We start from the raw sequence: 57,671 nt of genomic DNA, 5'->3' as shown, positions 1-57,671 counted from the left end.
TTGATTTTCCAGCTCCACCTTTCTGATTTGCAAATGCCAAAATTTTAGGTAGTTTTGTAGGGATCTCCGCTGCTTGTGCGGCTTTTGATCTTGGCATGAGTTAGATAACCAAAAGACATGGTTTGATGCTATCACTGTTTCAGCAAATTGGAGCATCGAAAAATTTAACCAAAATGTTTTGGTTAAAAAGGATTTAATCAAGTTGGTCAGTTGCCTTGAGAAAGGCTCGTTTGGCGGCTAATTTGTTCTTACGATTGGTATAGCGTTTGAAGCTGCGAATATCGCGATGGCGGGATAGCTCCATCGCTAATGCTGTATCCAGCTCCAGCTTCACAATTAGATTCGTACAGAAGGTATGCCGTCCACGATGGGCATGTAAGTTGATGCCAGTATGTTCTGCAAGCTGGTTCATTACCTCTTGTACTCCCCAATATGTGAGGCGCTTGCCTCGACTGCGATTAGAGTTGGAGACAAATAATGGGCTTTCAGGTAACAGCTCTTGTTCGCTGGTTTCTTGCCGCTGTTGGATATAAGCATCCAAGTCTGTTCGAGCAGATCGGGTTAGGGGTACTTCCCCCACGCTGTCATGCTTCGCTTCCCGAATCACCACTTGCTGCCCATCGTAATCTTCAATATTGAGGCTGATCGCCTCCTCCGCGCGTAATCCATGCAGCAATATAGAGAACAAGGCGCGATCGCGGATGGAATCTCGACTAACCTCTGCGATCGCGGCATAGATTCGCTCCACCTCTTCATCTTCCAGTTCCTGAGATTGGGCTTCTGGAACTTTCTCCTGTTTTACGCCTGTAGTGGGATCACTGGTGACATATTCTGACTCTAGCAGCCATTTATAAAAGGTCTTGAGTGTCCGCAAAATACGGTTAACAGAGTTGGGCGCTAACTGGCGCTCCTTTACCAAGGATTGCTTAAACTGAGCAATCTGGCGTCGGGTGACATTGGCCCAGGCTTGGGATGTCCAGTCCATAAAATACTGCAAGTCGCGACGATAGGCTTGCTCACTTTTGGGCTTGAGCGATCGTGCAGCAATAAACTCATCTACCTTCGTTTGCCGTAGGTCTGTCGGAGCGATCGCTTTGACGATAGGAACTGGAGGGATTGCTTTACCCCCAGTTAGCGGCACAATGACTGGATCTGGAATGGCTGGACGTTTCATTGCGATCAATCTCAATACACAGCAATAGACTCTGGCTCTGGTGATTAAAGCGTGAGACTAAAGAAACGAGAACAGCATCAGTGCCCTAATGGCGAGGGTGAACAAAATAGGTTGGAAAGGTTCCATACCCTTTAGCATAAGGCACCCTGCCTACGTACTCACAGGTGAACTCTGTAATTCCTTCTGCAATCACCAGAGCAGCGAACGCCTGACTGGCATAAACCTGACCAGGGGGAGTCACTGGTTCAATTCGAGCTGCATGATTGACATGAGACCCAACATAATTCATCCGCCTAGTCACCGGATCGACACAGCGGTAAACGGGACCTGCATGCAGGGCAATGCGGAGACTGAGATTCTCTGGTAAACCTTTACTGACCCATGCAGTCTCTTGCATCAGTTTCTGTAACTGTAATGCAAAACAACCTGCTTCCTGAACGGATGCAAAGACAAAGTAGATGGCATCTCCCCATGTATTCTTGTGAACGGGTTGATAGGATGTTGCGCTCAGTTGAGCGATTGCACCCAGAAAATACTGCACGTAGGCGGCAATTTGATTTTCTCCTAACTGGGAGAACTGGACGACATCAGCAAATAGCATTGCTCTAATTTCCCGGGTCAACTCTACGGTCAGGACAGAATCAGTTGTCTTGAGGGTTGAGGGCTCTTTTGGAGTGAAGGGCGGCGGCACGTTCACCTGCACCTGATGCAGCAAAGCTTCAAGATGAATAATCTGTACCGGATGCCCCTGATTTTGCCAGTACTGTACCATTGTCGCTGTCCCCCCTGGTCCATCGCCTGGTTTACCGTTCCAAACCGCCAGGGGAATTAGGGTTGTCTCCAGCTGATTTGCGCGCATTTGAGCTAATCCGTACAGAATCTGATTGGAGTATTCATAGGCCAGACTGCGATCCCCCTGCTGACGCTGAGAAACGACGATAACTTCCGTGGCCTGTTCAATCACCCGATCAAATCGCTTGATCCACTCTGCTCCGGCTGGTGCCACTGAATCTTGAATGAATTCCTCTTTCTCAAAGGGTAGGATAATGCGGACTTCCCCCCCTCTAGCCAGCAACGATTCTGCAAACAAAATATCAGACCCACTGGCGGCGGAGCAATAGCCCAGTCGGGCACCCAAGACCTCCAGTTGTACCTGAATCGCCTCATTGACTAAAGGTTCAAGCTGAGCTGGAAATCGGGGGTGAGATCGCTGAGGACGATCAATCATATGTCCAGCGAACACTACGACCGACGGGATCTGGAAGCATTGCAGAATGCCGTGCTGGTCATTACCCAGAAATTCCAGTAACAAGCGGGCGTTCCGATAAGTACTACTCAAAATACCCAGTCGTCCTTGTCCAACTTGATTGGCTTGGGCGTACCATTGACGGGCTTTGTCCCAATCTTGCTGAATCAAGGCAACTTCCCCCAGCGTTGCATAGTACCAGTAGGGGTCTTGATTTTCGGTTTGAACTTTTTCCAGTTCTTGTAGGCAGGCACTCTCAACCTCTCGCGCCAGTTGATTAGCCTGTTGATGGCTACCCAAAATGAGAACTAACGTTGCTGCCTCAATCCCGGCTGACAACTGTTGTCCCAGCACATAAGCTTGCTGATAGTGTTCATAGGACAGGCGATAGTAAGTTTGTTTCTCTTCGGGTAATTGGGTTTGCCTTGCCATATCTTTATAAATACGACCCAGCATGGCGATTGTCTTGGTATTTTGATCATCCTCCTGCTGAAGTTGCAATAATAATTGATATGCCCGTTGTACCGCACCGCTATTCAGCAACGCCAGTGCCATATATTGCCGTAATTTGTAATCCTTGGGCCATTGTTGTAACCCTTCGATAACTAAATCACAGGCAATCAAGGGTTCTCCCATCTGTAAAATCCAGTCTGCCAGAATTTGATAAATCTCTAGTGAGTGTGGCTTGATGGATAGTACCTGGCGGCGTAAGGCGATCACCAATTCTGGCCGTGGACTAATACGATTTTGTAGGGTTTGTAGGATAACTGATAAATCTACAGGTTCTCCTGTGAAGGAAGATAGTACACCTAAATCTATGGGTTCCATGCTTATAACCACGTTTGATAAGAGTTTGAAGCATTCATATGTATTGAAGCTCCCCAGATCCAGACATTCATCCTATTGTGCTATTCACACTAATGGAAGAACGGAGTGACGATCGCTGGACTCGGTTTCATTGATGCCCCGCCCTAACTCCAAATCCCTGGTTTAAAATAAGGGAAAAGTTAAGATTTCGCCAGATTTTAATGCTTCCTTCCAGATTCAATCTGGCATGGCTATTCATCTCCATCTGTTTTTGTATGGAACCCTGCTTTTTCGATTTAAGCGTGAGACGAGGGCAACGAAAACGGGAAACAACAGCCAATTTAGCATAAGTATTTATGCTTAGTCTGTAAATCTTTATCCCAGATATTTGACCAATATCGGGGATAAGACGAGCCTCAGACAATATGAGACAATTAACCCAGCCTATCTTTAGGATCTCCACTACCAAGGGAGTTGGTGAGTCACCCTATGCCCAGACCTGTCCCCCCTGATACCAGCCGAGCACCCAAGCGGCGATCGCTACCTGAGAAGTGCCGTAAGTGTGCCATGCTGTCAGCTGAGCAAGCGCAAGCCTTACATGGGGCAGACGGGGATGGCTGCTGGATTCCAGCAGTCTGCTACAGCCGCCGCTCCTATGCTAGAAACCGCGATCGCATTAATCAAACCCGCAGTCGTAAACGCAAAGAAGGTGAGTTAGAGCAAATCCCAGTTGAGTTTGAGCCGCTCAGTCAAACCGTGTTTGGGGTGCTGGTGGTTTACCGTAAAGCAGGAGCAGATACGCCCATCCATGCGATCGCGGCAGAAATTTGGCAGGGACAGGAGAAGATTGCGATCGTGCCGCCAGTGCATTGCTTGGGGATGGTGCCGAGCCAGGTGCATCAGTACGTGGGGAGACTGCTGAATGTTCTGGAAGACCGCTATGGGCTCAAGAAGTTTGCGAGCCAAACTCGACTGGACCCAGAGTTGTGTGGCTTGCGTCCCTGTCCCCTACATCCTTGAGGAGAGAGTGTGAGACAAGTAGAGCAGTTAGAGCTGCCCCTATGGGACGTATTGCAGGAAGCAACGATCGCGCCTGATGATGCAGACGTTCGACAGCTCCTAGATGTGTTGGAGGACTCGTTAACTGACCTCGATACCGTAGGGCAATTGCAGGTGGCGGCTGAAGCGATCGCCCAAATTGTCCAGGTGTTTCAGGCAAGATCCGCCCTGGCGTTTGAGGAACTGGAAGCCACGAACAGTCAGGAAGGTCCAGTCATGCCCAGCGATGCCTTCGATCGCTATGTGCGGCAAACAATGGAGCTGGACTTAGAGCAATTTATTGAGCCGCTAGAGAGTCTCCCCAGAAAGTTACCAGAGCGTTCCACGACACCGAGTTCAGTTGTGGGGGAACTAGACCAGTCGGCTTTACTGCAAGCGTTAGGACTCTTATAGAACCCATTTGGGATCTTTATAATAGTGAAGGTAGTCACCTACCTCCTCTCCTTGAGTCGCTATGACATATTCCAGCAGTCTCACCGATGCAGAATGGGAAATTCTTGAACCCCTGTTGCCGCAGATACTACCGCAGAAGAAACGGACTCGTCCCAGTGATTGGACAAAGCGGCAAATCCTAGATGGCATCTTCTATCAACTCAAGAATGGCTGTAATTGGGAGGACTTACCCAAAGACTTGCCGCCTTACTCGACTGTCTATTGGCACTACAAACAGTGGCGAGCAGCCGGTGCAACCGAGATACTGATGCAGACGTTACATGAGCACGTGCGAGAACAGGTAAAAAAAAGCCCAAGTGGACGACGTTAATCATCATTGACTCTCAAGCGGTGAAGAATACTTGCAATGCGAGTGTAGAGTCGAAAGGATTCTGTTTTTACAAAGCGACTAATGGGATTAAACGGCATCTAGCCGTTGACACGCTTGGATTCCCCTTCTTCACTCACTGCACTCCTGCCAATGTTTCTGATGATGCAGGACTGCTTGAGATGCTGACGTTGAACATTGATTATTTCAAGTCAAAACCCGTCAATATTCCCAAGATTACCATCTTGCTCGACCACGGCTATCACGTTGGGCACTTGATTGAGAAGTTAGAGCAGGTTTATCCCCAGATCATGACGAAAATCCGCTTTCAACTATCCACCAAACCGTCTAAGCAAGAAAAGGCAGAGCAAGGAAAAACAGGATTTGTGCCAGCGATTGCTCGTTGGGTGATTGAACGATCCAATGCCTGGATGGAGCGATGTAAAAGTTTAGTGAAGAACTTTGAGCGAACGCTATCTCATGCCACGACCAAGATCAATCTCTGCTTTGTCCGGCTAATGCTCAAGCGGCTTGCAGCCCCTTCCTAAGATCTCAAATGGGTTCTATAAAAATAAGTTGCGTAACTTTCCCCTTTTCCCCTGGGTGAAATCGTTAGGCTAGATAGAGTGGCGTTCTAGTTGCACCATGGTTCCTGATTCAGTAGTCAAGCAAATTGAACATAAATATCAACACCTTAGCCCCTTCTTGAATGAGCGTAGCCGTCGGTTATGGGCTGCAACGGAAGCAGAAGCGTTGGGGTACGGTGGCATCGTTGCCCTCCATCGTGCCACTGGACTGAGCCAAAATACGATTCGTGCAGGACTCAAAGAATTGGGTGGTGAATCAACAGAGTTGCTTACGTCTGAACACATTCGCCAAGCGGGAGGTGGACGCAAACGAGTCGAAGCGCGAGACCCTCTGATTTTAGAAGCGTTGGACCGTTTAGTCGAACCCACCACTCGAGGAGAACCCGAATGTCCTTTGCGCTGGACGTGCAAGAGTGTCAATCAATTGGCAGATGCTTTGCAGGAGCAAGGGTATACCATTTGTGCCATGACGGTGTACACGCTGTTGGTAGAAATGGGCTACTCGTTGCAGAGCAACCGCAAGACCCAGGAAGGCAAGCAACATCCGGACCGAGATAGCCAGTTTAACCACATTGCTCGGCAGGTGGAAGTGTTTCAACGGCAGCACCGTCCGGTGATCTCGATTAATACCAAGAAGAAGGAGAACCTGGGTCAATTCAAAAATGGGGGACAGGAATGGCAACCGAAAGGTGAACCAACTGCTGTCAAGACCCATGATTTTCCTGACAAAGCCCAGGGTAAAGCCATTCCCTATGGCATTTATGACCTGACTCATAACCAAGGGTGGGTGAATGTTGGCATTGACCATGACACTGCAGAGTTTGCGGTTGAATCGATTCGCTGCTGGTGGCAGCACCTCGGACAAGCCCAATATCGCCGCAGCAAGCATCTGTTAATTACGGCAGACTGTGGGGGAAGTAATGGTTATCGCAATCGGTTGTGGAAGCTCAAACTGCAGGAGTTTGCAGATGAAACGGGCTTGACATTGCATGTTTGCCATTTTCCACCGGGTACCAGCAAGTGGAACAAGATTGAACATCGCTTGTTTTGTCACATCACGACAAATTGGCGAGGACAGCCATTAACCAGTTTGGAAACCGTGATTAACTTGATTAGCAACACTACGACTAAAACTGGTTTAGAAGTTCACGCTCAACTGGATAACAATCTCTATCCCACAGGAATTCAAGTGACGGATGAACAGTTCAATGCGATTGCCATAGAGCGGTGTCGATTTCATGGAGAATGGAACTACCGGATTGTGCCGCGAAAGACTGCTTAGTTAAGCAACTTATTTTTGTAAGCATCCTAAGAAAGGACAGAACTTACATAAGAACTGGTCACGAGCTGGATCCCGCTTGGGCGGGTTTGGGCTCACCCCAGACGATCTCCTGAAGGATGATTGTGGGAATGGTCATGTACTTCCTCTGTTAGTAAGGACAACTGAAGTGGACTTAGCTGAAGGACCCATGGATTGATACGAGCCCACGCTAAGGCTTCTGCCATCAGAATGGGATCCCCCGAATCGAGATACTCTTGCATACGGTTAATTTGGCGTTGCACAGCTGCTTCTGCCTTAATTTGCTGACGCTGAGCCTGAGTTAGTCGATTGGCTTCTTGGAAGGCGGCTTGCGAGGCTGAGAAGTCGAACAGTTCCTGCTGCTCGAAGGGAGACTGGGCTGCTGAATCAGAATTACCAGCTAAGGACAGTGAACTGACAGGACTGAGAGGGCTAGAACCCTTGCTGGGAGGATTATCACCGCCACTACTAGGAAATAAGCTTGGAGGACTGTGCCAGTTAGATGGCGCTAGCTGTTCTAACTGGCCATCCATTTTGACGCTTGGGGGGTGCGGGGGGTTTTCCACAGGCGACTCTGTATCCATCTCAAAATAGTTGGGATGCCAGAGGTCGCGATGACGATATAAGGATCCACCGCCAATGCCATACTTCAACAGGCTCTGAAATCGAGCGGTCGGTTTGGCAGGGAGTTGACCAGTTTCTAATAAGTGAGCGATCGCTTGACGAATCCGATCTCTTGTTGCCGCAGATTGCCGCTGGTTCCAAGAGGGGGATTGCTCGATCGCTTCTATGAGATTGGGATCTTGAGCGATCAGTGATTGTTTCTTACTGTGATCGCCAAAGTGGTAGTAGTGGCTGCCCTCAATACAGCGAGCCCATTCTTCGGCCCGGTGTTCAATCTCATGCTGATGCCGACACCAGTCCTGGTAGCCAGGGAGCGAGGTGGCGGTCTCCACAATTTCATTAACTAGATTTTGACCGGCTAACGGCTCTCCACCGGAAAGGACATGGTGAAAGATATAAGCGCGCATGGTGATGCGGCCTAACAGGTGATTGGTTTGCCCATAGCCCGTCCAGCCCAACTCAATTTCCGCGTTCAAGTCGTTGAGGAACTTCTCAGCTTTGCCTGAGATGCCAAAGTGTTTGCGTTTGGCTTGCTTGAGGATGCGTTTAAGGGTGACCTGATCAATGTCGTTGCGCTGTTGTGCCAATCGCCATTGTTGAACGAAGGTATAGGAGTCACCCCAAATCCGCTGGAAAGCTTCATCTAAAAGGTAGGAGCCAATCTGCAAGGGCAGGCGATGGGCATTGAATAAACTTAAGTTGCCCGCTGGCAGGTAGGGCTTTGGGTTGGGAAAGACTTCGAGGTGTCCTGGTTGGAGTTTGAATCCGGCATTTTCGAGCAAACAGGCTAGGGCGATTGCCAACTGCCAGGAGCTTTGAGATTGTTGGAAGGGAAGGTAGAGATGTAGCCCACCACTGTAGCTAGAGGTACAGACCAGGTAACTGACCAGGCCCAGCGGTTCTAGAGCTGCCACGATCCGAGCGATCGCCAGTGGATCATTGTTAGGGTGATAGAGACTTTCGCGATCAATATCTAGGAGACCGTAGTTTGTTTCTGCCCCAAAGCGAACACCATAAAGTACGCCCCTTGGCGAATCAAACGATCGCTCAATGGATGCCGACTTTCCGTTTTCCATTCGACTACTGAATTTGGACGAGGATGCTCTGCCCAGATGTAATCGAAGCGATGGGGGAAGAGTGTAAGGAATTCATCATCCCACTCCTGCACATACTTGAATTCACTTGTGACTGTATTAACCATAGAACTCCCTTTTCTAGATCACTTGGCCTAAGTTGAATGGCTTTAGTGATTAGAATTTGGCGAGTCTAGGATAGCAGTCGGTCACAAAATGCACCTGTGACGTTCTCGGATCAACTTGATCAAATTGATCAGATTTGTGACCATTTTTGAAACCTTTATTTGGTTAGGATTCTGAGCTTTTAAAAGTGACCTTTATTACGTGTGCGGGGTGTTTTTATCTAAGGTGCGGGGTATTTTTATCTAAAGTGCGGGGTATTTTTCAGGTATTTTCAGGCTATTTTTAAGCCACTTCATCTAGAGTGCGGGGATTCAATTTGAGCTTATTGTGACCTTTACTCAGGGTGCGGGGTATTATTTCAGATATTGTGACGCTTAATTGTTCAATAGATACACACTCAAGTTGTGACCTTCATTCAGGGTGCGGGGTACTTGTGACCTTCATCTAGGGTGGGAGCAGACTAATCAAGGAATAACTCCCTATCTAGTCAGCAATTCAGGCTTCATCTGTGATGTTCATCCAAAGTGGGAGGAGTTGTGACCTTCATCCAAGGTATGGGGTTGGCGGTATATTACTGGCCTAAGGCTAGGCTATCTGTGACCTTTATCTGAGGCTCAAGGAAAAGCTGGAAATCCGAGCTTTTGACCAATCTCAAGCTTGGCGTAACTAGCACCATGAAACTCTGTGACCTTCATCTAGGGTGCGGGTATTCACCTATCCCCAATTAGGATATTTGTGACCTTTATCTAAGGTGCGGGATATTTATGAAAATATATGCAATGGGCTATTAAGTTAAGCAGTCGAGCAAAGCACTTTGGTCTTGGGGCTGGATTCGCCGCTTACCACTTTCCACCATCTTGATCCAACTGGGGCTGCGACCAATTCTCGATGCTAGTTCAACCTGACTTAATCCTTTAGCAATTCTCATTTGTTTCAGTTGCTCTCCTGATTGAATTGCTGTAATAGTGTTTTTAATTGTAGAAGGGTCTTGCTTCGTGGTTTCTCCAATAGAAGTAGGAGACAGCTTTTTGGGCTCAAATTCTCTGAGGTAAGTCTTTCTGTGTTCTTCGATCTCGTCTAGCTTTTCCGCAATCACTTGAGGGGGTTGAATCCAAAGTCGTCCGCTTAGGAGTTGATTAAAACTTCCTCGCATTCGTTTCGCTCGATCAGTCAATCGTGATCCAGACTCAGTGCTGGCATCTTTTGCCCAAAAATCAGCAGCCTCCTCTGGGTCCTCTGGAACCTCATTCAGAAGGGCTGAGTCTCCTGAATCTATCCAGTATTGCAGAGGATAAGTTGCTGGATCAGGAGTAATTTGCCACCCCTTTTCCAAAAGAACCTTTAGTGACGTCAGCCACGATCGAACTAACTTGGCACGTTCCCTAAAACCTGAAACAGCTGCTTGTACTGCCTTCTCTCCAAAAGCAACTTTTAACAAAACCTCTGTTGTGAGAGGGCTATTGCGATTAATCTTTGTTTTAAACAGGAGCCAGGTCATAAGCCGAGCGGCACCCTCATAATGATGCCAAGTCGTCATTAGATCCTGTAGAATCTGCTGGGACAAAATTCCATACTCGTAATATCCATTCTTCTCTTTACGCTGCTGCTCATTCAAAAAGTACTTTGCCCAATTTCCGCAGCGAACATTAAGCGTAAACCCAATAAGCGTTTTTTCTCCAACAGGATTTCCAGACTCATCGTAGAGACAGTCCTGGAAATGCAACATGGGTTCAGCAATTTCCCACAACCAGTTACGGCTGACAGTGAACATTGGAACACGCCCCTGATCTGGCCATGAAATGTACACCAGCAGATGACAAGGTTGTTTTGCCAGCTCTAACATTAATTGAAGCTTTTGTTGCTTATTGAGTTTTTTATTCTTGTCTAAACCTAGGTAATGTTCAAGTTGGACGTCATTTAGAACGAACTGTTGCTCCCAAGGGCGTTCTAGCTGGGTAGCGTGAGCCGCATAGATTAGATGTATGCAAGCAGCCCGAATATCAAATTGGTCGATTAATGCAAGTGCAGCTTCCCCCTCTAATACAAATGGATCTTTCGCATGCACATTATTCGTGACCCAGAAGGAGACAAACCCCTTACCCTTAGCGACTGGACTTTCATAATGAGCAGCCCCTTCTTCTGGAATGACCCATCCAACATCTTGTCCCTGAGTGAGGATGTTGCACCCTTCCCAGATAACTCTATTCGAGGCCATTCGGTCTGTACCATCAGGAAATAGATCAGGGCTGGTCGGTGGGCGTTGGAAGGTGTGATACCGCCCCTTGCGGGTAGGAGTTATTTTGGCACTCTCCTGTTCAGCAAGCTCCGTTTCGACCTCGCAGGAAACAGACTTAGGATCTTGTTTACTGGAATGATGAGATTCAGAATGCATAGGGACCCATCAATTAGTTGAACAAAGGAGCCAAACCAGAGGTAGGCTTTTAACCTCGTAGAATCATAACTAGAATCGCGGATTCTGAGCGAGTAAATACGAAGACAAATTGTCCAACAGCTGTTGGACAATTTGAGAAAAGTGCTCAACTCCCGTCCAAATCAGAGATTGATTGATTTTGGAGTTCAACCTCTACCGCCTTTAATTCCATCTCTAGTTGAGCGATCGTTGGTAAATTTCCTTGCAAGGGTTCTGGTAACGTATCCTTTAAACGATAGGTTGCAACGCTAATCGGCTTTTGGAGTGGTTGTAGTGAGTACTCTACAATTGTTCTATCCTTTGACTTGCATAATATTAAACCGATCGTTGGCTGATCAATCTCGGTTCTCAGTAGATTGTCGACGGCTGACACATAAAACGCCATTTTGCCAGAAAACTCAGGCTCAAACTCGCCAATTTTAAGATCAATCACCACGTAACAGTGCAGGCGTACATGGTAGAACAGTAAATCTAACCTGAATTCCTTACCGCTGACCTCAATAGGGTATTGGCTTCCTAGGAATGAAAAGCCCACCCCCATTTCTAATAAAAAGTCTCGAATATGATCGACCAAAGATTTTTCTAATTCCCGCTCCTGTACCTCACGATCGAAGCTAAGGAACGAAAAATTATAAGGGTCTTTTAGAATTTGAACTGCTAAATCAGATTGAGCTTGTGGTAGTACACGATCGAAATTAGTAATAGCGCTTCCCCAGCGAGCGTGTAATCCACTCTCGATCTGATGAACTAATACATTACGGCTCCAGCCATGTTCAATAGTTTGCTGGATATACCACAGTCGCTCTGTTGGATCCTTCACCCGTTCCAGGATTCTCAAGTTATGTCCCCAGGGAATTTGCCCAACCAAGGTTGCAACTATTTGCTCATCTGGATAAGCTTCCGCAAATGCCCGCATATTGAGAAGGTTAGTGCGTGAAAATCCCCCCATGTCGGGGAATTCCTTTTTGAGATATTTTGCCAACCTTTCGATGACTTTAGCTCCCCACCCCTCTTGCTGTTGGCGCTGGAGAATCTCCCTGCCAATATGCCAGTACAACAAGTTCAGTTCTCGGTTAATCGATAATGCGGCTTGAAGTTGGGCACGTTGAATCCGTTCTTTTAGAGACTGGAAAAAGTGTTCATATTCTTCTTGAGGTAAATTACTGCCCATTAAGCCCCAATCATCCTTTCAACTTCTTGAAGCTTACTTTTTAGAGCTTGTTGTAGCTCTTTTAACTGATCGCGCTCAATTTCTTGAAGCTCTATATCCTGAATGGCTTTGATGGTTTTCTTGACTGTTTTGGGTTGTTTGGTCGTAGAGCTAGTTGTCTGGTGCTGTCTTAATGTCTCTTTCACTAATGCCTTAATCTGGCTAAGTGATAGCTTTTCTTGAATGACCTTCTCTGTCACTTCTGCTCGGATTGTGCGGGCTTTCGACTCACTGACCTCCAACTGTTCTGCTGTCAGTTTACTTAACTCTCTTGCTTTACTACTCTCAAGCCCTTCAGCTTTAATCACCTGCTTCAAGTCTTCCGGCAAGTCCAATAAGGGAAAAATGTTATTGCTGATGGATACCGGATGGAGCTGTAGCCCTAAAAGAACAGCAAAAATATCTCGTTCTTCGACTTGTTTAAATCCAGTAGAGTCAAGCCATTCCTGCTGCTCTTCACGCTCCGCAATTCTGATATCTGATAACGCTGGCAACTGCCCTCCCCGCTCAAGTCTCCGAATAGCAGCCTTGAGTGTTTTAGGGATCACCTTTTCCTGGGCTTCAAAATAAGGATGTCGATGCACGATAAGGCGAATCAAAGCGGTTGCTAAATCTAAATCGTGCAGTTTTTGAGAGTGAATACTAGTAACGAGTTGCCCTTCAAAAATCTCCCCCTCATCTAATACCTCATCTTCTAGTAAAAAAACTGCCTTGAGTGTTTTCCAACCTAACGAGGTAGCTGCCCGCCATCGCAGTTCTCCCTCAAACAGAATGTATCGTCCATTAGGTTGAGGAACCACAATGATAGGAGTCTTTTGACCATGCCGACGTAAGCTCTCTGCTCTCTCCTGAATTAGAGATTTAGGAAACGTTGTTCTCGGTTGGTTTGGATCGGGTTCTATCAAATTGAGGTTAATTTCATGTGTTCCACCCTTGATTGCAAGTTGACTTGTTAACTCCTCGATCTGCTGTTCTAAGGCTAATTTTTCCTGTGAATCCAACGCACCTGAGCGTAGCTTTGTGAGTTCCGCTTCTAGCTCCTCGACTCGACTCTTTAAGTGGTGAACTTGATGGGATTGTCCCGCTTCCCCAAAAAGCTGTTTCATCCCGACTGGTTTTGGTGCTGCCATTCTCTACTCCTCTGTGATCAACTTCACTAAAGCATTTACGATCGGGTCGAAGTCTTTTGCGGCGTTACTACCTGGACGGTATAGGTGAAGAGGGAGTCCAGCCCCACAGGCTTTAATGTAGTAATTCGATTCTCTGATATAGGGGAAGCATTCAATTCCCATTTGTTCAATCAAAGCTGGTAAAGTATCGCTTGTATCAATATCCTTCCTAAGGTTGCCTTTCTTATCCAGCCCTAAGATATCTCGGTGAGTTCCAACTTCATATAAGTCAACTCGTGTCGGTACAAACCCCATAATTTTAGGTTCAGGCTTTAAACGCAGATCATCAATCTTGCTGTAATACCACTCTAAGAAGCCTGCAAAGCTCCCAGTATCTTTGTACTCCGGTTTAATTGGTACAAGCACATGAGTACTAGCTGCTAAAGCTAACAATCCCATCGGCTCTAGCGATGCAGGTGTATCGAAGATGACTAAATCTGAATCAATAGGGTAGTCATCTAACCTATCTTTCAGTGTGTAATGACGGCGATCATAGAGGTATACCTCTCGAATACTATCTTCTAAAGCCTGACCTCCCTGAATAGCTGTCACGGTAGAAATATGATCAGCCCACAGAGGGATAAATGGATAATTACCGTCAAAGCCTTTTTTAAGAACTGCGGCAACAGAGTCTTTATAAGAAGCAGGCTCAAGCCTTGCAAAGATGCGGAGTGAAGCGTTTTGATCTAGTTCAACTAAGGTCACTTTATAACCCTTCAGCCCTACGGCATAAGCCAGATGGACTGCCATTGTCGTCTTGCCGGATCCTCCAGCATTACTAGCAATGGTTAACCGAACCTGTTTTTTAGCGGCTTTCTTTCTCATGAAAATCCTAAAGAGATAGCTGTAGAGTGTGGACTAACGTTAGTCCCATCAACTTAGCCTTCAAGTGGACTAACGTTAGTCCACGGAGTTGATAGATTGAAAGTACAGATCAAATCTTTTCGCTGTTTAAGACACTTGCTGCCATTCGAGATTGTAGCGAAGGGTGTAAGAGCTTTAAGTGTTTGTGGACTAACGTTATTCCACAACTGAAATTATAGGGCTGCTTGGCAATTACTTATACACAAGAATGATCAAGTTTCCTGATTTTTGGGAACTTCTACTTAAAAACAGGTTATATGTTGAACGCCTTTGTATAGCAATGGAGAAATTTTGGTCGCTAAGGCTGAAAGTCAGACTAGCGTAGACTTCTAAACGGTCTTTCCTTGCCAATGTGCTCTATCTCGAAGTGATACTTCCCGTAAACATTGATATGACCATGACGGGTAGGCCATAGATGCATGAGATGTTCATCCTTTACCACTTGCCCCTGCTGCCGAAGTTGCTGCACCACCTTTTCCATGTACACAGTGTTCCAAATGATGATCGCGTTTGTGACCAAGTTGAGGCAGCCCACCTGATTGCGAAGCTGTTCATCGGTCTGCCCCCGAACTTCCCCCTGGTTGGCGTAATAGAGGTGAGATCGCAAACTATGTAAAGCTTCCCCTTTATTCAGTTGTCGATTGATTCTGCGACGGTTGGTTTCGTCGGCATACCAGCGCAAAATGTGAATGGTCTTAATCAACCTGCCATACTCTTGCAAAGCACGGGTTAACGGATGCTGTCGTGGATAGGCTTGCAGCTTTTGCACAATTAACGACGCTGTGACCCGTCCTGTTTTGAGAGACCCTGCTAACCGTAGCATTTCATCCCAATGGGGCAAAATACGCTCTTTGTGGATGACGCTTTGCAGATGGCTCTTCAGTTTTGGGTAGGCATCTAACTGGATCTGACTGGTGCGATACAGTTCCTGGTCAGCCAGATCGCGAATGCGAGGCGAGAACTGTAACCCCAACAAGTCAAACAGCGCAAAGATCAGTTCGGTGTAGCCTGCTGTATCGGTCGTGTGTTCCAAAATGGGCAGTTCCGTTTCGTTATTGAGAATCTCATCGAGAACATAGGTTGCGTCTCGCAGTGTGGTTGGAACTGGCTTGGAGCCGTATTGGGAAAACTGGTCGCTAGTCCAGCTATAAAAGGTGATGCCTTTACCGTACCCAAAGTAGCGGGGGAGTGCTCTCGCCTGACGCACAGAGCCGCGCACTGGAAAGCGTTGCCCATCTGAGGACGATAGCATCCCACCACCCCACAAACGGCTCAAGGGCAACTGATAGTGGTAATTAACCAGGGCGGTATTTGCGTTTCGCAGCGTTTCATCTCGGATATACCAGGTGTTACACCAACTCAGTTGTCTGTACCCCAGATTGGCAGAGGTTGCCATTTGCTGTAAATCCAGATTGCAAGCTTGCGCCAGAAGACAGCTATAGAGGTGCAGCAACAAATTGGTATCCCGGCGGTGGGGACTCTGCAAATGCTCAAAAGCATCGGAAAAGTGGGTCCAGGAATCAACCTCGACTAACAAGTCCGTGATGTCCAGAGTCGGGAGTCGGTTCGTGATCAGATAGGTCAGTTGATTGAGTTCGGCAGTTCGCTCCTCTGCCTCAAAAGGACTCAAAACCAGCTTGTCCTTTTCCTCTCGCAGATCCCCTTCGGCTTCATTTAACAACGCCTCTACTTGCTCAATCAGGCGAAGCAGTTCAGCCTCTCGTTCCGTCAGACGAACAGTTGCATCAATCGGAGTGCCCAGTAAACTAACTGTTTCTTGTCGTTGCTTTTGCCATTCTTCTTTGGACATGAAGTAGCTTTCCAGGGTGCTGAAGCGGCGACTATGGCTGAGATAGATATCGCCTGAACGCAGGTGTTGCCGTAGTATCCATAGGGCAGCAAGTTCGTAGTAGCGACGGTTAAAGCCCTCTGCGTCAATGACATACGAACGCCAGGTATCCGGGATAAACTCAGTAGGAGTCGTATCTGGCAGTTTGCGACGAATTCCAGCATGGATCTCGCGAACCAGGTCGAGGGCTTGTAACAATCCTTGATCCTTGCTGCGACTGTGGAACTGCAAGGTGGACAGGAAGTGACTGGAGAATCGGCGAATGCGCGGATAGAACTTACCAAAGTAATCGACGTAGGCATCATTTTCGGGACGAATCAGTTGTTTCGTTTCGCCCAATGCAGTTTCCAGTTTTGCTGGTGTGATGTACTCAAACGCAGTTGTCCTAACCTTTTGGTCATCGACTTCTGCATCTAGCAAAATCTGTCCGATTTGATGCAACGTTTTCAACTTTTCATTGATCGTTTTTGTTGCTTGTAAGCGATCTGCCTCAAAGGTTCGCTTTGCTTCGTTGTGCAATTCCCATAGCCGTTGGTCAAACATCTCAATGAGATCATCGACAAAGTTGTAAAGAGACTGTTTCAGGAAAGCAATTAAAACAGGATAACGTCTGAATTGTGGTGCTCGTTTCAGGTATTGATTTGTCGCTCTAGCACCGATCTTTGCCAGGTAGTTGACGCGATTGGGGTTGAGCATATTGAGGTTCCAAGCTCCCACCCCCTGTTGTTGAAGAAAATCAATCTTCTCAAGGGTTTCGAGGATTTGCCTGGTATTGTTACCAGTGGGGGTCCGCTGCAACCAGGACAAGCGTGTTCGCTTTAATTCATCATCCACTTCCAATAAGTTGTCTAAAAACTGGCACTGTTCCTGTTTGAGCAATGGTTGCAATGCTTGATAAATTGCTTCTTGGGCTTGTTGGCGAGCCGTTGCCACCATCTTCTCAAGACGGGTTGTACCAATCCGAATCATCTTGTGCTGCTGAAGGTACTGACAGGTCAGTTCAAAAAGAAGCATGGGTTTGTCGTGTTCTAAAGCCCGTTCTAACAGCCATTGTTCCAACGCCAGCAGATCCAGTGGGGATGCACGACGATAACCTAAAAGGACTTGCACCTGCCGTTGATGATTGCGTTGCGTGCTGGTTCGTTTACCATAAAGAGAGAAGGCATCAGCAGACACCTGTAGTTGCACAGCGACATACTCAATTACAGAGGCAGGAAGCTGTGACAACTGTTCTGGGAAGAATCCCAGATAGCGTAAGCAGCACAAAAACAGGGCAAACCCCAGGCGATTATGATCACCGCGTAGTCTTAAAATGGCACGGTGGTCGTCTGGAGATAACCAAAAGAAGCGGTCTAAATCGGTCTGTGTGATCTCTTGCGGAAAGCGATTTAAGCGATCATGATCTGAGTCAGAGAGAAACTGAACAGGCATGGGATAGACTCATCAAACTGTCCCACTATTGTTCGTATCTGGGACAGTCTGTGTCTAGAGAAGTCCGAAAAACAACGGTTTCAGGAGGGGGAAAGCAAGGATGCCAACCATCGAAAATGGGACAGTTCCTCCCAAGATGTTGCCTCATGCCCAAAAGCGCCCACGTGAGTATCTCACTACCGCAGAAGTTGAGGAGTTGATTTTAGTTGCCAAGAAGCGGGGACGGTATGGGCAGCGGGATGCCACGATGATTCTCTTAGCCTATCGACATGGGTTACGGGTGAGTGAACTCTGTTCACTGCGCTGGGAGCAAGTAGACTTTGAGGTGGGGCTATTGCATGTGCGCCGCGTCAAGCATGGCATCCCCAGTGTGCATCCTCTCCGAGCACCTGAACTGCGAGCACTGCGTCAGTTGCAACGGGAATCATCCCCATCTCCCTACCTGTTTGTGACAGAGCGTGGCAGTCCCATGACTGCTGCCGGATTCCGCAAAATCCTGACCCGTGTGGCTCAACTGTCATCTCTACCCTTTTCAGTTCACCCTCACATGCTCAGGCACGCTTGTGGGTATAAGTTGGTGAATGACGGGCACGATACGCGATCCATTCAGCACTATCTGGGACACAAGAATATTCAGCACACGGTGCGCTATACCGAGCTTGCAGACAGTTGTTTTCAGGAGTTTTGGCAAGACTAACTTCCTTAGCGACCAAAATTTCTCCATTGCTATACAAAGGCGTCATCGAGCAAACTCGCTCCATCAGCGAGCCGATTTTCGAGTACCTTACGAGTGCGCTCCAACTCTGCGGCTAATAGTTTTTCATCGGGTAGGGCTGTTTGGTATTCGGCTGCCAAGATATTGGACAGACCTTCCAGCGCATAGTGAGCCACGGCTTCATTCTTCTTGTTGCAGAGAACTAAACCAACGGGTGGGTTTTCACCAGGGTAGGTCCAATGTTCGCGGGCATAGTTGAGGTACATATGCATTTGCCCTGCGTCAGCATAGGTGAACTCGCCAAGTTTGAGATCGATAATAACCAAACAACGGAGCCGACGGTGAAAGAAGAGCAGATCCACTCTGAACCATTGATCACCGATCCGCAGCCGACGTTGACGACCAACAAAGGTAAAATCCCCGCCTAGCTCTAGGAGAAAGCTTTCAATATGGCGAATGAGGGCTTCTTCCAAATCGTTCTCGGAATATTCGTCTTTGAGATCCAGAAACTCTAGTACAAAAGGGTCCTTCAGCTCTTCTTCTGGTGTTAAAGCATCTTCAGGACGAGGACGGCTACCTTGTTCCAGCATAGCTGCTTTATTACGCGACAATAGAGTGCGTTCATAGTATTGAGTATTAATCTGACGGGTCAGTTGTCGCACAGACCAGCCACCCCGTAACGCCTCTGTTTCGTAGAAGACGCGAGCTTCCAAGGATTTAACGGACAGGAGTTTAACGTAGTGGGACCATGGGAGGGGGAATCTTCCGGACAGTGTCTGGAAAATTTCAGGAGAGAGTGTTTCCGGAGGCGGTCCTTCCTCTAAATGAGGATAGGCGAGATAAAAGGCGCGCATCTGAAAGAGGTTTGTTTTCTGAAACCCACGCCCAAAGCGATCGCCCAGGTCTTTAGCCAACCTTTCGATAATCTGTTTGCCATACTCTGCACGGCTGGCTCCCCGTTGCTCAAGTTCTATAATCCGTCGTCCAATTTCCCAGTAAGTTGCTGTCATGATGGCGTTAACCGATCGTGCAGTAGCATGACGGGCAGCTTCCATGAGTTCAACTACGGCACTGAGTACTGTTGCATAAGTATCAACAGTATCAATGATCTCAAGCTGCTCGGCGATTGGATTATCTGGACTGGGATCTTTAGGCGATTTTGGCACGACTGGTTCCGAAAAATAGTTGGCTTAAGATTGACCTTCAAGCATGGTGATCAGGCGACGTAATTTTCCGGCTTTTTTGCGATTACTATAGCGGTGCTTCGCTTCTGCCAAGATTTCTTCCATTGCTGTTGGGTTAGAAGAGGCATGAACCCAGGCAGCTTCGAGAAAAACTTCGATCGTGATGCGGTTGTCCTTACAGTATCGAGTTAAGGTCTGATCCAGTTCCTTTTCCAGAACGATCGCGGAATGTCGATTGGTCTCCGGGATCTTTGCCAGTTCGGCTTTCAACTCTTCCAAGGTGCCACCAGAGTTAGGTGGTGCTGCTACCTCTATTTGGGGTTGAGCTTCAACTATTTCAGCATCTTGGTCGCTCTCTATCTGCTGCACTTTATTAATGAGGGTATCGGCTCTGGTTGGAACAGCAGGGCGTTGGCGGTTTTGGCGAATTCGGTCTAGGACGCTATCGGACATGGTTGTGATGGTTGAAAAGGTTAGCTAGATCTAAAACCATTATCTACTCAAAAGCAAAAAAGTTAAAAGGCTAATTTTAGCTTTTTGTATTTTGCTTATTTTACACCTCCCTAAATCAACGAGAGAAAAGACTTTAATGTTATGTACATAAAAAGCTAATTTTATTATTTTAGCTTTTTATCTTTCTTGCTTATCAGCTTACTAACTTTGTCAATTAGCACCACAAAGGGATACTCCAGTTCGCTATAACCCATATCACTTAAAGTAGAACGTCGGTTGATGGCTTGTTTGTAACGCTCTGACTCTCGAATAGATGGCAAGATTAATTTCTCTCCTATCTCGTCCCGCATTCCATCAACAGCGGCTCGGCTCTCCTGGGTTTGGGTATTGCCGATCCAACGATCGCGAAAAGGTAATACCCCTAAGACCTGGGCCTCTGTTGCACCAACATCCTGTAAATTTCGCAGCAGATCCAATGTTCTGACTAAAGAGCCGTATCCTTTGACGGATGCTTCAGCGGGAATAATTACGGCATTGGCTGCACCTAATACCGTAAGACAAATCTGTGATCGCTGAGGAGGGGCGTCAATAATACAGACTTTGAATGCATCAGTGACGGGTTTAAGGCGACGCTTGAGTAGGGTGGCACCAACCCCGCTATTCGAGAGGTAATCCTGAACCGTATCAAGCTGATCATCAGCAGGAATCAAAAATAAGTTCTCGTTACCGTCGGTAGGATAGATGCCGTCCTCAGCAGAAACGGACTTTTTGAGAAACTCCAGGAGCGTTGGCTGATTTGGCTGGAGTTCCAGATCCATATATGTAGTTAGATTATGCTGTGGATCAGCATCAATTAATAAGGTGGGGTAGCCCTGACGCGAGAGCAGGCGACCGAGCATGAGGGAGGCAGTAGTTTTGCCTTGTCCACCACTGAGGGAGGCAATCGCAATAGTTAACATAGCCAATTTTCCTTTGAGTCACTTGGACTCTATCAAAAATCCAATTGAATTAAAAAACCTTTTGTTAAAAAGCTAAATTTAGCTTTTTGTATTTTATCTATATTGAAATATACCCGAGCCGGAAGAACCAATTCACCTTTGGTATCCAGATCAAGTGGTTTGAAGCACTGGCTGAGAGTACCGACTAAACTAGCACCCAGCCTCCATTCGCTGGGAAACCCAATTGAATGGAGAGGGAAGATCGCTCAGCGACAGCTAAATCGGTCAAACATCTCCAGCATCACGGATCAATTCAGACAGCACCACTTTATCAGACGGCAAAAGCTCCAGAGTCTGGCATGGGGCTATCTCCACACTATCGATCGCGCATTCTGCCGCTACCAACCGCTGCCACACTGGCTCTGATAGAACTGACCCCAGCGCCGACCGTTGATCTGGGGTCAACCCCTGCCAGAACGCTCGCACCGCCTGCCAATCCTGTTGCTCCACCATCTGCTGCACAATATCCCGCCCATCTGCCAACTCCGTGGGAGACCACACCAGGGATGCGGCGGCCGTAGTCACAGTCCCCTTTTTATTTAAATCACTTACACCAAAGCCCCCCGTGACTACCGCCAACGGTTCCCGCTCCGGCGGTAAAGATTGGCTCTCCCGCTGCGTTTTGCGGTACTCCAACACAGATTGGGCAACCTGCCATACCTCTGGGTCAATATGGTACATCCGTACTTGTTGCCCCCTACCCCCTTGCCGATGCTTACACACCAGTTTTAGTCCCACCTGCTCCAGCAATTGCTGCACGACTCGAATCGGCGTAGCATTGCGCGGAATCGTGATACCCAAAAAATCTTTGATGATCAGCGCATTGCGGTGGGCTTTCTGCGCTAACTCCTGCAACAGTGGATCATCATTCCGCCACTCCCGTTCTGGATCCAGGAACAGGTGTAACCCCAACTCCCGCCGGATCGACCACCCCACCGAATCATTTCTCCAGTCCAGTGGATGTAGTCTCTGGCGTTCTCCCAAGTCTTTCTGTGCCAGCAGTTGCGGCGGGAAGAACACTCGCTTGCCTTGAATCAGTCCTTCCTCGGTAGGGTCGGCTAATAATGCCTCCAGTAAGGTGAACTGGCGCATGGTGCGTCCCCCATTATCCAGGGCAATCAGATCGGCATCCACGACCCGACCCCATGCCGATTCAATTCGATAGCGTTCCAGCTTATAGTAGTCCTGAAGCGTCGGACGTTCCTTTGCCTCTAAGCGTCGGGCTTCAGTGGCAGAAATCTTCTCCGCATTGATGATCCCCTGGCAGCGGGTCTGCTGGTTGATGCCCCTGGCTACTTGCAACTCTTCCTTCGTCTGCCCATCGGTCTCATCTCCCAGTGGGATCACTTGATGTCCCTGAGCGGCAATCAGGTAGCGCACATCTCCCCGCAGATTATTCAACGACTCATTTCGCCGCGCCTGCATCGCTGCCCAGGCATCCCAAGCAAATTCGTCCTCGACCGTCTTTTGCCCCGTTCCCGGAATAATCTTTAACAGAAAGCCCGCCAAATCATTCGCTTGTAGCTTCTGGCGTTTAATCCGCTCCGGGTTAGTCGGACGGTAGCCGCCGATCGGCTGCCCATTCACCCAGACATGCCAATCCACCTTGGGACGATAACGGTTCAGGGCTTGCAGACAATCCGTCCCCGCCAGCGACCCCCCGCCAAATACCCCAAATACCTGATCAAAGTGTGGGACATCAATACTGACCCCCGTGTTGACCGAAGGAGAGTAGATCAGGCAGTCAATCTTGTCCAGTTTGCCGGGTTCATTGATTGATTCGATCAGCGATCGCGCCCACGGTTCATTCGAGGTTTCCGAGTTAATGCAGACAATCTGCTTCTCGACAAACCGAGTTTGTAACGCTTCTGCCAGGTCTTTAGAAAACTCCAAGCCATCACACGCCACAATGATGCGATCGCCCTGAAATAGCGACGCTTTAATCTGCTGCACAATGCCGGATTTATCTTTACCTTCGTACCAAAACACCCGGCGATCGCCATTCTTGTAACGATTCCGGATAATGAACGGTTGCTCCTGCGGGTCGGGGCGCATGGACAGGATGAACTGAAGCGAAACATCCGACAGATGGGCATCGGAGAGCACAATACAACCCGCCGAGTAGATGAAATGCTTCAGCGCTTGCAGGATGGCGTGACGATGCTCCTTGCAGGTAGACGAGGTGAGTAAATGTTGAATGAACTGCTCACACTCATCCAGAAACACGAAATCATAAGTGTTCCCCTCGGTTTTCAGCTTATGTAGCGAATCGGCTGTCAAACTGAGGAATTGTTCCTGCCACATATTCCAGCCATAATCCGAATAAATCGCAGTCCCCAGCCGAGTAGACAGGTTGCGTAACAGGGCAATCCGATGACCCAGATTGAGAATCCGGGCTTGGGGATGAGCCAGCTTAATCTGCTTCAGGAGTTCCGTTTTACCCGTTCCCATGTCGGCGCTCAGGGCAAGAATCCCGTGAGTGGGTAACGGCTGGGTATGTCTGGCAGTATCCAGATCTACTGGCTGCACCAGATAACGCTGATGGATGTCCAGCGCGATCGGATAGGTGAGGCGATAGCCCATTAACCCATGCTGACAACTGCGTTCATACTGGGCCAGCCCGATCGCGTCCAGGTAAAGCTGATCAAACGACTCGGCTCCCCGCGCCACGATGAAATCGTCTACCCCTTTTTCTGGTCCGGGCAGACGGATCACCTTCGTGATGCAACCGGCTGCCTCAACCAAGTTGCCTGTCCGAATCAAGGCATGGCTCACCTGTTGCTGAGTTTTCAGCTTGGGATCGTGGTCAAAACAGAAGTAGATTTGCCGTCCTGGGGTAGCAAAATGTTGCAGGTCAGGAATCAAGTGTTCTGGAGTCTTACCCTGGCGCTTCCGGCGACCATTCCAGACTCCCGGCAGGGCAATCGCCACATAGCCCGCACTTAGCAAAGCCGCTGCTTTCTTAGCTCCCTCACAAATCACGATCGGCAGATTATGCGCCCACACCCATTCCCAAAAATGGGGGGCAGGATTGCGATCGCGCAGCCGTAACATCAGTGGCGTAATCGGGACTCCCTGCCGTTGGGCGATCGCTGCCCATGTCGCCCGATCAACCTCCAGAAAAATTGCCAGAGTTTCGTAACCCGCCGGATGCTCATATTTCCGGCTTTTACCCTTTTGGTGATTGACCAAGGGGGTGTCAGGCTTAAACGGTCCCCAACGGCGCGGCTCTCCCGTCAGGGGATCCAGCGTGTGACAATACCAGCCCGCCTCAAACGGGCAAGGTTTCCAGCGCTCGGTGGCTTTCCAGTTCAGCCATTCTCGGATGAACCAGGAGTCATCAGTGGAATGAAAGTTAAGTTCTGCCAGAGTCGGCGCGATCGCGCTAGCCGAAAATTCTTGGAGATGCTGGGGGTAGAGCATACATGGGTATCCCAAAGTCGTGAAGTGAGTAAGTACGGGTTTCCCATGCGGCAGCGAGGGTATTTGTTCAAAAAAGTTGCACTGTTGAACAAATAGCCCCTAAAATTGGCATAGGAATCCATCCCTGTCGGGGATCGATAATCGAATCCACTAAGGAATCTGGTTCATCCAGATGGCAATCTAATGAATCTGGTTTATGCCAGATGGCACTCTGCCAAGAAAGCCTATTCAATGGGTTAGCTAACTTTCAGAACCGCCAAGCTCCGGGTTAGCGTCCCCAAGCCTTTTCTAAATCAATGAAGCTATGCCCCTACTGTTTGCACCAGTGGGGGTTTTGGCTTCTAGGAAGTCCTAGAACATAACCATCCTCCTTTTCCAATCACAGTGGGACGGCGGTGACACACCATATCACCCGTTTGACCAACGGGGATGCATCGTATTAGATATGGCTGTCTTCCAACTCGCATGATGAAAACCTCTGCATCAAAAGCATAGTAGATCAATGTTGCCTGAAGATCTCACAATATTTTGATCTAATGCCCCAATTCGGGAGATGGATGAGGTTTGCATGATTTTTGCCTTGTATTTCTCAAGAATTTCCCCTATTTAGCGTCAAAAAGCCTTCAGAGGCGTAATGGTAGGGCAATCAGAAACTCATTCACCGCATCGTATTGATCGTGGTAGGTCATGTAGCGAGTGAATAGCGATAACGGAAAGTGGTCTACCAGTTCTGTATTCGGAATCTGTTGGTAACCATTGGTTTGGAGACGGTAGACCGATAAAACGCCATCCTCCCAGAACCAAACCTCGGTGACTCCCATCCGGCGGTAGCCTTCTAAGAGATCGACTCCTCCACTGGTGACGGTGACTTCAAATACTAGATCCGGGTAGGGTTTGCGACTTTCCAGGTTAAAGCACTCGTCGGGTTCGTTTCTGGCTCCCTGTTTTTTAATTCCTAGCGTTGGACCACCGCAACTATAGAAGCGGATACCCTTGGCTCTCAAGTAAGCCTCCAGTAGCACCCGCATGGTTGCTTTAGCTTCTTCATCTGCCTCACTATTTGGCAGAATCTCTAGCGTTCCATCCAAGTAAATCAGCTTTAGCCCTAGGCAATCCTCTAAAGAACGATCGATTTCCTCAAGTTGTTTCCAACTCACCTGATGAATGACCTTTGCCTGTCTGGGGTGCGGCGATCGTAAAACCTGAGATGTCATTACCATCTCCTTTACTTGCTACCTTTCTGCTCAGTTTTAGGCTGCAATTCCCCACGCTCCATAGCTTGTCTAATGCCAACCTCAATCAAGAAAGCAGCGAGGTTAGCCGCAGGTCTTCCCTGTTGCTCTGCCCATCGCTCCAAATCTCCATAAATTGAATCTGGCACCGTTACGGTGAATCGCTTGCTCACGTCGGACATTCCCATATTTCCGTGCCTATATCCTACATGCTTCATTTCATCAGATTGCAAAATCAGCTTAACAGAATCTTATTAGATTCTTATAAGATGCTAGTATCTTAACTGAATCTGATTTGAATGCGATCGCAATCTGTCGAGATTCAGTTGACATCTTCAGTTCTTTTACTTGAAATGCCCACTGCACAAGTCCTAGAGGATTACACCCGTGATGATGTGAGGCGTGAAGTTTTGATCTGGACAGGGCGGGAACTCAGTACTACTCAGTTCTATGCCTGGTTGCCCTACTGCCTGATTCCGTCACCGAAACCCGTTTATACCAAGCGGGATGTCAAAAAATTCTTGTTCATCAGTACCCAGCTTCAGCGGGTCAGAAACCTAGACCTTGCCAAGCACAAGCTCATCCAACGTATCGAACAGCACTCGGAGGAATTTGACCTATGAGTTTAACCGCAGAAGAATTGCAAGCCTTAGACAGCCAACGCACCAAAGCAAAGCGTCCCAACCCCAATCGCGACCAGCAACAACAGCAGTTAGCCCAGGTAGAACAGACAACAACTAATGCCATCTCATCGTTTGCTCAGGCAGGCATTCAAGGCATCAATACCCAGGTTCTTGCCTTTGATAGCAAACTGACCCGCTATGAACGCGATACTGCCCGTGCAATGGCTGACCGATTGCGCCAATCCCCTCTGAGAATTCAGCAATACCTGGTGGAAGAACTGGCAAGCGAAAACACTCCTAGCCCAGACTTTTTGACTGTGATCGATAAAGCTTTGGAAGTTCCCGACCTTACCAGCAATTTTCTCGCGATCTCACCCACCTCGATCGTTGGCGCATTGCCACTGTAAACCGCCTTCCCCATCATCAGGAGATGCCATGTTTGCACCCATCCTCAAGCAGACTATTCCCCACCCCCAGCACACCTGGTTATTGCCAACCGCACTCACCCTAGCGGCATTAGGCATCAGCCAACATCAACTGACCAAATTCAAAAGTCGATTACAGCCAGGAGTTCATTGGATTGAGGAGATTGGCAGCGATCGAGTCCGGCGACATTTTTATACCCATGCCGGAGTGTTGGAGCTATGCAATCTCGTGTGCAGCGATCGGGCTGACCAACTACACCAAGCGATCGTCAGCCAGTCAAGTCATGCGATTATCCCTCGTCCAGCCACCACAGCTATCCATGAATCCCAATGGCAACCGAGGCAACCAGAGCCACCACAGTATCAAGAGCCTGGTCAACTAATCGGCTATCATTCCGCCGCTTTGGATATCCAACCTCCTCCAGTGTCCAGCAAGCTATTGCATGATCCACGCCTGTTTGAACTCCTGCAATTGAAACGAGATGAATTAGAAGTGCAGCGATCGCAGCTAGAGAATGAACGACTCCGGATGATACAGACTGCTTATCAGCAGCAACAATCCGCCATCCCCACCCAGCAGATCCAATATCAACCGCCACCAGAGCTAGACCCTAAAGCTGTTCAGCCCATCAATATCAAGGTCAAGGTAGAGAACAAATCTGAAGGGGGCTACTACTGGAATGCCTTCGGGTTCGTCGAGCTAGTGTTTATGGTTTGCATGGTTTCTCTATTCGCGATCGGAGCCTTTGCCGCCGTTGCTAGCCTGCGACCGCATCACAGCAGCCTACCGGAGATGAACCGCTATGTCTAAGGTCATGTTGGCTATAGTCACCATCAATCTGGGTTTGATGGGGGCAGCTCGCCTACCATTTCCTCACCACCTGCCAGTGGCAGCTACTCAGCCAGCGATCGTTGTTCACCCAACCCCAAGCCCAACAGCATCCCCAGAATTTCCCAGTGTTCCCAGTCCTGAGCCAGTGGCAACTGAACGGGAAGTTTTAGCCGCCACTGTTACCCGTTGCCAGAACTTTGCAGGAGCAAACTTCCGCACCGTTCCCAGTCTGGATAATGCCGCGATCGCCAATGTGATTCCCTGCAATACAGCAGTAGTCCTGACTGGGAATAGCATCCGTGGCGATGGCGAGGTCTGGCTGGAAGCGGAATGGAACGGCGATCGGGGGTGGGTCGCTCAAGTCATGCTCAGTCCGCCACAACGGGTCCGAGTCAGAGAAGCAATTTCACCAGCTCCAGTTGCACCCCTACCCCAACGAACTCGGTCGAATCTGGTGCAGGTGCGTTATGGACTTTGAGCCACCACCGATTCCCAGACGACAACGACCGCGACGCCCCAGTTATGCACCCGTTACAGCCAGAGAATTGTTGCTAGATGGGAGCTTTAAGGATCGTCCCGGTCTACTGATCGCTGAAGCAGAACCTGGTGCGATTGTCCGTTCTCCCAGTGGCGCGATCGTCCCTCAACCGCCTGGCGCGATCGTGCTTCAACCCAGAGGGCTGGCGGTGCATCAACGCTATCCCGTCTATGTCACACCGGGGTTTATCAGTTCTGAGCCAGGGACAAAAACTCAACCTGCCTCCAAAGCTCAGTTCAAGCTTCAGCTCAGAAAGTTTCCCACGCTCAAGTTACCCAACCTGCGTAAATTACGGTTGCCTCACTGGAAACGACCCGCTCCAACCACAACCACGACGACCAGCCCGAGCCAGCCCAAAAGCCAGTCAGTCAAACCATCAGAGAAATTGGCAGGTTTCAAACTCCCCAAACCAGCTTTGTCCGGTGCAGGATTCGGGTCGATCGGGTTGGGTCGGTCGGGGAAGTCAATCGGGAAAGGTGGTGCGGACAATTTCGGGAATGACTCGATCGCTCAACTGCTCGTCAAACTGTTCCTCGTTCTGCTGATTTTGATTCCACTCATCCTCTAGGAGTTACCCAAGTGTTCGGACAACTATTCAGAGCTATTAATGGGCAATCTGGTGGCAGGCTATCTCTGGTTCAAGGGAAGCATTCCCTCACCCCCGATCGCGTGTTCAAATCTGACCCGACCGCCATCACGCCGGAAAATCCTGGCACGTTTGACAGCTTCCGCTCCATACCAGTGCTGACCGCCCCTCGCTACTTTTCGGAGGAGGAAGCCGTCGCCCTGGAAGAATTAGCTACAAAGACCTCTGACCAGTACCGTTACGCCAGCCGAGCCTATACTGCCATGGAAAAAATTGAACGTACCGATGGCAAGCTGCATCGTCGGCATCGGGAGTATGAACAGGTGGTCGCGGATGTTGAATATGGCAAATAGGAAGCCAATGCTGACCTGGCAGACCACTTGCATGGGTTGCGAGGTAAATACGCCCGCTTAGGCACCAACCTAATGAAGACCGAAAGTAAGACAGACAAAGAGATTGAGAAATTACAGAGCAAGATTCAGGGAGTGTGGTAAATGGCGCGATCGCTGCGACTGTTGTTACTAGGTGAGTTGGGACTACTGATAGTGGGCTTACTCCATTGGCTCTTCGTCCATCTGCCAGTATCCCGCCAGTTCATTGTCATTCTGCTGGTGGTCGCGATCGTGCTCTATGCCCTGTCCTGGCTCATTTGTGCACCAATTGCCGCCTACCTCAAGCTCAACCTGCAAGTCTACTGGGCGGTGTTAGTCGGAGCTGCGATCGTCATCATTTTGGGTCTTGGGGTAAGTCTATGGATTGGCTAAAAGCGCTCTGGCAAAGCGTAGCTAAGGACGATCTACCGACTGCTGCCGAGGTGGGATTTGCCTGTGCTTTGACATTAGCCCTCTGGCTAGCGCCTAGCTACATCGCCAATATGAAACCGTGGGAACGGCTGCTGACCTACCTAATGGGCATCGGCGTCAGTGCCACTTATGTTAAGCGCTGCCAGGAATTACAGGAGCAAGAGAGCTACGATCGCGCCTCCCGACTGATGCAGCAAGAACTGGCCCAGCACCAAATTGCCACTGAAGCCGCCTACTATAAGCAACAGCTCAGCTCCCAATTCTTCCCGTCACCCACCTACCCACCAGCGACTGAAATGCCCATGGGGACAACTCCACAGCAGCAACATGCCCCCTTACCTCCCCATCGAAATCTAGCGACTGAAATGGTGCAGCTCGACGGTCATGTGGCTATGGTCAGCAAAACGCGCTCCGGCAAAACTACCTTGCTAGTGCAAGCGATCGAGGAATCTTTAGCCGCAGGGCATCAAGTGCTCGTGCTAGACGGCAAAGGTGATAAGCGCCTGAAAGCCTTGGCTGGGATCCGCTATGTGCATGTGAACATCCCAGAACGGGTGCCGAATGCATTTCAAGCACTGGATGAAATTCTGGACGAACTTACTGATCGCCAAGAGGTTCCAGGCGAACAACAACAACCGATCAGCGTGTTTATCGACGAGTACAATTTGATTCTGGATGCCTGCCGAGATACGGGAACCGGTAAGAAGGGAGAGGAAGTGGCCAAAGCCTTTGCCCGTCGCTCGAAGCGCATCTTGTTGCAAGGGGCGGCGGAGAAGATTTACTTGCGGGCGACGTCTCACACCAGCCGCGTAGAAGATTGGCTCTGGAATACAGGCGTGTTGGATTCCCTCAGTTTCCTAGCCTTAGGTCGGAATGGCGCCTTTGAAAGCCTGGAAGATTTGCTGAAATATCAAATTACGGGCAAACGCGCCAAAGAGTTCAGAGTCCAGCTAGATGCTCTGTATGAACTGACGATCGTGGAGCCAATTGTTCTCACCACCCTGGCTCCAGCTGGATTCTATCGGCTGCCGTTCTATGGTCATGTGCCCGAATCAAGTTCGAATCCATCCCGAATCAACTCCGAATCGAGTTCAGACGCCCGAACCATCCTAGAACGCTGTTGGCAACAGGATTTGAGCGATGCAAATTCGCTCGATTCGCCCGAATTCAATTCAGCTAATGTCGCTCCATCGGGGGAAAATCAGCCTGATGCTAAAAACGATTCACCCGAATTGGAGTTTCCCGAAATTGATGAACTGGAGGATATGACGCTGCGATCACTGATTCTGGAGTATCGTAGGCAGGGCGTCACAGGGCAAAATGCTTTTATCAAAGCCTTTTGGGATATCTCGGCCGGTGCAAAATCGCACAAAGTTCGGCAGGTGATTCTCACTGAACTTCGGCGGGTGATTCTCACAAACCTCGGCACCCCATTCCCAACGAACTTCGGCAGGTAATTCTCACAAACTTCGGCACCCCCTTTACACTCGCTGTCAACGACAAGCGGAGGTAGCGGGGATATGAAACGGAAGCAACAAGGAGGATTACTGCCTGTGGCAAAATTTCGAGAGATCTTGCGACTTCACGATCTGGGCTATAGCCAGTGCCAGATCGCCCAAAGCTGTGCGGTGGCACGCTCAACCGTGCAAGATTACATTCGTCGCGCCACTGCCAAGAACCTGAGTTATACCGAGTTGACCCAGTTGAGTGACAGTGAGGCGCAAGCGGCGCTGGGCAAAGGAAGACAGAACCCCGAACAGCGGGCGGAACCGATTGACTTTAGTGCGGTAGATGCCCAATTACAGCATAAAGGCGTGACGCTAGCTCTGCTGTGGCAGGAGGGACTGGACAAAGGACAATGGAACTGTAGCTACGCCACTTTTTGCCGCTGGTACAACCAGTGGCGGGTGCGGCACCAGTTGTCGATGCGGCAGGTGTACAAGGGAGGTGACAAGCTATTTGTGGACTACTGCGGGCTGACGGTGCCCATGCAGGACAAGGAAACCGGACAAGTGATGGCAGCCCAAATCTTTGTCGCCTGTTTGGGAGCGAGCAACTACACCTACGCCGAAGCTACACCTACGCAGGAATTACCGCACTGGATTGGGTCGCACCAGCGGGCACTAGCGTTTTTCGGTGGTGTGCCGCAGTGCATTGTGCCGGATAACCTCAAGTCCGGGGTCACCGACCCTTGTCGGTATGAACCGGGCATTAATCCGAGTTACCAGGAGTTCGCCGAGCACTATGGGGTCGCCATTATTCCGGCTCGACCGTACAAACCGCGTGACAAAGCCAAGGTCGAAAAGGCAGTGCAGGAGGTAGAACGACAAGTGCTGGCACCGTTGCGGCACGAGCAATTCAGCACACTGAGCGACCTTAATGCTGCTATTGCCCAGAGGCTGAAGGCGTTAAATGAGCGGACGATGCCCGGTTATGGGGTGTCGCGACGGGTATTGTTTGAGCAAGTAGACCAACCTGCCCTCTCTCCTTTACCGGTTCAACCCTTCACGTTTGCCCACTGGAAGACAGCGAAGGTCAACCTGGACTATCACATTGAGGTCGAAAAGCACTATTACTCCGTCCCCTATTGGTTTGTGCAGCACGAAGTGCGAGTCAAGGTGTCTGAGCAAATGGTCGAAATCTTTCACGATGGCAAGCGGATTGCTGCCCACGAACGCTGCCGCCTGCCCCATCGCCACACGACGCTACCCGACCATATGCCGCCTGAACATTGGGCCTACAAACGCCAGTCGAAAGAACGCTTTTTAGCCTGGGCGCAACAGGTCGGACGCCACACGACAAGCCAGGTGGAGGCAATGTTTGAACGCAAAGACCATGAAGAGCAGGCGTTTCGTACCGTGCGAGGTTTGCAGTCTCTAGCAACGCAGTATGGCACGGCGCGGCTGGAAGCGGCTTGTCATCGGGCGAATGTGTTTGGCATTGTCAGTTTGCGTCGCATCCGCTCCATGCTGCAAACCCAGTTGGACAAAGAACCCTTGGCGGATGACAATCCAGTCGTTCCGGTTGTTGAACATGCAAACGTCCGGGGTGCTCAGTACTATTCCTAACTATTTCTCATTGGATCAATTCTCATGATGAATCCGTCTACGATTGAACAACTCAAAGCCTTGCGCCTGGTCGGGATGCTCGAAGCCTGGAGTGAGCAACAGACCAGCAGCACTTATCACGATCTCAGTTTCGATGAACGACTAGCACTGTTGGTGGAACGTGAGCACTGGCGACGTGCCCAGCAACGGTTGCAACGCCGCATCAAGCAAGCTCAACTGACGACCACTGCCAGTTTGAATGACATTGACTTTAACGTCGCTCGTGGCTTGAGCAAGGTGAAGTTTCTGGAGTTGGCACAGGGACAATGGTTACACCAACACCTTCAATTGATCCTTGTCGGACCCACAGGTGTGGGCAAAACCTTCCTGGCTTCGGTGTTGGCAGACGCCTTCTGTCAGCAGGGACACAGTGTGCGCTACTTCAGAACCGCAGACCTCTTGTTGGAATTAAAACTTGCCAAAGCAGATGGATCATTGCCTAAGTGGAAACGACAATTAGCCACCTTCAACCTGCTCATCCTCGATGACTGGTTGCGCGATCCTCTCTCCCAGGAACAGGCACGCGATCTACTCGATCTGTTGGACGAACGCTATCGCAAAGCGGCTTGTTTGTTTGCGACCCAACTCCCCGTTTCTCAGTGGCATCAACAAATCCAAGACCCCACCCTGGCTGATGCTATGCTCGACCGCATTGTTCACGATGCGCTGAGACTGTCTCTCAAAGGAGAGTCGATGCGAAAGTTAACCAGTTCGGTTCAACCCGATACGGCTGAATATGCCATCGCCTAATTCAGCCAGAGAGGGATCATGTTATCGTTTGGAGCAAAGGTGATCTCACATGCGATCTGATCTACAACAAATTGACCGGCCGAAGCAGACGAAATTAACCCTGCCGAAGTTGGGTGAGAATCCAGTGCCGAAGTCACTGAGTTGACCCTGCCGAAGTGATGAGAATATGCAGCCGGTGAGAGTCGCCGTTATCTCCGAGCTAGAGAACGCTATCAATGGGTTTGTCAACGGTTTGGACTCTGAACCGTCTATCTGGTTCTAAAACACTCGCGAAATTTATTCCTACAACAGGGGTTCATTTGGCACCACTTGGAGTATCGTAGAGCCTAATTTCGTTGCCTTGGCAGGAGCACCACCATGTCACCCCAACCGGATATTGCCGACGGATTCCAAGCCGAGCAGACCTGGCGACAGTTGCAATTTGAGCGGCACCAACGCTTTCTGGCTCAACTGAAAGCAGAATTTCATGCCCTGCGACCACCGGGATCGCTCCCTTACCGCCCAACTACCAATGTTCCAGCCCCAGCCGTTCGTGCCGCCACCGGCAACCATAGCCTTCGTTCTCGCCGCTCCCCGCTGAAGGGGTAAAGGTAGCGAAGCTGCAACGAAGTGCCACGCAACGGCTAGAACTTAATAACAGTAAGGATTCCAGAAAAATTTTCTACTTTTTAATCCAACCAGAAGTCCTTGAAGCGACCTGGTGCTAATTCGGTATAGCGCACGGTGTGCTGGATGTTTTTGTGCCCCAGATAAGCTTGAATCGCTCTGGTATCGTGTCCTTTGGACGCGAGGTAGAAACCACAAGCATGACGCAACATATGCGGATGAACTGGAAAGGGAATCCCTGCTCGTTGCCCAGCCCGTTCAATAATGCCTCTGGCAGTGTCTGCTGCCATGGCGGCTCCTCGTTCCGAAACGAATAAATAAGGGGAATCTGGATAGTCTCGTTGCAATTGCCGCAGAGATCGCAACTCAGGTCCTCGGAGGGGATGAACAGAACTAACTCCTTGCTTCAAACGGTTGATGTAGATCGTGCCACCGTTGAAGTCTACTTGTTCCCAGCGCAGCGCCACCAATTCAGAAACCCGCAAGCCATGACGATAAGCAATCAAGATCAAGGTTGCATCTCGATGACCATGTCGTCCCACCGTTCTGGCAGCTTTGAGCATTGCCTCAACTTCCCGAGGCAGCAAATGTTCACGGGTTCGCAATTGGCAATTAGGCGTTTTAGGGGGTGGAGCAGTTGGCATGATCAAAACTTGCCCGAAAATGATGGACGGACACCTGTAAACGAAACGGCTGAACTCCCACTTCCTCCTGAATCAGTTTCGCAAACTTGCCCATAAACAAGCGAAAGTTGGTAAGTTTATTTACTTTTCCAAGATTGAGCGAATCTGCCGATACACTATCGCCTGAATCAATCGTGTGAGGGGTATCGACGATGAAGCGGCAGTGGACACCGGAAGAGTTGGTTGAACAATTCACGCTACTGCCGGATGAAATGGCATTGCTGGAGCCGAAAGTGGGGGCAAACCAATTGGGGTTTGCCGTGTGGCTTAAATTCTTTCAACATGAAGCTCGTTTTCCTCACAGTCGTCAAGAGATTCCGAAAGCAGCCGTTTCCTACCTGGCAGCCCAACTCGACCTCTCGCCTAGACTGCTACAAGACTACAACCATCAAGGACGCAGCGGCGCTCGTCATCGCATTGAAATTCGAGAATTCTTCGGATTTCAAGAGTCCACCTTGAAAGATGCCGAAGCCATGAAAGATTGGTTGTCTCAACAGGTTCTGGTCTATGACCGACAAGAATCACACCTTGAGGCTACTGTGTACCAACGTTTTCGAGAACTGAAACTGGAGCCTCCTAGTCCCAAACAGGTGAAGCGGTTGATTGGTTCTGCGATTCGTACAACCGAAGCCAGCTTTTGTGATCGTCTGCTGCAACAACTGTCGGCTGACACCCGAAGCAAGATGGATGACTTGTTAAAGACAGAGGTGAGTGAGCCTGAGGAGGAGGCGATCCAGTTCAAACAGTCCATGTTCAGTTTTCTCAAGAGCGATCCAGGACGGGTCGGGCTGGAAAGTCTGTTCAAGGAAACTGACAAGCTGAACCACATTCGCCAATTGGGTATGCCTGCGAATTTGTTTGACGCGACTCCACCCAAAGTGCTTGGGCATTACCGTCGTCGCGCTGCTGCCGAAACTCCCCGCGATCTCAGACGGCATCCAAAGGCGATTCGCTATGCCCTGATTGCCGCTTTCTGCTGGCAACGCAGTCAGGAGATTAGTGACAACCTGGTGGAATTGTTAGTGCAGATTGTGCATCGCATTGGCATTAATGCAGAACGGCGGGTAGACAAACAGTTGCTCGAAGACTTCAAGCGGATCGATAACAAACCCCATTTGCTCTATCAGATCGCCACTGCCACACTGGAGCATCCAGAGGAAATCGTCAAAGAGGTTGTTTATCCGATTGCCACTCCGACAACCCTCAAAGCAGTTGTTCAGGAATATCATGCCAGTACAACCTATGACCAGAAGGTGTACACGGTGATGCGATCTTCCTATCTACATCATTACCGACGCATGGTACCCAAAATTTTAGAAACATTGGAGTTTCGTTCTAACAATGAAGTACACCGTCCCGTTGTTCAAGCGCTAGAACTGCTCAAGAAATATCAAGATAGCAATCAGCGTTACTATGCCAGTGAAGAACAACTTTACGTCAAAGGAGTACTCAAAAGTGGTTGGCGCAATCTGATGGTGGAAACCGATAGTGAAGGCAAAGAGCGCATCAATCGCGTCAATTACGAAATCTGCGTATTGCAAGCATTACGTGACAAACTGCGCTCAAAGGAGATTTGGGTGGTTGGGGCGAAGCGCTATGGTAATCCAGAATCTGATTTGCCCCAGGACTTTGACCAAAATCGAGAGGTGTACTATCAGGCACTCAAGCACCCCCTGGATGCGGAAGCCTTCATCACTCAACTGCAAGCGGAAATGACACAAGCGTTGACATTGCTGGATCAAGGACTACCCAAAAATTCAGCGGTGCGGATCATCAAACGTCAGGGAAACAATTGGATTTCAGTAACTCCCCTAGAGAAACAGGCAGAACCCTATAATATCCGCTACTTGAAAGGAGAAATCAACGGGCGTTGGACCATGACCAGTTTGCTCGATGTGCTCAAGGAAGCAGATCTGCGAGTCCACTTCACACAGCAATTCAAAACGACTGCCTCGCGAGAAATGCTCGACCCTCAAACAAGTCAACGACGGTTGCTGCTGTGCCTTTATGCCCTGGGCACCAATACCGGACTCAAACGGATTTGTGGCGGCAGGAAGCACGACCGCTACGATGATCTGCGTTACATCAAAAAGCATTTCATCAATAAAGAGGATCTGCGTCGTGCAATTGCTCAGGTTGTCAATGCGATCTTTGCCAGCCGCAGAGAAGCGATCTGGGGAGAGGGGACAACCACCTGTGCCTCAGATGCTAAAAAGTTTGGCTCCTGGGACCAGAATCTCATGACGGAGTGGCATATTCGCTACGGCGGGCGTGGGGTTATGATCTACTGGCATGTCGAGAAGAAGTCTGCCTGCATTTATTCGCAACTCAAGACCTGTTCGTCCTCAGAAGCGGCTGCCATGATTGAAGGGCTACTGCGACATTGCACGGACATGCCTGTGCAGAAGAACTTTGTGGACACCCACGGACAGAGTGAAGTTGCGTTTGCCTTTTGTCGTCTGCTGGGGTTCGAACTAATGCCCCGGATTCGTCGCATTGGAGCACAACGACTATCCCTACCACAATCTGGGCAGCGGCAGAACTATCCCAATTTGCAAGCCGTGTTGGCAAACAAGGCAATTGATTGGGACCGCATTCGACAGCAGTATGACCAGATGGTCAAGTATGCCACTGCCCTCCGGTTGGGAACCGCAGAAGCAGAAGCGATCCTGCGTCGATTTAACCGAGCAACTTCTCCCCTCCATCCGACCCATCTGGCCCTAATAGAACTGGGGAAAGCGATTCGGACGATTTTCTTGTGCCGCTATCTACACTCTGAAGAACTCCGCCACGAGGTGCATGAAGGGTTAAACGTGGTGGAGCAGTGGAATGGGGCAAACGGGTTCATCTTCTACGGCAAGAACAGCGAGATTGCCACCAATCGGCTGGATGAGCAGGAGCTATCAGTCCTGGCGTTGCATTTGTTGCAGATTTGTTTGGTCTACATCAACACCTTGATGATTCAGCAGGTACTAGCAGAACCAGGGTGGATGAAGCGGATGTCTCCAGAAGATTTGCGGGCATTGACTCCTTTGATCTGGGAGCACATCAATCCGTATGGCACCTTTGAGTTGGACATGAATCAGCGGCTAAAATTGGATGCGGCTTAGAAGTGAAAATTTTTCTAAAATGGTCTTCCAGCAAGGCTTCTAGCCGTCGCGTGGCACTTCGTTGCAGCTTCGCTACCTTTACCCCTATTATCCATCGATCGCAGTAGTCAGTTGCAGACTACAGGCAAACTTGCGAATGCCATTGGATTAGATACGTTGCGTTTGCTCAAAATACCAACCACGTCAAGCGCGATCGCTGACAATGCTTACGTGAACCGCTTTACAGCCGATCGCTTGTGTTTTTTGAGATATCTTCGATCTCGTCGCTTGATTTGCTTAATTGACTTGACTCGTCCATCAACGAGGATAATTTTTTTCTCTGAGGTATTAGTGGCAATTCCTTTGCTATAACGGTGGGGAGACATGCGAGAAGCCGCCCGTGACATCGGTGATAGTTCATAGCGGGTTCTACTCCGTCCATTCCGAGTCATGGTACGCCCTCGCTCTACATTCAAATGTCCGCGATCGCGCACCGGATTATTCACTGTGGAATGCGGACCTAAGCTAGCCACGTTACCAGGCAGGCTGTTTAACTCCGTAATAAACTTTTTACCCGCAGCTTCTAATGCCGTTTGGGTGCTGCTATCTGCCTGCTTGTCGTAAGCGGCTTTTGCCTGCACTAACTCATCTCTAGCCTGTTTAACTTGAGTGTCTACTTTTTGCCATTTTTGCACCTCTGGATCATCCAGCTTCTGCTGTTTGGCAAGGCGGTTTACCTTTTTGGTACTGGCATTCAGGAGCCGATTAGTCCATCGCTGGAAGTCAGCCGCATCCTCTTTGCCATTCAGAAACAGTTCGGTATTTTTGCGAATATCGGCAAAGGGGAACCGATGGGGAGAGGCCAGATCTTCCGTTTGGAGATTCTTGGTTCTGACATCGCGACCCGTTTCGTGATAGTACAGTTCGGCTGAAAGAGATTTAACATGCGATCGAAAGCCAGGTCTACCCGTCGCCTTAAAGATGCCACCTTGGCGGATTAACTTTAGTCCAGCCTCCCGTTTCTTTTTGGTTTTGCTTTTATTAGCATTATTTGTCTTTGCCCGTTGAATCATCATGATGCCTCCCGAATTCGGTGTGACCGCTTGGATGCGTTGAGGGGAGATCATCGGTTGACTCATGGCCAACTTAGCCTGGAGCAGCGGCGGGAAGGCGAAGGGAACCCTTGTCCCTTCTAAAGGTTGGGCATCTTTCTGACTAGAGGCATGCACCGAAATGCGACTCAAGTGATGACCAAACTGTTGCGCCCGTCTCAAGGCTGCTTGGTGAGATGGAATCGTTCTCGATCGATCTGAGTTAGCCACTGGAATAGCTTTAGCCTGGATGAACTGAGGACTAGCTGAGAAAACGCTAGAAGTAGGGACTGAAGTGATAGATGAGTCCTCAAGTCGTTTTTTGTTGGCGTATCGATACCGTTTTGCCATAGCTCAAGAGCGTCCTCGCAAGAAAGGGAAAACATCAGAAATCCTGTATTCAGATCCACCGTTGCCAGGAATTCGCGCTGTACTCTACCTGATATTCAGCCAACTAAAAATTCAGGGTCAGTGAGGGTACATCAATCAATTCAAGTGAGCGATCGCGGCACATGCAACAGGAAACACCGAGCTTGAATGAAGACTAACAGATCCACCAGTCTTATTCTTTCAGAAAATTGCGATCGCTAGAATCATCTCCAGCGATCGCGGCTGATCCACTCAGGTTGCAATTAATCAGGCACAAATGGCAATCAGGTTGTAGCTTGCCAACGGGCGATCGCTGACGGGCTGAAACCATTGGTGTAGCTGCGGAATACCTTGCAGAGAAGAGGCGATGCCCCAATCTGTCCTTAAGACACGCTTGCGTCAATCACGCCAGTTAGGGAGCAGATTCGATCTCCCTGACAGTGACACCGCTACAGGTAGCAAACGTTGAATTCATGACAGACACGTGATCAGCGATTAATTCAACCGTACCATCGGCATGGCGTTGCCAGGTGTTTGCTTGGATCAGCGTCGGAACGGCAGCAGGTTCTTGGGCAACGGGTTTACCAACTTGGCGGTAGGTCGATAACTCACGCACATCATTCCAAGTGCGATCGGCTTGCACTTGCTGCATGGGGTTTTGTGGTACGCCACCGCGTCCTGTCGCAATAAAGCTACTGTCCTGCGACCCAGTACAACCTGTGGCAATTTGTTGCGAGGAGTCTACCACATTGGTGGGTAATTCCACCAGACCAGAATTTGGATCTACACCGATGTTATTAACCTGAACGGTGCCACTGACACCGAACTGGGAACTCGCCGTGATGTCACTCTCTGGTGTCAATTGATCGCGGTACTTGAGTCCGATAATCCCTTGTGTCGTGATATTAATATTGCCACCTCGACCTTGAGATGCATTAGCAATGATGTCGCTATTTTCCAGCCCTGCAACGACGGGGGATGCAATAGTTATATTGCCTCCATTGCCTTTACCTCCTGCTGTAGCACTAATAAAGCTGCCATGACGCATTATCACCCCCTTTTGTAACTGCAAGTTGAGATTCCCCCCTCCCCCGAAAGCGGTGGAAGCTGAAAGACTTGCCCCATTGTCGAGTTTCAAGAAATCGGCATTCACCGTTAAGGTACCGGCTTGACCTAAGCCACGATTTTCGACGAAAACCGATGCGCCATTGTTAATAGTAAGGGTACGGGTATTGATGGTAGTGTTACCTGCACTAGCATTGGAAACTAGCCCTACAGGACGAACAGCTGTACCGATATAGCTAGGATTTTGGGCATCTTTGACACCGTTCACTTCAATTGATTCCGATGCATTAATAATGAGATTCCCGGCACTCCCAGAAATAATGCTGGAAGCCGATACCCTTGCCCCCCCTTGCACTGACAGAGTACGCGTATTCACGGTTAAATTGCCTGAATTCCCAACCCCAAACGTAGCCGCCGATAGCAAACTAAAATAAAAACCAGTTGGCGCTCCAGCATTCAACACCTGAATCGTATCTGCATTTACGGTGATGTTGCCACCAGCACCCGAACCAAAGGGTCTGGCAGCCACATTGCCACCTGCCGCAATGACCAAATCGCGGGTAGAGATTGCTAGATTTCCTCCCTTGCCCTGACTATGGGAACTGACCACAACCTGACTGACCGCTCGAAACGCATTGGGGTCTCCCGCCGTAAACCCATTAACCGTCATATCAGTAGCATTGATGCCAATGTTGCCACCAGGTGCTGCACTAAAGGTGCGATCGAGCACAAAGCCCCCCTGATCAATCAACAGGCTGGGAGTGTTAATCAGGATATTTCCAGCTGCACCGACAGCCGTAGTTTCATTCACTAACGCGCTAGAGGTTAGAAAATTTGGCGATTTCCCAATAATTTGCAAGGACTTTGCGGCATTGACGACAATATCGCCTGCGGTCTGGGTGCCCTGATTTTGCACCAGCACCAGAGAACCGCCCTGGACATTGACCTGATTTCCCTGCACCTGGATCGAACCGGGACGGGTTCCACGCACCGAGGCTAAAGCCCGTTGGGTCAGCTGAATATTGCCAAAGCTAGAGGCATTCGGATAACTCAGCGTCAAACCTGGGGAATTGGCATTCAGAGCTACGCTACCGCCGATGACACTGCCTAATTCAATGCGCCCTCCGGGTGCGGAAAGCAACCCGCCCGTTACAGCCAAGTCACCACCGATCAGTGCCAGGGTTTTGCCTGCGTTCACCTGTAAGCCTTGAGTACCGAGGTTTAAGCTTACTCTTGTTGAGGCATCGAATGTGGCAGCATTCCCTGCTCCCTGGACGGTGATCGGTCTGGCATTGGCTCCCAGTTGCAAGCCTACAGGCACACTGATGGTCAATAAAGGGGGGGCGGTTGTATCGGTTGCACTAAACGTTGTCCCATCGGCAAAACTAACGCTGGTTGCAGTGGTAGCCGTAAAGGAACCACCAAGATTCAACCTGGCGTTGGGACCAAAAAGAATGCCTGAGGGGTTGAGCAAAAATAGGTTGGCGCTGCCGTTAGCGCGGATTAAGCCATCAATGTTAGAAATATTGCCGCCTGTTACCCGCGCAAAAATATTCTGAATGGTGGTGGCGTTATTAAAGAAGGCAGAACCACCCGTAGGCACAGAGAACTGACTGAAGCTATGAAACAGGTTACTGCCCTGGGTCGTGCCATCGGTGATCGTGAAATTGTTGCCGCTCTGGGTGACGGTGGTGTTGAGAGTGCGATCGGGAACTACCTGCGCGTGGATGGGTAAGGTCATTCCCACTGTGGCTAGCAGGAAGGAACAGCACCCAAACCAGTAGTGCATCACCTTCATTCTCTTTCTCCTTGCTGAATAATTTGCTTCAAGACACCAGAAATCGTTCGCAAGATGCTAGCGCTCAGGGTTCCTTGCCCTAGGGTTCCCCAATTTTCGCTCACAGTAGCTAATTAACCAAACCCAACTGGCAGACCTGCCAAATGAGATCACGTTAGGGGTTGAATCTACCAATCACAGGGAACTGGATGACAGGGAAGCCGTAGTGCAGGACTGCTAAACCAAAATCAACGAAACTACAGCCGTTGTCGGATGAATAAACCACAGTGAAGATGGGGAGTGGGGAGTGGGGAGTAGGGAGTGGTGTGGTTTAACCAAGTGAAAATTGCTGTAAGTCGATCGCGGCATGAGTAGCGGGGTATTAGCGGCTATCAGGATCTCACGGCTATCTTTCCAGAATTGAGGGAGAGCGACGATCGCATTCTCCTCTAGTCCACCGCGATCGCAGCTCGAGCAATCTACCTCAGTGGTGATATTTTGATAGCAAAATAGCTACTGCTCTGATCAGCCTCATACCAGTGGGGGTGCGTTATAAATTCCTTCAGCTTGCTATGTGCCCATCGTAACCTGATGCCCATTTCCTTAAGACAACTTTTAACGCTCGTCCTAGCTTTTGCGATCGCTCTGGGAATCACCTGGTCGGTGGGTCACCCCGTACAGGCTCAGTTCTCGTTACCGGAGGGATTTGGACAGAGTAACAATGTTAACCCACCAGCAAAAGTTGCCCGGTACGGCAACCTGGAAACAATAGCGGTAGACTCTCCACTCAGCCTTCGCCAATTGTTTACCATCGCCTCGCCCACGGTTTACGATCGCAGTCCTGCATCGTTGGCAGACCGACAGACCATTGAACAACGGGCGCAGGAGATCAGTGCCCGACTCTTGCTATTGCTTAACCGTCCAATGCAACCAGAGACATTAGAGTTTGATGTCTCACAACTCAATAACATCAAGATTATTCGAGCGCGGGATGCTCGATATCCTGAACCTCTAGTATTGATGTCTGTGACAGAGCTAGACGCTCAGTTTAACGGGCTTCCTGTGGATCAACTGGCAGAACAATGGCGCAGCACTTTAGAACAGGAACTCCGAACTGGGCTGAAAAATCTGCCGCAGAACCAGCAACGGGTCTGGCAAATTCTGCTCTGGCTGGTACTGTTGACCGCGATCGGTGTAACTCTCAAGTACGGTCTATCCCGCCGACAAAAGCAGTTGCGACGGCAAAAACAAGCGATTAATGCAGCACCCCTTCACAATGAACTGAATCCGCTTCCATCTGAAGGGACAGTGATCGCCCCCGAAGCCAGGCTGGTGCAAATGCGAAACCACCTGTTGCAGCGGCTATCACATTTGTTCCGTCTCGATTACCAACTCAGTTTACTAGACTTTGCCCAGTGGCTATCGTTCTGGTTGTTAATCCTTGCCTGGTATGGCGGCGGTCTGTGGCTGGCAGCGGTTTCGCCCTATTTGATCAGTGGGCAGTTCAGGTTTGTGGAAGTCCCACTTGATCTGTTAGCGGTCTGGTTCTTTACCGGGCTGTTGATTCGCGTCAGCCGATGGCTGATTGATCGCTTAGCTGTTCGCTGGCAAAAGACGGAGGTAAATCTTATCAGCCTGGGCGATACTCAACGTCATCAACTTCGGGTTTCCACGATTGCGGGTGCAACCAAAGGCTTGGTGACTATTGGACTGCTGACCCTGGGAGGGCTATGGGCATTGAGCGAGATCGGAGTACCGACAGCTTCCACTGTGGCAATTCTGGGCTTGTTGGCATTGGCAATCTCCTTTGGCTCCCGACGGTTGGTTGAAGATTTGGTGAATGGTTTTTTAATCCTGGCAGAAGACCAGTTTGCGATCGGCGATTACATTGATCTGGGAACGGTTTCTGGACTAGTTGAAAACCTGAATCTGCGAGTCACCCAACTCCGCAGTGGTAGCGGTGAAATGATCACCATTCCCAACAGCAAAATCAGCGAAGTGAGGAACCTGACGCGAGGATGGTCACGCGTTAATTTCAGCATTGATGTGGCATATCAGACTGATCCCGATCGCGCCCTGGCATTGATGCAGGAGGTAGCTCAGGGGCTATACAACGACCCAACATGGCACGACCAGATTGTGTCAGAACCGAAGGTGCTGGGCATTGACAGCGTTTCTCACAGTGGGATGACGATTACAACCTGGATTGAGACGCAGCCGGGTCAGCAGTGGGCTATCGGTCGAGAATTTCGCCTACGGGTACGACGAGCGCTCGAAGAACACGGCATCGAAATTGGTGTGCCGCAACAAACCTATGCGTTGGAACCACCTTTTGCAACTTCAAATCACAGTTCTAAAGCTGATTGACTGACAAATCTTTTGAGGGGTTGGCCTGGTCGCCCACCCTGCGGGAAGCAAGCTACACCCTAGCCCTCTCCTGTGGGAGAGGGAACCAAAAAACTGGATCGGCTTCCTTCTCCAACGGGGAGAAGGGTTGGGGATGAGGGCAAAGGAGTTTTGTCAGTCAACCAGGATAGGCACTCTAACAGCAGCCGATTAACCCAGTCTTCAAGGAAAACCATGAGTAAAGGTCAGAAGCCAATGGTAGGCACACGGGTATCCCATAGCGCGATCGCCCAAGCTTCGTCACAATAAAGGGTAAGCCTGACATCCGGAGCAGTCCCTGCCTATGATTGCCACTCCCCAACCACCCAGCATGACGATCGCTGAATATCTGGACTGGGAACCGCTCCAGGAACTTCGCTATGAATATAGCCACGGCACTGTCACCGCCATGACTGGCGGAACGATTCCGCACAATGACATAGCCCTTAACCTTTACCGTGCCCTTTATCCCCAGGTTCGCGCTCACGGCTGCCGCATTAATGTGGCTGATGTCAAAGTCGAAATCAGCAGCGATAGTCCCTACTACTACCCTGATGTTGTCGTAACTTGCGATCCGAGCGACCTGACTGCCCGGAAACTACTACGCTATCCCAAGCTGATCATTGAAGTGCTGTCTCCCGGCACAGAAGCCAAAGATCGCGGCGAAAAGTTCGCTCACTACCGCTCCAGCCCGACCTTGCAAGAATATGTTCTGGTTGAATCGGAGCAGATCGGTGTGGAATGCTATCGGCGGGGAGAGGGCAGGTTATGGCTGTACTATCCCTACACGGCTGGAGATATCATCACACTCGAAAGCATCGGTTTTAGTTGCCCGATCGAACTCTTATATGAAAATGTCACTTTTACAGACACCTGAATCCGCCTATTAAGGTAATAGCTCAACATCTTCATACAGCAACGCCAACGGAAATCGTAACTCCAAACTGGCTAAATGAATCTCCGTGGTTTGTATATCAGCTTCACTGCCGATATACTGCAAGCCGTGAGATCGCGATCGTCACAGGTGACAGATACATCGGCATAGTGAAATGAACCATTCTCCAAGCCGGCGATTTTGGCAGCACTGGTCAACCCCTTACACTATGCAGGCCCCAATATAGGACATTACAAATCGGTCGCCTTAGATAGTAGGTCTTCAGCTATCAGCTTTTCCTGAATAGCAAGAACAGCAGCCTGAGTGCGATCGCGCACATCTAGCTTCTGTAAAATGGCATGAACATGAACTCGTACTGTTCCTGGTGCGATGTATAGCACTTCAGCAATCTCTTGATTCGTTTTGCCCTCCGCAATTAAAGCTAGGATTTCCTGTTCTCGCCGAGTCAGAACAGGAGCCAATTTATCTGAATCACTTGCTGGTGTAGCACTGGCATTATTTTCAAAGGCAGCCCGAATCTCAGTTGTCGCCGCAGAATCCCACCAAGAAGCGCCAGCGGCGACTGATTGAATGGCAAGAATGAGCGTCTGTGATGGTGCACCTTTGAGGCAATAGCCTTGTGCTCCGACTTCGATGATGCGGTTAATCAATGCTTTTTGCGTGTGAGAAGTGAGCACCAGAACTGGAAGGTTTGGAGCTAACAGCCTGATCTGCCGACAAGCTTCAATTCCACCCAACCCCGGTAAACCAATATCTAGAACGATGATATTGAGCGAGTGGGATTTAACGATTTCGATCGCCGTTTCTCCATCCTCTGCTTCTGCGACAACTTCCAATCCCGGTTCTCGCTCTAGCCGCACCCGCAATCCAAGACGGAAGAGTTCATCATCCTCAACTAGAAGAATTTTGAGCGGTGGAGATGCCATCTTAAACAGAAAGGGAGGGATGATACGGAAAAGTCGGTAGCCGAAAGGCAAAGATTGCTCCAGTGGGTTGCCGATTCTCTGCCCAAATTGTACCGCCGTGGGCTTCGATAATTTGGCGAGATAGGTAAAGCCCCAAGCCTGACCCCTTTGCTTGGCGATCACTTTGTCCTTGATAGAACCGCTCAAACAGATGGGGAAGCTCATCTAGTTTAATGCCTGCCCCACTATCCTTGACCTTGACTGTCTGGTACGAGTGCCCTGCTTCAAGGACAACCTCAACCCGTTCACCACGAGGAGAATGGTTAATGGCATTCGTGAGTAGATTTGCCATAACTCGCTGAAGTTGTAGAGCATCTCCCTTGACCCAAAGGAATTGACGAAAGTCAGATGCTCCATAATGGAGAGAAAGATGAACTCGGCGGCTAGCAGCCAACTCTGTCATGGTTGCCTTAACCTCCTCTGCAACCTCAACCAGATCAACTGGGGCAAGATTCAACTGCAACCCTTCATTATCATTTCGGTAGACATCCAACAAGGTTTCGACCATTTGTAAGGTTGTTTTATGACTCCGCATCATGGTTGCCAAAACTCTCTGTTGACCTGGCTCAACCGAGCCAAAACTACCATGCTGGAATGCTTTGAGTGTTTCGATAGCTCCCAGTAGGGGAGTTTTCAAATCATGGGTTAAGGCTGAGGCAAAGTCCTCCCGGATGCTAGCTAACTTTTCCTGTGCCTCCAGTTTGGCTTGCTGTTGTAAGACTGTTTGCTGATAGAGGCGGTTGCGATCGCTCAATACTCCTGTCACGATCAGGGCTAGGGTGGCAATAAATCGACTGGCGATCGTGGGAGCCTTCACAGTTTCAATTCCTGGCAACCAAACATTCATCAGGGTGAGGATACAGGCAACCAGTGTGGCTTGAAAGGTCGTTTGACGACTCAGGTGAGCACTCGCCAACAAAATCGGACCAATGTAGAGGTAGCCAAATACATAATCAGGATGAGTTGCGTATTCCAGAAATAGAACTACTACAAAAAGTCCCACTACCAACCAGAATGTTCCTAAATGCCAATTTTTTGAACGAACGACACGTTGGAATTGCAGCATTTGGCTCCTCTAAAACAGAAAAGATGGTCGTTGAGCCAGTTCTATTCTCAAAAGTCTAGCGATTTTCAAGTGAAATCACCTGAAAATGAGGAACAGTTTGTGTTCAGATTCAAATTTATATTTGCAGATATAGACCTGACCTAAACACTTCTAAACGCTTTCTAAACACTCCCTTCTACGAACTATACCAGTGATCTAAAAATTGTAGTAAACGCCGCCCTATACCTTGTAATTTCTAAATTAGAGTTTCACCATCATTGAATAGAGGCAGTTAAAAGATTGATTTGTTAGTTCCTAATCAATAAGGAGGGGCTTAATAGTTCATCAATTAGCAATAGTCTCTTCACTGATGTCGGAGTTAAATAACTCATGTTGCAAGGATGGATTCAAATTGCGTTAACGCTGCTGATCGTAGTGGCAATTACGCCATTCTTTGGTCGCTATATGGCGCGGGTCTTTATGGGACAGCATACCGTTCTTGATCCGGTTGCAATTCCTCTAGAGCGGACTATTTTCTCGTTAAGTGGAGTACGCGCACGAGAAGAGATGACAGGCTGGCAATATGCGCGGGCAGTGCTGTATAGTAACCTGGCAATGCTGGTGTTCATCTACCTGATCTTCATGTTTCAGGGAATGTTGCCCTTCAATCCTACTGGATTGAGTGCGCCCTCTTGGGATCTGGCTCTGCATACGGCAATTTCTTTTGTCACCAATACCAATCAACAGCACTATTCAGGCGAGACAACTTTCAGCTATTTCAGCCAGTTTGCGGCTCTGGGTTTCATGATGTTTAGCTCAGCCGCGACGGGCATTGCCGTGGCGATCGCCTTTATCCGGGGGTTAACAGGCAGCCCCCTGGGAAACTTTTATGTTGATTTGATTCAGTCCATTACCCGCGTCCTGCTGCCAATCAGTATGGTAGGCGCGATCGTTTTTATTGCGGCAGGAATGCCTGAAACTCTGGCGGGTCCAGCGATTGTACCGACATTGGAAAATCCAGCAATCAGTCAGGCGATCGCACGCGGTCCAGTGGCTCACTTTGAAATTATCAAAGAATTGGGCGAGAACGGTGGCGGTTTCTTTGGTATCAATTCGGCGCATCCCTTTGAAAACCCCAATGGTTTCACCGATTTGATTGAACTGGTTGCCATTCTTTCCATCCCTACGTCGCTGATTATTACTTACGGCATTTTTGCCAATAATCTGAAGCAAACGTGGTTGGTGTTCAGCATTCCGCTTGCAATTCTAATTGGATTTATTGTCATTACAGCGATCGGTGAGTATCAAGGCAATCCTGCGGTGAATGCGTTGTTGGGTGGTCAAGCTCCAAACCTGGAAGGCAAGGAAGTTCGCTTTGGTTGGGCGCAGTCTGCCTTATTTGCAGTGTTTACCACGGCAAGCATGTGTGGAGCGGTAAACAGCTTGCATGATTCCTTTATGCCGAATGGCGGCTTTGTCACCCTGTCCAATATGTTTCTGCAAATTGTCTTTGGTGGACAGGGAACGGGAACGGCGTACCTGTTTGCCTACCTGATTCTGGCGGTGTTTGTTACAGGATTGATGGTAGGGCGCACCCCCGAATTTCTCGGACGCAAGATTGAGCAACGAGAAGTCGTATTGGCAAGTTTCCTGATTCTGCTGGTTCACCCGATCGCCATCCTGATTCCCACGGCACTGGCTCTTGCTATTCCTGGTGTATCCGGTATCAGCAACCCCGGATTTCATGGACTATCGCAAGTTGTTTACGAGTATGCATCTGCCGCAGCAAACAACGGTTCTGGCTTTGAAGGACTTGGTGATGCAACCCTTTGGTGGAATTTGAGTACCAGCTTCAGCCTGTTAGCAGGACGCTACATTCCCATCGTGGCATTGCTGCTGCTGGCAGATAGTATGTCTCGCAAGCAACCTGTCCCTGCAACGGCTGGAACGCTACGGACTGACACAGGATTATTCACCGGGGTAACGGCTGGCGTGATTTTGATTTTGGGCGCACTGACCTTTTTCCCGGCACTGGCGTTAGGTCCGGTTGCAGAGGCATTTCAAATCATCAACGGAATTGGGTAAGAGTTTTGAGGGTTTATGAAAACAAGAAACGGATCTTCTCCATCTACATCCTCTCGCCCGATTCGGGTTCCCAGCGGTCGTCGGGGCGATCGCAAACACACGCCCAAAGCTGATCGCAAAGGGTTGTATCAACGCGCAATTCGAGAATCGTTCGTCAAATTGAACCCACGAGTGGCAGTCCGAAACCCTGTCATGTTTGTGGTATGGCTGGGCACAATTATCACCTTACTTGTCACTATCAATCCCAATTTGTTTGGGACGGTTCAGGCAGATGTTGGGCAACAGCGATTGCTGAATGGCATTATCACCTTCATTCTGTTTTTCACCGTTTTGTTTGCCAACTTTGCCGAAGCGGTAGCTGAGGGACGGGGAAAAGCACAGGCAGATGCGCTGAAATCGACCCGTTCAGACACGATCGCGCGGAAACTCCTTCCCGATGGCACGATTCAGGATGTCAACTCAACCGAGTTGCGTCGCGGTGATCAGGTGAAGGTAATTGCAGGAGATGTGATTCCTGCGGATGGTGAGGTGATTCAGGGAATTGGCTCGGTCGATGAATCAGCCATTACTGGAGAATCGGCTCCAGTGCTGAAACAACCGGGTACAGACATTGCCAGTTCGGTGACAGGGGGAACTCGTCTGCTTTCCGATGAACTGGTTGTACGGATTACCTCTGATCCGGGGCAGGGCTTCATCGACCGCATGATTTCCCTGGTGGAAGGAGCCGAGCGCACCAAAACCCCGAACGAAATTGCCCTGACGGTCTTACTGGCAGTGCTGACCCAGGTATTCCTGATTGTCGTCGCCACAACTCCCTCGATTTCAGGATACATCGCGGACTTTTTAGACAGTGTGGCAGGAATCGCAACAGGCAATGATTTACGGGCTGGAACTAGCATTGCGATTCTCATTTCCCTGCTGGTTGCTCTGATTCCCACCACGATCGGTGGGTTGTTGAGTGCGATCGGCATTGCTGGAATGGATCGGGTGGCTCAGTTTAACGTCATCGCCACCTCTGGACGAGCCGTAGAAGCCTGCGGTGACGTAAATACACTGGTTCTAGATAAAACAGGCACAATCACGTTAGGGAACCGTCTAGCCGACGAATTTATCCCCGTCAATGGTCATTCTGTGCAAGATGTTGCCAATGTTTGTTTAGCTGCCAGTGTGTTTGATGAAACTCCAGAAGGGCGATCGATCGTCCAGTTAGCCCAAAAGCTAGGGGCGAAATTCGATCTGGATGGACAACCCGCAGAGGGCATTGAGTTTTCGGCTCGAACCCGGATGAGCGGCACTGACCTTGACAGTAAGGAGTACCGTAAGGGGGCTGTGGATGCGATTAAGGGATTTGTCCGCTCTCGTGGTGGTCAAGTTCCCTCAACGCTGGATGAAGCCTACGAGCGAGTATCTCGCTTGGGTGGAACTCCCCTCGCTGTCTGCCAGGGCAATGAAATCTATGGCGTAATTTACCTCAAGGACATTGTGAAACCGGGACTGCGAGAACGGTTTGACCAACTCCGACGGATGGGTGTCAAAACCATCATGCTGACTGGAGATAACCGCATTACGGCCTCTGTGATTGCTCAAGAAGCGGGAGTCGATGACTTCATTGCGGAAGCCACACCCGAAGACAAGATTGAGGTGATTCGCAGCGAACAGATTCAGGGCAAGCTGGTTGCGATGACCGGAGATGGTACGAATGACGCACCCGCTCTGGCTCAAGCTAATGTGGGACTGGCAATGAATTCCGGTACACAAGCTGCCAAAGAAGCCGCCAATATGGTGGATTTGGACTCTGACCCCACTAAATTGATTGACCTGGTAACGATCGGTAAACAACTCCTGATCACCCGTGGTGCATTGACCACCTTTTCTGTTGCCAATGACATCGCTAAATACTTTGCGATCATTCCCACTATCTTCGCGGCGGCGGGAATTGGTGCGCTTAACATCATGGGGTTGAAAAGTGCCCAGTCTGCGATCGTCTCTGCCCTGATTTATAACGCCTTAATTATTCCTGTCCTGATTCCGCTAGCTTTGCGAGGCGTACAGTTCCGTCCCCTCACAGCCGATCAACTGCTGCAACGCAATATTTTGATTTACGGTCTGGGTGGCATGATTGCGCCGTTCATTGCGATTAAGGCGATCGATCTGATTCTGCCATTTTCCTAACCCTTCAAAAATTCTTCTATGAAACTCAATCCTCTAAAACCATCGCTCCCCTTGCTGGAAACAACCACTCAATCCCTTAAGTTTGTTTCAGAAGTCTGGTCAGAATGGCGCAGACAAAAACTGCCATTGTATTTATTTCTGGCATTGTGTTTCAACCTGCTCGTTGCTCCTGTTGTTTATGCTGCCAGCGGCAATGAATTCTCTCGGACTCAAGCCTGGGCACTAGGGCTTTTGGGTTTGGGAATCCTGGCACTGTCAGTCTATTTGTTCTTTGTCATGTTCGTACCGGAGAACTTCTAATGAGTTTTGCACACGAGGCAGGTAGAGCCATTCGATCGACCCTGGTACTCTGGGTCATCACCGCTCTGATTTATCCACTGGTAATGGTTGCCATCGGGCAGATCGCCTTTCCTTTCCAAGCAAATGGCAGCATCTTGACCAATGCTCAAGGTCAGCCTGTCGGATCAGCGTTGATTGGACAGCCCTTTACGAGCGATCGCTATTTCAACAGTCGCCCCAGTACCACCAGCTACAGCACGGCTGATCCAAGCAAGGATGAAGCTAATATTCTCAAAACGGGCGTGTCAGGCGCAAGTAATCTGGCTCCATCTAATCCTGAACTCCTTAAGCGAGTTCAAGAAACCACAACTCAATTGAAACAGGCGGATATTCAGCCCACTGCCGATCTAGTTTATACCTCTGGCTCCAGCCTTGACCCTCACATCACGCCCGAAGCCGCTAGAGCGCAAATTACGCGGGTAGCAACTGCACGGAATCTGCAACCTAATCAACTCGAAGACCTGATCAATCAAAACACGGATGGTCGCTTCTTAGGCATTTTTGGTGAACCAGGGGTGAACGTGCTGAAGCTCAATCTAGCTCTTGATGCAGTCGGTAGCTAAACCATGTACTACTCATCCAATCCGTCACCTGACAGCACCTACATTCGTCCTGCCTATCGGGGCAAGCATAAAATCTTCATCGGCATGGCTCCCGGTGTCGGCAAAACGTACCGAATGCTGGAGGAAGGGCATCGGCTCCGGCAGGAAGGAATTGACGTGGTGATTGGGCTACTCGAAACTCACAATCGCCAGGAAACTGCACAACGGGCTGAGGGGCTAGAAATAGTTCCCCGACAGCAAATTAGCTGCTCTGGCGTTATTTTGTCTGAGATGGACACGGACGCAATCCTGGTTCGCCAACCGCAACTGGTTCTGATTGACGAACTCGCTCACACCAATATCCCTGGTTCTCAGCGAGAAAAACGGTATCAGGATGTAGAAGTCATTCTGACCTCGGGGATTGATGTGTACTCAACCGTCAATATTCAGCATCTAGAGAGTTTAAATGACCTAGTTGCCCGAATTACGGGGGTTGTAGTCAGAGAGCGAATCCCCGATCGCCTGTTGGAGGAAGCGGGTCAGGTTGTGGTTATTGATGTTACACCGGAGACTCTAGAGGATCGCCTCAGAGACGGTAAAATTTACGCTCCTGAAAAGGTTGACCAATCCCTGCAAAATTTCTTCCAGCGGCGTAACCTGATTGCCTTGAGGGAACTAGCTTTACGAGAAGTCGCTGACAATATTGAAGAAGATGCGCTTGAACAAGCATCGAATGGCACAAAAGCTGGCGCTCCGGTTTGTAGCATTCATGAACGAGTGTTGGTTTGTGTATCAACCTACCCGAATGCAATTCAACTGATTCGACGGGGCGCTCGGATCGCTGGTTATATGCACGCGCCCTTCTACTGTCTGTTTGTCGATGATCCCGATCGCTTTTTGACTAAAACAGAGAGTTTGCACATTGAAAATTGTGAAAGACTCTGTAAAGAATTTGATGGAGAGTTTATTCGAGTGACAAACCAGGACAAAGCGAAAGCGATCGCGGAAGTTGCCAAAGACTATTACATCACCCAAATTGTCATTGGAGAGAGCCAGCGATCTCGATGGAAACTAATGTTGAGTGGATCACTGACCCATAAACTGTTGCGATCGCTCAGAAATATTGACGTCCATATTATCTCAACAGATAAGGAACGTTAAGATCTCTGTCAAACACCTTACACTACTGACATCTTCCTGCGATCGCCGGAACTATTTCCCTTTGCCGTTCTTAGCCAAACCGTCGAGCCGACCCAAGTGCTACAGCAGGTTGCCCAAGCGATCGATCAGTTGGACGATCGACGAGTGCAAAGTAACCTCAGTGCCTCTGCCTATGTGCTGGCTGGACTAATATTGGAGAAAGAGGTGATTCGACGAATATTGCGGAGGGATCTAATGCAAGAATCTGTCACTTATCAAGAGATTCTGGAAGAAGGTCGAGAAAAAGGGGTAGAAGAAGGGAGCCGCGTCAAGGCACAACAGATCGCCATCAATTTACTGGGTGAAGGCATGTCACTTGACCTAATTGCCCGTGCTACAGGACTCACGATCGAGGAAATCCAGCAACTTTCATCCAGTACCTTTGAGCAAGGGGAATAAGTCAGTTTCACCTAACGCCGCTGCGCCACATTCGCTCTAGAGGGCAGATAGGCGATCGGGTCTACCGCTCCCTGCCCCGGCAACACAATCTCAAAATGGCAATGCGGTCCCGTCGATCGCCCGGTACTCCCCAACTCCGCAATCACCTGTCCCTGGCTCACCTGTTCCCCCACCCGCACCAACACCCGGCTGTTATGGGCATAGCGAGTGAGCGAACCATCTGTATGTTGCAATTCCACTAAATTGCCATACCCACCCTCATTCCATCCGGCATAGGTCACCGTTCCCGCCGCACTGGCGACGATCGGGGTTCCCGTTGCCGCCGCCAGATCAATGCCCTTGTGCATCCGTCCCCAGCGGTGACCAAACCCAGAGGTCAATACACCTTGAACCGGGTAAATATAGGTCGGGTACGGATCAATCGGCTCGGTTGTTGCCGCGATCGTCGGTAAGGCGGGTGTCGATTTGGGTGCGATCGTTAATGCGAAACCAATTGCTAAGGTCGTAATCAATTGAGATTTCATGGAATGAGTCAGCGATCAGAGCAACGTTTCTGTATTGCCCAATTCCACACCATGCATAGGGTAGATTCGCGCAAAAAAGCGATCGCCGGATCAAATCGAGCGATCGCTACTGTCGTGATGTGAAACGCACTCTCCTGAACTCGCCCAGCTCCCGCGATCGTTCCCCCATCCCACGACACTGGATGTCGTAAATTCGCGGATGTGGTCTACCGCCGTTGGTGAGTACAGGTGAGCTGTTCTTGACTTAGGATGCCCAATTTCACTCTCATGAAGCTGAACTCTTCTCGCAGCGGCGCCGTTGCCCTGCTGACGATCGCTAGCGTACTGGGTACGACGTTCGCCGCGATCGCCGCTCCCCCACCCGCCGTCTACAAAACCACCGATGGTGAAGTCGTGATGCACTCTGGACTCACTGCCAATCAACAGGTTGCCGTGGAATATCCCAATATTCCTGCCCAGCGATCGCTGAAAGCCGATTATTGCGGCATGGTGACGGTTCCCAGTTCCGACACGCAACCGATCGGCAGTACCGTCACAGTAGATAGCACCGCCATTACTGTCTCCAGCCTGCCAGTGCAAACTAAACCTCGATGTGTGAATAACGTTTTGGCAGAAGCTCGTCCGGCTAACTTCAAGCTCTCGAATGGTTCTGTCGTCGTCGTTGGTAAAACACCGGGAGTGACCTATACTGCCACCTTCGATGGCTCGAATACCGTGCGGCAGGTGCGGGCGAATAGCTGCGGGTTTATGGTCGTGCGACCCAATGCCACCTATCCCATTGGGACTAGCCTCAACGTAGACGGCACCGCTTACACCGTCTCCAGTTTAGTCAGTGATGCCGTACCCCTCTGCCGCACCGCCAACGGCACTAGCGTTCGGTATAACCCCGCCTCTTGGTAGTCCAGCCGCGTATGACGATCGCAGTTAGAGCCTGGTTGACTGCGATCGCCGCGCTGTTAGGAATTGCGATCGCTCCTGCTGCTGCGATCGAGGTCTACCAGGATCAGCAGGGAGAGATTTATCTGTCTGGGTTTCAGCCCAAAGAACTGGTGAGTGTCGCCTATCAGGAACTGCCCAATCAGATCACCACCCGTTCCAGTGGCAGTTGTAACATTGTGCGATTACCCGATCGGGGGTTCTATCCCTGGGATCAGGTGCAGATTCTCGATGGCGACACACCATTACTCACCATTCCCAGAGGCAGCCAGCTTCCCCAAACCACGTCAACGCAGTTTTGTCGCGGTACACAGAAGAACGAGGCACTGCCCTGGCAATCACTGGGGAATGGCATCTATGGACTGCAAATCTTTGGTCGCGCGATCGTTCTCGCAGGCTTACCCTTTAAACCCCTGACTGCCCAGGATCAACAACCCAAACTCCGACTGAAAGCCGCTGATACCTGCGGTATTCTCAAGCTGACCGAAACTCCCACCTTTCCCCGCGATCGCTTAGGCAATTTCTACTTTTACTCCACGACCACCATTCCCGCCCCGTCCGGTACGTTTAATCGCACAACACTACCCGTTCGGAATGCGCCTGATCTCTGCCGCAAAGGAGTCAGCTATAAACCCTGTGCCGCGATCGATGCCACCTGTACCGCCGCTGGTTCTGGTTATGCCGGAGACGGCAGTAGCCATTCCAACTCCCATTCCGGCGGTAGCAGCAATACAACAGGGGGAGGTACGAGCGTGATCACCTATCCCGAATTCTTCACTGTGAATGGGGATCTCTGGTATCGCGGTAATCCCAATACAACCTATGGTGCAGATGATGGCGAAGTCTGGCGATCGGCGACTGCGAATGCCTGCGGCGATGTCAATCTGGGCTGGTGGGCCTGGAACGTGGATCTGTACCGCCTTGGTAGCCCGAATGTGTTGGTCAAACATACCCCGGAGTTTGGCACCGCCCCCGATCGCAGCGCTCCCAGTTGCCCGTAAATGATGCACCGGATCGAAATCCTTCCACCTCCTGTAATGGAGGTTTTTTTGTCGCTGCGATCGGGCTTACTGATTTGCCTGTAACCACCCATCAAGGTCAGCGATCTCGTGAAAGTCTAGTAACGCTTCACCCAATGACTCTAACTGAGCCAGGGACAGAGCTTCAATCTGCGATCGCACGGATACAGGCAGTTCCCCGACACGCCGACAGTTTTCGCCCCCCTAGCCCCCCAATTCTGGGGGGAATTAGAACTTTCAAAGTCCCCCAGAATATAGCCTGCGGCATTGTAGAAAGGGGGATTTAGGGGGCAAGAGAGGCTTAACCATCAAACAGATGACTTGTGTGTATACAGTAGCCAATTCTGAGGGGAACAGGAGGCAAAGTCCCCAGGATTGGGGTTAAAGCCCTACGGGCATACTAGAAAAGGGGGCTGACTGAATTGACAAGTGTGGTGCATCCATTTGAGAACGGCTATAGAACAAATTCCAACATCGCCATGATCTGATTGGTCCAAACGGTATCGATCCAAATATAGGCAACAAACCCCAGATCCGCCACGACTTGAAAGATGAGAAGAAGAATGATTAATCGACGATACCGAAATGACTTCATAATTGACATCCCATGTTTAACTTAAAGTACCCATTGATTGCCTACATGCTGCGATCGCGGCTGTCTATTCCTCCGCCGTACTGCCCAATACCATCAACTTCAGGCGAACCAACTGCGATCGCAGAGTCGCCCAACGTTTGAAGGTAGTGGCTTTCTCACGATCAAGCGCGGATAGATTGCCCAGGAACTGCACTGTATCCCCTTTGCCCAAACGGTAATCCACCTCAATAATTCGGGTGCGTAATCGTTCCCGTTTGACGATTTCCTGACTGACTTGAAACTCCCGGCGAGTCACATCAAATTCCAACAGTTGTAACACTACCGCTTCCCGCAATTGGGCGATCGCTTTCGCCTTCTCCTGTTCAATCTGTGCCACCTTGACTTGCAAATCACTAATAGCGATCGCCCGTGCCTGGGCTTGATCATTAGAACGGGTGACACCCTCCAGTAACGGAATGCCGATCAGGGAAATGATTTTGTTAATGCTGGAAACCGGAGACGCGAGAATACC

At 49.7% G+C, this 57,671-nt stretch carries 52 protein-coding genes and 1 pseudogene (2 of these 53 cut by a window edge); 28 read left to right on the top strand and 25 right to left on the bottom strand.

Annotation, left to right across the window (positions count from 1 at the left end):
* The 3 genes from ACN4EK_RS05835 to ACN4EK_RS05825 all read right to left on the bottom strand — a co-directional run.
* Positions 1-97, bottom strand: the 5' portion of a protein-coding gene (locus ACN4EK_RS05835; protein WP_431656566.1) for an AAA family ATPase. Its footprint begins 596 nt before the window's first position; 97 of the gene's 693 nt are visible here — the first part of the coding sequence; it begins with the start codon at positions 95-97; the stop codon falls past the left edge of the window.
* A 96-nt stretch (positions 98-193) separates the two neighbouring features.
* On the bottom strand, positions 194-1,174 hold the full coding sequence (locus ACN4EK_RS05830; protein WP_431656564.1) for a tyrosine-type recombinase/integrase: 981 nt from the start codon (positions 1,172-1,174) through the stop codon (positions 194-196).
* An 85-nt stretch (positions 1,175-1,259) separates the two neighbouring features.
* Positions 1,260-3,248: a TRAFs-binding domain-containing protein gene (locus tag ACN4EK_RS05825; protein WP_431656563.1), complete on the bottom strand. Its 1,989-nt coding sequence runs from the start codon at positions 3,246-3,248 to the stop codon at positions 1,260-1,262.
* 468 nt (positions 3,249-3,716) lie between these two features.
* On the opposite strand from ACN4EK_RS05825, the gene ACN4EK_RS05820 reads away from it, so the two are divergent.
* The 5 genes from ACN4EK_RS05820 (at position 3,717) to ACN4EK_RS05800 (ending at position 6,915) form a co-directional block, all read left to right on the top strand.
* Complete coding sequence (locus ACN4EK_RS05820; RefSeq protein ID WP_431656562.1) at positions 3,717-4,247, top strand: hypothetical protein; 531 nt, start codon at positions 3,717-3,719, stop codon at positions 4,245-4,247.
* Positions 4,248-4,256: 9 nt separating this feature from the next.
* Positions 4,257-4,679, top strand: coding sequence for a hypothetical protein (locus ACN4EK_RS05815; RefSeq protein WP_431656561.1), 423 nt, complete (start codon positions 4,257-4,259; stop codon positions 4,677-4,679).
* Between the two features lie 61 nt (positions 4,680-4,740).
* Entirely contained in the window at positions 4,741-5,049 is a 309-nt protein-coding gene (locus ACN4EK_RS05810) for a transposase (RefSeq protein WP_431656560.1), read from the top strand.
* Between the two features lie 20 nt (positions 5,050-5,069).
* Entirely contained in the window at positions 5,070-5,594 is a 525-nt protein-coding gene (locus ACN4EK_RS05805) for a transposase (RefSeq protein ID WP_431656558.1), read from the top strand.
* Positions 5,595-5,691: 97 nt separating this feature from the next.
* Positions 5,692-6,915 carry an ISAzo13 family transposase gene (locus ACN4EK_RS05800; RefSeq protein ID WP_431656485.1) on the top strand — a complete coding sequence of 408 codons (1,224 nt, stop codon included), beginning with the start codon at positions 5,692-5,694 and terminating at the stop codon, positions 6,913-6,915.
* 92 nt (positions 6,916-7,007) lie between these two features.
* Here the strand turns inward: ACN4EK_RS05800 and ACN4EK_RS05795 are convergent, their stop codons facing one another.
* From ACN4EK_RS05795 to ACN4EK_RS05770, 6 genes are all read right to left on the bottom strand, one after another.
* Entirely contained in the window at positions 7,008-8,633 is a 1,626-nt protein-coding gene (locus tag ACN4EK_RS05795; protein ID WP_431656556.1) for a hypothetical protein, read from the bottom strand.
* Between the two features lie 910 nt (positions 8,634-9,543).
* Positions 9,544-11,148, bottom strand: a complete 1,605-nt coding sequence (locus ACN4EK_RS05790) for a helix-turn-helix domain-containing protein (protein ID WP_431656555.1) — start codon at positions 11,146-11,148, stop codon at positions 9,544-9,546.
* Between the two features lie 145 nt (positions 11,149-11,293).
* Entirely contained in the window at positions 11,294-12,358 is a 1,065-nt protein-coding gene (locus tag ACN4EK_RS05785; protein WP_431656554.1) for a PDDEXK nuclease domain-containing protein, read from the bottom strand.
* Entirely contained in the window at positions 12,358-13,527 is a 1,170-nt protein-coding gene (locus ACN4EK_RS05780; RefSeq protein ID WP_431656553.1) for a ParB/RepB/Spo0J family partition protein, read from the bottom strand. Before ACN4EK_RS05780 ends, ACN4EK_RS05785 begins: the two co-directional genes overlap by 1 nt.
* 3 nt (positions 13,528-13,530) lie before the next feature.
* Entirely contained in the window at positions 13,531-14,391 is an 861-nt protein-coding gene (locus ACN4EK_RS05775) for a ParA family protein (RefSeq protein WP_431656551.1), read from the bottom strand.
* Between the two features lie 355 nt (positions 14,392-14,746).
* On the bottom strand, positions 14,747-17,710 hold the full coding sequence (locus ACN4EK_RS05770) for a Tn3 family transposase (RefSeq protein WP_431656550.1): 2,964 nt from the start codon (positions 17,708-17,710) through the stop codon (positions 14,747-14,749).
* Positions 17,711-17,810: 100 nt separating this feature from the next.
* On the opposite strand from ACN4EK_RS05770, the gene ACN4EK_RS05765 reads away from it, so the two are divergent.
* Complete coding sequence (locus ACN4EK_RS05765) at positions 17,811-18,407, top strand: tyrosine-type recombinase/integrase (protein WP_431656548.1); 597 nt, start codon at positions 17,811-17,813, stop codon at positions 18,405-18,407.
* Between the two features lie 29 nt (positions 18,408-18,436).
* On the opposite strand, the gene ACN4EK_RS05760 is transcribed toward ACN4EK_RS05765, so the two are convergent.
* The 6 genes from ACN4EK_RS05760 to ACN4EK_RS05735 form a co-directional block, all read right to left on the bottom strand.
* The gene (locus tag ACN4EK_RS05760; RefSeq protein ID WP_431656546.1) at positions 18,437-19,591 is read right to left on the bottom strand and encodes a PDDEXK nuclease domain-containing protein; all 1,155 of its coding nucleotides are present in this window, start codon (positions 19,589-19,591) and stop codon (positions 18,437-18,439) included.
* Positions 19,592-19,615: 24 nt separating this feature from the next.
* A complete protein-coding gene (locus ACN4EK_RS05755; protein ID WP_431656545.1) occupies positions 19,616-20,062 on the bottom strand; it encodes a hypothetical protein in 447 nt (148 codons plus the stop codon).
* A 164-nt stretch (positions 20,063-20,226) separates the two neighbouring features.
* The gene (locus ACN4EK_RS05750; RefSeq protein ID WP_431656544.1) at positions 20,227-21,021 is read right to left on the bottom strand and encodes a ParA family protein; all 795 of its coding nucleotides are present in this window, start codon (positions 21,019-21,021) and stop codon (positions 20,227-20,229) included.
* Positions 21,022-21,285: 264 nt separating this feature from the next.
* Entirely contained in the window at positions 21,286-24,483 is a 3,198-nt protein-coding gene (locus ACN4EK_RS05745; RefSeq protein ID WP_431656542.1) for a plasmid replication protein, CyRepA1 family, read from the bottom strand.
* Positions 24,484-25,106: 623 nt separating this feature from the next.
* Positions 25,107-25,697, bottom strand: coding sequence for a Uma2 family endonuclease (locus ACN4EK_RS05740; RefSeq protein ID WP_431656541.1), 591 nt, complete (start codon positions 25,695-25,697; stop codon positions 25,107-25,109).
* Positions 25,698-25,708: 11 nt separating this feature from the next.
* Positions 25,709-25,897: a ribbon-helix-helix domain-containing protein gene (locus ACN4EK_RS05735; RefSeq protein WP_431656540.1), complete on the bottom strand. Its 189-nt coding sequence runs from the start codon at positions 25,895-25,897 to the stop codon at positions 25,709-25,711.
* A gap of 171 nt (positions 25,898-26,068) precedes the next feature.
* On the opposite strand from ACN4EK_RS05735, the gene ACN4EK_RS05730 reads away from it, so the two are divergent.
* The 11 genes from ACN4EK_RS05730 to ACN4EK_RS05680 all read left to right on the top strand — a co-directional run bounded on the left by ACN4EK_RS05730 (position 26,069) and on the right by ACN4EK_RS05680 (position 33,967).
* The gene (locus ACN4EK_RS05730; RefSeq protein WP_431656539.1) at positions 26,069-26,338 is read left to right on the top strand and encodes a hypothetical protein; all 270 of its coding nucleotides are present in this window, start codon (positions 26,069-26,071) and stop codon (positions 26,336-26,338) included.
* A complete protein-coding gene (locus ACN4EK_RS05725; RefSeq protein ID WP_431656538.1) occupies positions 26,335-26,745 on the top strand; it encodes a hypothetical protein in 411 nt (136 codons plus the stop codon). Before ACN4EK_RS05730 ends, ACN4EK_RS05725 begins: the two co-directional genes overlap by 4 nt.
* A 28-nt stretch (positions 26,746-26,773) precedes the next feature.
* Positions 26,774-27,574, top strand: coding sequence for a hypothetical protein (locus ACN4EK_RS05720; RefSeq protein ID WP_431656537.1), 801 nt, complete (start codon positions 26,774-26,776; stop codon positions 27,572-27,574).
* Positions 27,567-28,073 carry a hypothetical protein gene (locus ACN4EK_RS05715; protein WP_431656536.1) on the top strand — a complete coding sequence of 169 codons (507 nt, stop codon included), beginning with the start codon at positions 27,567-27,569 and terminating at the stop codon, positions 28,071-28,073. The genes ACN4EK_RS05720 and ACN4EK_RS05715 overlap by 8 nt, the downstream gene beginning before the upstream one ends.
* Positions 28,063-28,701, top strand: a complete 639-nt coding sequence (locus ACN4EK_RS05710; RefSeq protein WP_431656535.1) for a hypothetical protein — start codon at positions 28,063-28,065, stop codon at positions 28,699-28,701. The genes ACN4EK_RS05715 and ACN4EK_RS05710 overlap by 11 nt, the downstream gene beginning before the upstream one ends.
* 11 nt (positions 28,702-28,712) lie before the next feature.
* Positions 28,713-29,072, top strand: a complete 360-nt coding sequence (locus ACN4EK_RS05705; RefSeq protein ID WP_431656534.1) for a hypothetical protein — start codon at positions 28,713-28,715, stop codon at positions 29,070-29,072.
* 141 nt (positions 29,073-29,213) lie between these two features.
* Positions 29,214-29,483 carry a hypothetical protein gene (locus ACN4EK_RS05700; RefSeq protein WP_431656533.1) on the top strand — a complete coding sequence of 90 codons (270 nt, stop codon included), beginning with the start codon at positions 29,214-29,216 and terminating at the stop codon, positions 29,481-29,483.
* The gene (locus ACN4EK_RS05695; protein WP_431656532.1) at positions 29,471-30,979 is read left to right on the top strand and encodes a P-loop NTPase family protein; all 1,509 of its coding nucleotides are present in this window, start codon (positions 29,471-29,473) and stop codon (positions 30,977-30,979) included. Before ACN4EK_RS05700 ends, ACN4EK_RS05695 begins: the two co-directional genes overlap by 13 nt.
* Before the next feature lie 63 nt (positions 30,980-31,042).
* Positions 31,043-32,590: an IS21 family transposase gene (istA, locus tag ACN4EK_RS05690; protein WP_431656492.1), complete on the top strand. Its 1,548-nt coding sequence runs from the start codon at positions 31,043-31,045 to the stop codon at positions 32,588-32,590.
* A 24-nt stretch (positions 32,591-32,614) separates the two neighbouring features.
* Entirely contained in the window at positions 32,615-33,379 is a 765-nt protein-coding gene (gene istB, locus ACN4EK_RS05685) for an IS21-like element helper ATPase IstB (protein ID WP_431656493.1), read from the top strand.
* Between the two features lie 357 nt (positions 33,380-33,736).
* Positions 33,737-33,967, top strand: coding sequence for a hypothetical protein (locus ACN4EK_RS05680; protein ID WP_431656531.1), 231 nt, complete (start codon positions 33,737-33,739; stop codon positions 33,965-33,967).
* Between the two features lie 80 nt (positions 33,968-34,047).
* On the opposite strand, the gene ACN4EK_RS05675 is transcribed toward ACN4EK_RS05680, so the two are convergent.
* On the bottom strand, positions 34,048-34,629 hold the full coding sequence (locus tag ACN4EK_RS05675; protein WP_431656529.1) for a tyrosine-type recombinase/integrase: 582 nt from the start codon (positions 34,627-34,629) through the stop codon (positions 34,048-34,050).
* A gap of 191 nt (positions 34,630-34,820) precedes the next feature.
* On the opposite strand from ACN4EK_RS05675, the gene ACN4EK_RS05670 reads away from it, so the two are divergent.
* On the top strand, positions 34,821-37,778 hold the full coding sequence (locus tag ACN4EK_RS05670) for a Tn3 family transposase (protein WP_431656528.1): 2,958 nt from the start codon (positions 34,821-34,823) through the stop codon (positions 37,776-37,778).
* A gap of 206 nt (positions 37,779-37,984) precedes the next feature.
* Here ACN4EK_RS05670 and ACN4EK_RS05665 read toward each other — a convergent pair whose 3' ends face one another.
* The 3 genes from ACN4EK_RS05665 to ACN4EK_RS05655 all read right to left on the bottom strand — a co-directional run bounded on the left by ACN4EK_RS05665 (position 37,985) and on the right by ACN4EK_RS05655 (position 42,080).
* The gene (locus tag ACN4EK_RS05665) at positions 37,985-39,079 is read right to left on the bottom strand and encodes a hypothetical protein (protein WP_431656527.1); all 1,095 of its coding nucleotides are present in this window, start codon (positions 39,077-39,079) and stop codon (positions 37,985-37,987) included.
* 331 nt (positions 39,080-39,410) lie between these two features.
* Positions 39,411-39,548, bottom strand: a complete 138-nt coding sequence (locus tag ACN4EK_RS05660) for a hypothetical protein (RefSeq protein WP_431656526.1) — start codon at positions 39,546-39,548, stop codon at positions 39,411-39,413.
* An 81-nt stretch (positions 39,549-39,629) separates the two neighbouring features.
* A complete protein-coding gene (locus tag ACN4EK_RS05655; protein ID WP_431656525.1) occupies positions 39,630-42,080 on the bottom strand; it encodes a two-partner secretion domain-containing protein in 2,451 nt (816 codons plus the stop codon).
* Positions 42,081-42,650: 570 nt separating this feature from the next.
* On the opposite strand from ACN4EK_RS05655, the gene ACN4EK_RS05650 reads away from it, so the two are divergent.
* Together ACN4EK_RS05650 and ACN4EK_RS05645 are read left to right on the top strand one after the other, a co-directional pair.
* On the top strand, positions 42,651-44,426 hold the full coding sequence (locus ACN4EK_RS05650) for a mechanosensitive ion channel family protein (protein ID WP_431656524.1): 1,776 nt from the start codon (positions 42,651-42,653) through the stop codon (positions 44,424-44,426).
* A 322-nt stretch (positions 44,427-44,748) separates the two neighbouring features.
* A complete protein-coding gene (locus ACN4EK_RS05645; protein WP_431656523.1) occupies positions 44,749-45,321 on the top strand; it encodes a Uma2 family endonuclease in 573 nt (190 codons plus the stop codon).
* Positions 45,322-45,569: 248 nt separating this feature from the next.
* On the opposite strand, the gene ACN4EK_RS05640 is transcribed toward ACN4EK_RS05645, so the two are convergent.
* Together ACN4EK_RS05640 and ACN4EK_RS05635 are read right to left on the bottom strand one after the other, a co-directional pair.
* Positions 45,570-46,265, bottom strand: coding sequence for a response regulator (locus ACN4EK_RS05640; RefSeq protein ID WP_431656521.1), 696 nt, complete (start codon positions 46,263-46,265; stop codon positions 45,570-45,572).
* A 1-nt stretch (position 46,266) separates the two neighbouring features.
* Positions 46,267-47,307, bottom strand: a complete 1,041-nt coding sequence (locus ACN4EK_RS05635; RefSeq protein WP_431656520.1) for a sensor histidine kinase — start codon at positions 47,305-47,307, stop codon at positions 46,267-46,269.
* A gap of 432 nt (positions 47,308-47,739) precedes the next feature.
* Between ACN4EK_RS05635 and kdpA the strand changes: the two genes are divergently transcribed.
* From kdpA to ACN4EK_RS05605, 6 genes are all read left to right on the top strand, one after another.
* The gene (kdpA, locus tag ACN4EK_RS05630; protein ID WP_431656519.1) at positions 47,740-49,434 is read left to right on the top strand and encodes a potassium-transporting ATPase subunit KdpA; all 1,695 of its coding nucleotides are present in this window, start codon (positions 47,740-47,742) and stop codon (positions 49,432-49,434) included.
* A gap of 15 nt (positions 49,435-49,449) precedes the next feature.
* Positions 49,450-51,606: a potassium-transporting ATPase subunit KdpB gene (kdpB, locus tag ACN4EK_RS05625; RefSeq protein WP_431656518.1), complete on the top strand. Its 2,157-nt coding sequence runs from the start codon at positions 49,450-49,452 to the stop codon at positions 51,604-51,606.
* Between the two features lie 18 nt (positions 51,607-51,624).
* The gene (locus ACN4EK_RS05620) at positions 51,625-51,906 is read left to right on the top strand and encodes a potassium-transporting ATPase subunit F (RefSeq protein ID WP_431656516.1); all 282 of its coding nucleotides are present in this window, start codon (positions 51,625-51,627) and stop codon (positions 51,904-51,906) included.
* Complete coding sequence (gene kdpC / locus ACN4EK_RS05615) at positions 51,906-52,508, top strand: K(+)-transporting ATPase subunit C (protein WP_431656515.1); 603 nt, start codon at positions 51,906-51,908, stop codon at positions 52,506-52,508. The genes ACN4EK_RS05620 and kdpC overlap by 1 nt, the downstream gene beginning before the upstream one ends.
* 3 nt (positions 52,509-52,511) lie before the next feature.
* A complete protein-coding gene (locus ACN4EK_RS05610) occupies positions 52,512-53,648 on the top strand; it encodes a universal stress protein (RefSeq protein WP_431656513.1) in 1,137 nt (378 codons plus the stop codon).
* 96 nt (positions 53,649-53,744) lie between these two features.
* Entirely contained in the window at positions 53,745-54,086 is a 342-nt protein-coding gene (locus ACN4EK_RS05605; protein ID WP_431656512.1) for an RpnC/YadD family protein, read from the top strand.
* A gap of 11 nt (positions 54,087-54,097) precedes the next feature.
* Here ACN4EK_RS05605 and ACN4EK_RS05600 read toward each other — a convergent pair whose 3' ends face one another.
* Positions 54,098-54,610 carry a M23 family metallopeptidase gene (locus ACN4EK_RS05600; protein WP_431656511.1) on the bottom strand — a complete coding sequence of 171 codons (513 nt, stop codon included), beginning with the start codon at positions 54,608-54,610 and terminating at the stop codon, positions 54,098-54,100.
* A gap of 267 nt (positions 54,611-54,877) precedes the next feature.
* Here ACN4EK_RS05600 and ACN4EK_RS05595 point away from each other — a divergent pair, with 267 nt between their 5' ends.
* Both ACN4EK_RS05595 and ACN4EK_RS05590 read left to right on the top strand, forming a co-directional pair.
* Entirely contained in the window at positions 54,878-55,510 is a 633-nt protein-coding gene (locus ACN4EK_RS05595) for a hypothetical protein (RefSeq protein WP_431656510.1), read from the top strand.
* Positions 55,511-55,521: 11 nt separating this feature from the next.
* A complete protein-coding gene (locus ACN4EK_RS05590; RefSeq protein ID WP_431656509.1) occupies positions 55,522-56,547 on the top strand; it encodes a hypothetical protein in 1,026 nt (341 codons plus the stop codon).
* Positions 56,548-56,613: 66 nt separating this feature from the next.
* Here the strand turns inward: ACN4EK_RS05590 and ACN4EK_RS05585 are convergent.
* The 3 genes and pseudogenes from ACN4EK_RS05585 to ACN4EK_RS05575 all read right to left on the bottom strand — a co-directional run.
* A pseudogene (locus ACN4EK_RS05585) lies at positions 56,614-56,742 on the bottom strand (DUF4351 domain-containing protein); the annotation flags it as partial.
* A gap of 277 nt (positions 56,743-57,019) precedes the next feature.
* Entirely contained in the window at positions 57,020-57,160 is a 141-nt protein-coding gene (locus ACN4EK_RS05580; protein WP_431656508.1) for a hypothetical protein, read from the bottom strand.
* Between the two features lie 64 nt (positions 57,161-57,224).
* On the bottom strand, positions 57,225-57,671 hold the 3' portion of the coding sequence (locus tag ACN4EK_RS05575) for a hypothetical protein (protein WP_431656507.1). Its footprint extends 498 nt past the window's final position; only the last 447 of its 945 coding nucleotides appear in the window; the start codon falls outside the window, past its right edge; the stop codon is at positions 57,225-57,227.

Origin of the sequence: Pantanalinema rosaneae CENA516 (assembly GCF_050753385.1) — a bacterium.
Classification (GTDB): Bacteria; Cyanobacteriota; Cyanobacteriia; order Leptolyngbyales; family Leptolyngbyaceae; genus Pantanalinema; species Pantanalinema rosaneae.
This window is presented reverse-complemented; position numbering and strand designations above follow the sequence as displayed.

Coding starts and splice junctions, on each gene's coding strand:
- ACN4EK_RS05780 (WP_431656553.1), bottom strand. CDS start 13,527: ATGGCAGCACCAAAACCAGTCGGGATGAAACAGCTTTTTGGGGAAGCG.
- ACN4EK_RS05730 (WP_431656539.1), top strand. CDS start 26,069: ATGCCCACTGCACAAGTCCTAGAGGATTACACCCGTGATGATGTGAGG.
- ACN4EK_RS05715 (WP_431656536.1), top strand. CDS start 27,567: ATGTCTAAGGTCATGTTGGCTATAGTCACCATCAATCTGGGTTTGATG.
- ACN4EK_RS05750 (WP_431656544.1), bottom strand. CDS start 21,021: ATGTTAACTATTGCGATTGCCTCCCTCAGTGGTGGACAAGGCAAAACT.
- ACN4EK_RS05820 (WP_431656562.1), top strand. CDS start 3,717: ATGCCCAGACCTGTCCCCCCTGATACCAGCCGAGCACCCAAGCGGCGA.
- ACN4EK_RS05765 (WP_431656548.1), top strand. CDS start 17,811: ATGCCAACCATCGAAAATGGGACAGTTCCTCCCAAGATGTTGCCTCAT.
- ACN4EK_RS05580 (WP_431656508.1), bottom strand. CDS start 57,160: ATGAAGTCATTTCGGTATCGTCGATTAATCATTCTTCTTCTCATCTTT.
- ACN4EK_RS05720 (WP_431656537.1), top strand. CDS start 26,774: ATGTTTGCACCCATCCTCAAGCAGACTATTCCCCACCCCCAGCACACC.
- ACN4EK_RS05610 (WP_431656513.1), top strand. CDS start 52,512: ATGTACTACTCATCCAATCCGTCACCTGACAGCACCTACATTCGTCCT.
- ACN4EK_RS05785 (WP_431656554.1), bottom strand. CDS start 12,358: ATGGGCAGTAATTTACCTCAAGAAGAATATGAACACTTTTTCCAGTCT.
- ACN4EK_RS05680 (WP_431656531.1), top strand. CDS start 33,737: ATGTCACCCCAACCGGATATTGCCGACGGATTCCAAGCCGAGCAGACC.
- ACN4EK_RS05695 (WP_431656532.1), top strand. CDS start 29,471: ATGGATTGGCTAAAAGCGCTCTGGCAAAGCGTAGCTAAGGACGATCTA.
- ACN4EK_RS05710 (WP_431656535.1), top strand. CDS start 28,063: ATGGACTTTGAGCCACCACCGATTCCCAGACGACAACGACCGCGACGC.
- istB (WP_431656493.1), top strand. CDS start 32,615: ATGATGAATCCGTCTACGATTGAACAACTCAAAGCCTTGCGCCTGGTC.
- ACN4EK_RS05620 (WP_431656516.1), top strand. CDS start 51,625: ATGAAACTCAATCCTCTAAAACCATCGCTCCCCTTGCTGGAAACAACC.
- ACN4EK_RS05755 (WP_431656545.1), bottom strand. CDS start 20,062: ATGTCCGATAGCGTCCTAGACCGAATTCGCCAAAACCGCCAACGCCCT.
- ACN4EK_RS05595 (WP_431656510.1), top strand. CDS start 54,878: ATGAAGCTGAACTCTTCTCGCAGCGGCGCCGTTGCCCTGCTGACGATC.
- ACN4EK_RS05745 (WP_431656542.1), bottom strand. CDS start 24,483: ATGCTCTACCCCCAGCATCTCCAAGAATTTTCGGCTAGCGCGATCGCG.
- ACN4EK_RS05675 (WP_431656529.1), bottom strand. CDS start 34,629: ATGCCAACTGCTCCACCCCCTAAAACGCCTAATTGCCAATTGCGAACC.
- istA (WP_431656492.1), top strand. CDS start 31,043: ATGAAACGGAAGCAACAAGGAGGATTACTGCCTGTGGCAAAATTTCGA.
- ACN4EK_RS05810 (WP_431656560.1), top strand. CDS start 4,741: ATGACATATTCCAGCAGTCTCACCGATGCAGAATGGGAAATTCTTGAA.
- ACN4EK_RS05830 (WP_431656564.1), bottom strand. CDS start 1,174: ATGAAACGTCCAGCCATTCCAGATCCAGTCATTGTGCCGCTAACTGGG.
- ACN4EK_RS05600 (WP_431656511.1), bottom strand. CDS start 54,610: ATGAAATCTCAATTGATTACGACCTTAGCAATTGGTTTCGCATTAACG.
- ACN4EK_RS05790 (WP_431656555.1), bottom strand. CDS start 11,148: ATGCATTCTGAATCTCATCATTCCAGTAAACAAGATCCTAAGTCTGTT.
- ACN4EK_RS05775 (WP_431656551.1), bottom strand. CDS start 14,391: ATGAGAAAGAAAGCCGCTAAAAAACAGGTTCGGTTAACCATTGCTAGT.
- ACN4EK_RS05795 (WP_431656556.1), bottom strand. CDS start 8,633: ATGGAAAACGGAAAGTCGGCATCCATTGAGCGATCGTTTGATTCGCCA.
- ACN4EK_RS05800 (WP_431656485.1), top strand. CDS start 5,692: ATGGTTCCTGATTCAGTAGTCAAGCAAATTGAACATAAATATCAACAC.
- ACN4EK_RS05740 (WP_431656541.1), bottom strand. CDS start 25,697: ATGACATCTCAGGTTTTACGATCGCCGCACCCCAGACAGGCAAAGGTC.
- ACN4EK_RS05590 (WP_431656509.1), top strand. CDS start 55,522: ATGACGATCGCAGTTAGAGCCTGGTTGACTGCGATCGCCGCGCTGTTA.
- ACN4EK_RS05825 (WP_431656563.1), bottom strand. CDS start 3,248: ATGGAACCCATAGATTTAGGTGTACTATCTTCCTTCACAGGAGAACCT.
- ACN4EK_RS05655 (WP_431656525.1), bottom strand. CDS start 42,080: ATGAAGGTGATGCACTACTGGTTTGGGTGCTGTTCCTTCCTGCTAGCC.
- kdpA (WP_431656519.1), top strand. CDS start 47,740: ATGTTGCAAGGATGGATTCAAATTGCGTTAACGCTGCTGATCGTAGTG.
- ACN4EK_RS05645 (WP_431656523.1), top strand. CDS start 44,749: ATGATTGCCACTCCCCAACCACCCAGCATGACGATCGCTGAATATCTG.
- ACN4EK_RS05735 (WP_431656540.1), bottom strand. CDS start 25,897: ATGTCCGACGTGAGCAAGCGATTCACCGTAACGGTGCCAGATTCAATT.
- ACN4EK_RS05640 (WP_431656521.1), bottom strand. CDS start 46,265: ATGGCATCTCCACCGCTCAAAATTCTTCTAGTTGAGGATGATGAACTC.
- ACN4EK_RS05670 (WP_431656528.1), top strand. CDS start 34,821: ATGAAGCGGCAGTGGACACCGGAAGAGTTGGTTGAACAATTCACGCTA.
- ACN4EK_RS05770 (WP_431656550.1), bottom strand. CDS start 17,710: ATGCCTGTTCAGTTTCTCTCTGACTCAGATCATGATCGCTTAAATCGC.
- kdpC (WP_431656515.1), top strand. CDS start 51,906: ATGAGTTTTGCACACGAGGCAGGTAGAGCCATTCGATCGACCCTGGTA.
- ACN4EK_RS05660 (WP_431656526.1), bottom strand. CDS start 39,548: ATGGTTTCAGCCCGTCAGCGATCGCCCGTTGGCAAGCTACAACCTGAT.
- ACN4EK_RS05700 (WP_431656533.1), top strand. CDS start 29,214: ATGGCGCGATCGCTGCGACTGTTGTTACTAGGTGAGTTGGGACTACTG.
- kdpB (WP_431656518.1), top strand. CDS start 49,450: ATGAAAACAAGAAACGGATCTTCTCCATCTACATCCTCTCGCCCGATT.
- ACN4EK_RS05725 (WP_431656538.1), top strand. CDS start 26,335: ATGAGTTTAACCGCAGAAGAATTGCAAGCCTTAGACAGCCAACGCACC.
- ACN4EK_RS05650 (WP_431656524.1), top strand. CDS start 42,651: ATGCCCATTTCCTTAAGACAACTTTTAACGCTCGTCCTAGCTTTTGCG.